The sequence below is a fragment of the Streptomyces sp. NPDC050546 genome, from assembly GCF_044457425.1.
Classification (GTDB): Bacteria; Actinomycetota; Actinomycetes; order Streptomycetales; family Streptomycetaceae; genus Streptomyces.
Map to the genome: position 1 here is coordinate 1 of NZ_JBITGX010000022.1, position 56,153 is coordinate 56,153.

Genomic DNA, 56,153 nt, shown 5'->3' on the forward strand with positions numbered 1-56,153 from the left:
GCCCGGGGGGGGGGGGGGGGCGCGGCCGGCGCCGCCCCCCCCCCCCGCGCCCCCCCCCCCCCCCCCCCCCCCCCCCCACGCCGGGAGCGTGACACGGGCTCAAGTGGTCACTCGTCGCGGCATGGCCGAGCACAGTCCCTGCACCGCACGCGGCGAGACCCCACTGCAGCGCGCGTGCAGGTCTCCTCGCGACTGGCCACGACCGGCCTGATCGTGCTGGTGTTCGCCTTCAGTGGTTCCGTGCTGCTGGTGGTGGACGTGACGACCAGCAGGGCCGGCGGGATCGCCGCGGGGGTGGCGACCTTCCTGGTCTGCGTCGGACTGTGGGGGGTGCTCCCCCGGCTGGTGCGGCGGGCGGGGCTGCGGGAGGAGCCGATCGGCGGCCGCGAGGAGCCGGAGCCCGCTGTCGGGGAGGCGGCGCCCCAGGGCACCGTCAGGACCCCCGCACCGCGGCGGGGAGGAGCGTCACGCCGGGAGGCGTCGCTGCGACGCCGGTGACAGGCTCTGCGGGGAGGGTGGCGCGGACGTCGGTCGCGCCGGTGGGAGTACGCGCGTTCAGGGCCGGCGCGCTGCGCCGAGGCTACGGTTCCTGCTGTCCCGCCGCCGTCATGGGCTGGGCCGGGACGCTCCACGGAAGTTCCACGGAGATGGTCTTGCCGCCCTCACGGGTGGGGCGGATCCTCAGCCTGCCGCCGCATTCGGCGGTCAGCCAGCGGATGATGACAAGCCCGCGGCCGTTGTCCTGCTGGACCGCGGCGGGGAGCCTTCTGGGGAGCCGTGGGTGGCTGTCCGTGACACCGATGCGCAGCCGTTCGTCGCGGTCGAGCACGACATCCACCGTGAACGTGGGCGACTGCCCGAAGGTGTGCTGGACGGCGTTGGTGGCGAGCTCGGAGATGATGAGCCGGATGGTGTCGGACACTTCCGTGCCCGCCGGCAGGCCCCACTCCGCCAGCGTGTCCACCACGTAGGCACGCGCTGCGGAGACCGAGGCGGGATCGCTCGGCAGAGTGACGGATGTTTCCAGATGGTCTGCCATGGCGACGTCGTCCCTTTCCCACGGGACCGCAGTCCGACACGGAGCGGATGGTTCGAGTACGGTCCCGGACTGGTGCTTCGCCGCCAGAGTGCCACCAGAACACCCGCGAAGGGCGGCGATCCACCAAGATATGCATATATCTGTCGCTCAAAGCGGTGAACTCTACGACGCGAGACCGTATGTGGGTGGCTCGGAAGGAGTAAGGAGAAGCGCATGCAGCACGGTCCCGCGGTGCGCCGCCGGAAACTGGGCGCCGAACTGCGCGCGCTGCGCACCTCGGCGGGCCTCACCAGCGGTGAGGCGGCCCGGCTCGTGGGCTGGCACCAGTCCAAGGTCAGCCGGATCGAGACGGGCACGAGCGGGGTGAAACCGGCCGATGTGCGGTTACTTCTCGACGCCTATGGTGTGACGGACTCCCAACTCCGCGAGTTACTCCTGGTGTTGGCGGGGTCCGACGACGGGGGCGGCAGACACCACTGGTGGCACGCCTACCGCGGGGTGCTGCCGCCGACCTACCGGGACTTCATCAGCCTGGAGTCCCAGGCCACCGTGATGCGCACGCTGGAGACGACCGTCGTCCCGGGCCTGCTCCAGACGCCCGAGTACGCGCGTGCGGTGACGAAGGCCGCGGTGGAGGGGCTGCCGGAGGACCGGCTGGACACACTGGTCGAGGTGCGGCTGGCCCGGCAGGACGTGCTGCGCGCGGATCCACCGCTGGAACTGAGCGCCGTCCTGGACGAGGCCGTGCTGCGGCGCGAGGTGGGCGGGCCCGGGGTCATGGAACGGCAGCTGGAACGGCTGGTCGAGGCGGCGCGCCTGCCCCAAGTGCGGCTCCAGGTACTGCCGTTCGCCGCCGGGGCGCATATCGGCGTCACCGGCCCTTTCGTTATCTTCTCATTTTCGAGCACTTCTGATCTGAACGTGGTTGTTCTCGACCACTTGACGAGTAGCCTCTACCTCGAACGGAAAGAAGACCTCCAGGCCTACACGGAGGCCTTCAACGCCCTTCAGATCCACGCCCTTTCGCCCGAGGACTCGTTGGATTTCATCGCCGGGACAGCCGCCGGCGCGTAAGGAGGCACCATGCGTGCACTGCCTCGTCATGTCCCCTCAAGCACCGACCTGCACGGTGTGCGGTGGTTGCGCAGCAGCTACAGCACCGGCGCGAACAACTGCGTCGAGACCGCGTGTCCGGACACCCCACCCTGGGCCGGACTGCTCGCCGTGCGCGACTCCAAGGACCCGGCCGGGCCCGCGCTGCTCTTCTCGCGGAGGAGCTGGGCCGAGTTCGCGGCCGGGGTCGACCGCATCTGACCGTTTCTGATCGGTCGACCACCGTTCAGTTCGTCACCGTTCAGTCCGTCATCGTGCGACGCCCGGCCGTGTCACGCCGACTCATGGCCGCGTCTCGCCGATCAGCCGTACAGCGCGTTCGATCTGTTCCCCGTTCAGGTCCGCGCGGGCGGTCAGCCTGAGTCGTGAGATGCCGTCGGGCACGGAAGGAGGACGGAAGCAGCCCACGGCCAGGCCCGCCGCGCGGCACTCGGCCGCCCAGCGCACGGCGTCCTCGGGGGAGGGCGCACGCACCGAGACCACCGCGGCGTCCGGACGTACCGCTTCCAGACCCGCGGCGGTCAGGCGTGCGTGCAGTTCGCCCGCCACCGCACGGGCCCGAGCCGCCCGTTCCGGTTCGCCGCGCAGCAGCCGCACTGCCGCCAGGGCCGCCCCCGCCGCCGCGGGAGCGAGTCCCGTGTCGAAGATGAACGTCCGTGCCGCGTTGACCAGGTGGTCGATCACCCGGGCGGGGCCGAGGACGGCTCCGCCCTGGCTGCCGAGCGACTTGGACAGCGTGACCGTGACGACGACATCGTCGGCGCCCGCGAGCCCCGCCGCGTGCGGGGCGCCGCGGCCGCCGTCGCCGAGGACGCCCAGGCCGTGGGCGTCGTCGACCACCAGGCCCGCGCCGTACTCCCGGCAGGCCGCGGCGAGGGCCGCGAGCGGGGCCGCGTCGCCGTCGACCGAGAAGACCGTGTCGGACACCGTGATCGCCGCGCCCTCGTGTGCCGCGAGCGCCTTGCGCACGGCGTCCGGTTCGGCGTGCGCCACCACCTGGGTCGTGCCGCGGGCCAGCCGGCAGCCGTCGATGAGCGAGGCGTGGTTGCCCGCGTCGGAGACGATCAGAGAGCCGTGCGGGGCCAGCGCGGTGACTGCCGCGAGGTTGGCCGCGTAACCGGAGGAGAAGACGAGGGCCGCCTCGGCACCGCAGAAATCGGCCAGTTCCCCTTCCAGTTCCGCGTGCAGTTCGGTGCTCCCGGTGACGAGCCGGGAGCCGGTCGAACCGCCGCCCCAGACCCGCGCGGCACGGGCCGCGCCCTCGGTGACCTCGGGGTGCCGGGCCAGTCCCAGGTAGTCGTTGCTCGCCAGATCGAGGAGCGGTGAGGCGGCCGGACGGGGGCGCAGAGTCCTTACGAGTCCGGCGCGGCGGCGCACTCGCGCCTGCTCGTCGATCCAGCCGAACGCCATGGGTGGTCCTCCGGGAATTTTGTAGGCAGTGCACAGACACTAGCGGGACCACCAGCAGGTCAGTATGTGGCAATACCCACACCTCGAAGCGACTCTGTTGTGCGAACTCTCCTTGGCCCGGAGCGGGTCCGTAGGACAGGATCGGCTCTCATGGACCTGCTGAACACGCTGGTGGACAAGGGGCTTCGGCGCGAGCTGCCGACCCGCGAAGAGGCACTCGCCGTCCTCGCGACGACCGACGACGACCTGCTCGATGTGGTGGCCGCGGCCGGGAAGGTGCGCCGGCACTGGTTCGGCCGACGGGTGAAACTCAACTACCTCGTCAACCTGAAGTCCGGCCTGTGCCCCGAGGACTGCTCCTACTGTTCGCAGCGGCTCGGCTCCCAGGCCGGGATCCTGAAGTACACCTGGCTCAAACCCGACCAGGCCTCCGACGCGGCGGCGGCCGGTGTGGCCGGGGGCGCCAAGCGCGTGTGCCTGGTGGCCAGCGGGCGCGGTCCGACCGACCGGGACGTGGACCGGGTCTCCGACACGATCAAGGCCATCAAGGAGGGCAACGAGGGCGTCGAGGTGTGTGCCTGCCTCGGACTGCTCTCCGACGGGCAGGCCGAGCGGCTGCGCGAGGCGGGTGCCGACGCCTACAACCACAACCTCAACACGTCCGAGGCGACATACGGGGAGATCACGACCACGCACACGTACGCCGACCGGGTCGACACGGTCGGCAAGGCGCACGCGGCGGGCCTGTCGGCCTGCTCCGGGCTGATCGCCGGCATGGGCGAGTCGGACGAGGACCTGGTGGACGTCGTCTACTCGCTCCGTGAGCTGGACCCGGACTCGGTTCCGGTCAACTTCCTGATCCCGGTCGAGGGCACCCCGCTGGCCAAGGAGTGGAACCTCACCCCGCAGCGCTGTCTCAGGATCCTGGCGATGGTGCGTTTCGTGTGCCCGGACGTCGAGGTGCGCATCGCGGGCGGCCGGGAGGTCCATCTGCGCTCGATGCAGCCGGTCGCCCTGCACCTGGCCAACTCGATCTTCCTCGGCGACTACCTGACCACCGAGGGCCAGGCCGGCAAGGCCGACCTGGAGATGATCGCGGACGCCGGGTTCGAGGTGGAGGGCACCGACCAGGTGACGCTGCCGGAGCACCGGTCCGGCGGCTGCCACGACGGCGGCGGGGTCTGCGGCTCCGAGGGTTCCGGAAGCTGCGGCTCCGGCGCCGCCTCGGAGGCCTCCGAGCCTCGTACGGCCGCCGATGCCCGGACCGACCTGGTCGCCGTCCGCCGCCGGGGCGCCGGAACGGACCTCGCGCCCAATGCCTGAGCGGACGCCCGAGCTGACGGTGCCCGAGCTGCTGGAGCTCGACCGGCGGCATGTGTGGCATCCGTACGGCCCGATGCCCGGACGGCAGGAACCGCTCGTCGTGGAGTCGGCGAGCGGGGTGCGGATGCGGCTCGCCGATGGCTCGGGAGAACTGGTCGACGGCATGTCGTCCTGGTGGTCGGCGATCCACGGCTACAACCACCCGGTGCTCAACGAGGCGGCACGAGGGCAACTGGAGCGGATGAGCCATGTGATGTTCGGCGGGCTCACACATGAGCCCGCCGTACGGCTGGCGAAACTCCTTGTCGACATGTCTCCCGAGGGTCTTGAGCACGTCTTCCTCGCCGACTCGGGGTCCGTGTCGGTCGAGGTCGCGGTCAAGATGTGCCTGCAGTACTGGCGTTCGCTGGGCCGTCCCGGCAAGCGGCGGCTGCTGACCTGGCGCGGCGGCTATCACGGGGACACCTGGCAGCCGATGTCGGTGTGCGATCCCGAGGGCGGGATGCACGAGCTGTGGACCGGGGTGCTCCAGCGTCAGGTGTTCGCGGACGCGCCGCCCGCCGAGTACGACGAGGCGTACGCCGAGCACCTGCGCGACATGGTCGCGCGGCACGCCGACGAGCTGGCGGCGGTGATCGTCGAACCGGTGGTGCAGGGCGCGGGCGGTATGCGGTTCCACTCCCCCGCGTATCTGCGGGTGCTGCGCGAGGCGTGCGACGCGCACGACGTGCTGCTGGTGTTCGACGAGATCGCGACCGGGTTCGGCCGTACGGGCGCGCTGTTCGCGGCGGAGCACGCGGCCGTGACGCCGGATGTGATGTGCGTGGGCAAGGCGCTGACCGGCGGCTATATGACGATGGCCGCCACGCTGTGCACCGCTCGCGTGGCCGACGGCATCTCCCGGGGCGAGGTGCCGGTGCTCGCGCACGGACCGACCTTCATGGGCAACCCGCTGGCTGCGGCCGTGGCCTGCGCCTCGATCGAGCTGCTGCTCGGCCAGGACTGGCTCACGGAGGTCAAGCGGATCGAGGCGGGGCTGCGGGACGGCCTCTCGGCGGCCTCGGAGCTGCCCGGTGTGACGGACGTGCGGGTCCTCGGCGCCATCGGGGTCGTGCAGCTGGATCACGCCGTGGACATGAAGGCGGCCACCGAGGCGGCCGTACGTGAGGGCGTGTGGCTGCGGCCGTTCCGCGATCTGATCTACACGATGCCGCCGTACGTCACGGGCGACGCGGATGTGGCGCGGATCGCGCGGGCGGTGTGCGCGGCGGCGCGGGAGGGATGACATGTCGGTACTGGTGATCACGGGCACGGGCACGGAGGTCGGCAAGACGGTGGTGACCGCCGCCGTCGCCGCGGCGGCGAGGGCGGCCGGCCGTTCGGTGGCCGTGCTGAAGGCCGCGCAGACGGGCGTACGGCCGGACGAGCCGGGGGACGCCGCCGAGGTCGCGCGGCTCGCGGGCGCGGTGACGACGGCCGAACTCGCCCGGTATCCCGAGCCGTTGGCGCCGGCCACGGCCGCCCGCCGGGCCGGTCGCACCCCCGTGCATCCGCAGGAGGTCGCGGAGGCCGCCGCCAAGCTGGCCACCGAGCACGACCTGGTGCTGGTCGAGGGGGCGGGCGGACTGCTCGTACGGTTCGACGCGGCCGGCGGCACCCTGGCGGACGCGGCCCGGCTGCTGTCGGCGCCGGTGCTGGTCGTGGCGCCGGCGGGCCTCGGCACCCTGAACACGACGGAACTGACAGCGCGTGAACTCCGCTTCCGCGGGCTCGACCTGGCCGGCGTCGTGATCGGGAGCTGGCCCGCGGCACCGGACCTCGCCGCCCGCTGCAATCTCGCCGACCTGCCGGAGGTGGCCGGAGCGCCGCTGCTGGGCTCCGTGCCCGCGGGGTCGGGGGGCCTCTCCCCCGCCGCCTTCCGCTCGGCCGCGCCGCAGTGGCTGGCGCCTCGTCTGGACGGTACGTGGGACGCGGAGGCGTTCCGGGTGCGGGAGGCTCCCCCGGTGTCCTGAGTCCCGGTGGGCGCGCGGTGAAACCGGCGCGGGCGTGATCGCGTGTTGAACTACGTAAGTGATCACCTCTGGAGGGAACGCCTTGCGCACAACACACTCACGCCCGTCCCGCCGCACGGCTCTCGCGGTGGGCGCCGCCGCCGCTCTCTCGCTGGGTGGCGGCACGGCCCACGCGTTACCCGGTACGGGCGGCGTCACCGCACGGCTGAGGGAGCTCGAGCGGGAGCACACCGCGCGGCTGGGCGTCTACGCCCGCAATCTGCGCACGGGCCGGACCGTGGCCTACCGGGCGGACGAACGTTTCCCGATGGCCTCGGTGTTCAAGACGCTGGCCGCCGCCGCCGTCCTGCGCGATCTCGACCGCGACGGCGAGTTCCTGGCCAAGCGCGTCCACTACACCCAGGAGTACGTCACGAAGTCGGGGTACTCCCCCATAACCAAGGAGAACGTCGCGACCGGCATGACCGTCGCCGAACTCTGCGACGCCACCATCCGCTTCAGCGACAACACCGCGGGCAATCTGCTGCTCGTGGAACTGGGCGGCCCGACCGCCGTCACGCGCTTCAGCCGCTCGATCGGTGACGGGGTCACCCGGCTCGACCGGTGGGAGCCCGAGCTCAACTCCGCGGAACCGTGGCGTGTGACCGACACGACCTCCCCGCGCGCCATCGGCCTGACCTACGCCCGTCTGGTGCTCGGCGACGCGCTGGAGCCGAGGGACCGCGCGCGGCTCACGGACTGGCTGCTCCGCAACACCACCAGCACCGAGAAGTTCCGCAAGGCGCTGCCCGCCGACTGGCTGGTCGCCGACAAGACCGGCGGAGGACGGTACGGCGGCAACAACGACGTGGGCATCACCTGGCCGCCGGACGGCCCGCCGATCGTGATGTCCGTCCTGACCACCCAGCCGGAGGAGGACGCGCCGGCCGACAACCCGCTGGTGGCCGGGGCCGCCGCGTTGCTGGCGTCGGAACTCGGCTAGGGGGCTTCTGATGGATCTCCGTGGAAGAAGGAGCGGCGTTCGGTGCGTGCTCTCGGCGTGCTGGGCGGAAGGCCTCCATGGGGGTCCCCCCGCTCGAGCGAAGCCGAGAGTGGGGGCGGAGCTACTAGGCCTTTTGTCCGGTGCGGCGAGAGTGCGTGCCGGGCGTCGCGACGCCGCGGAGATCCATCAGAAGCCCCCTAGGGAACGCGGGTGAGGGGTCTGCGGTCGTGGGACGCCTGGCTCGTCGCGGGCGCCGTCGGTGTCGCCGGCCTGCTGGCCCTGCACTCCGCCGTGCCCAACGGAGTAGGGCGGCTCGGAAGCCTCCTGGAGACGTTCCTGCCGTGGCTGGGTGTGGCCGTGCCGCTGCTCGGCTGCCTCGCCGCGCTCAGGCGGTCGAGGGCGGGGCTGCTCGCCTGTCTGGCGCCGGCGGCCGTCTGGTTGTGGATGTTCGGCGGGCTGTGGTTCTCCTCGCCCCCGGAGTCCTACGACCTGACGGTCGCCCAGCACAACGTGGCCGATGACAACACCGACCACTCCGGCACCGCACGGGCTCTGCGCGCCACGGGGGCGGAGCTGGTGGCCGTCGAGGAGCTGACGCCCGCCGCACGGCCCGCGTACCAGGACGTCCTGGGTGCCTCCCGGCCGTACCGGGCCGTCCACGGCACGGTGGGGCTGTGGTCGGCCTGGCCCCTGTCGGACGTACGGCCCGTGGACATCCGGCCGGAGGGTTTTCCGGAGAGCTGGCAGCGCGGTCTGCGGGTCACGGTGGCCGCGCCCGGTGGAGAGCTCGCGGTGTACGTGGTCCATCTGCCGTCCGTCCGGCTGGGCCCTACGGGTCTGGCGTCGGCGGCCCGTGACGAGAGCGCGGCACTGCTCGGGGCCCGGATCGCGGACGACCCGGCCCGTCGGCTCCTGGTGGTCGGCGACCTCAACGGCACGGTGCGGGACCGGGGACTGGGGCCGCTGACCTCTCAACTGGACTCCCCTGCCTCGGGGTTCGCGTTCAGTTGGCCGGCTTCCTTTCCGGTCGCGCGGATCGACCAGGTGCTGGGGAGAGGAGCCGAGGTGACGGAGGTGTCCGCCCTGGACGCGACCGGAAGTGACCACCTTCCGGTGCTGGGACGGGTCCGTCTGGGCTAGTCGAGTCGGCGGCGGCAGGGGTGCCGCGGGGCCCCGCGGGGGACAATCCCCGTAGGTCCGCCTAGCAGGGAGGTCTCCATGCCGCTCCGCTCCGGCAAGGTGCCGCGGGATGCCGTGCACCATCCGCTGTTCGCCCGCTACTACGCCCGGATCAGCGTCGCCGCCGAGACCCGGATGGGTATGGGCCGGGTGCGCGGGAGACTGCTCGACGGGCTGTCCGGGCGGGTGCTCGAGATCGGCGCGGGCAACGGGCTGAACTTCGCGCACTACCCGGGCACCGTCTCGGAGGTCGTGGCCATCGAGCCGGAGCGGCGGCTGCGGCAGCTGGCCGTGGAGGCCGCCCTGCGCGCCGAGGTGCCGGTGGACGTGGTGCCGGGTGCGGCCGAGGCGCTGCCGGTCAAGAGCGAGGGCTTCGACGCGGTGGTGGTGTCGCTGGTGCTGTGCAGTGTGCGGGACGTGCCCCGGGCGCTCGGGGAGCTCCGGCGGGTGCTGCGCCCGGGCGGTGAGGTGCGGTTCTTCGAGCACGGCCGGGGCGGTGGCCGGGTGATGACCTTCAGCCAGCGCGCGCTGGACCGGACGGTGTGGCCGGCGCTGAACGGGGGCTGCCATCTGTCGCGGGAGCCGGTGCGGGCGCTGCGCGACGCCGGTTTCGAACTCGGCCCCTACCGGCAGGTGCTGATGCCGGAGCAGGGACCGACCCTGCCCGCGTCGTACTGCGTGCTGGGCACGGCATGGCGCCCGGTCAGCTCCTAGTCACAGACTCCACTGGCGCAGCTCCCGCTCGATGTCCCGCACGGACGCCTCGCCGCTCTTCACCAGCTTGGCGAGGTCGCGGACCTGCTCGGGCGAGGTGACGACCTTGGCTCCGCTGGCGACGAGATAGGCGTAGGCGACGGCGGAGGCGAACAGGGCGTTGGAGCGCTCCAGCGCGGGGACGTGGATCAACAGCTGGAGCAGCGCCGCGGCGCGGGCGTGCGGGCTGTCGTAGACGGGGACGTCGAATATGGCGGCCTGGTGGCGTGCGACGGCGGCGACGAGGGCTCCCCAGTCGGTGACCTGGGGGTCTCCGGGGGTCTTGTGCTCGGCGAGCATCAGCAGCCAGGCGAGATCGATCTCGAGGTTGTTCAAGGGATCAGTGACGACCTTCGCGCGTGCCCTCCCGGTCCCCGCCGAACTCCTCGGCGAAGACGGACTCGTACTGCTTCATGAAGTCGGCGGCGGCCTCCACGAAGGTGTGGCCCACCTCGCCGGTGTCCTGTCTGACCAGCTCTTCGATGTAGCGGTTGACGCTCATACCGCGGGCCAGGGCGCGTTCGCGGGCGGCTCGGGCGGTGCCCTCGTCCACTCGCACGTTCAGCTGGGTCTTCGCCATACCTCGAAGCTAGCGCGCGAGTGCTAGCACCGGCAAGGCCGGGACTCCGACTCACGGAGGATACCGAGTGTGGGCCGCGTCACATTACGCTCGGGCAAGACGGCGAAGTCCGGACATCCACCCCGAGGAGGCGGCCTTGTCCACACCTGCTGCGGAGCACGCCCCCGGCCTCGCGTCGGCCGACGGGATCGCGGCCCGCGCCCGCGGTCTGACCAAGGCGTACGGCTCGGGCGAGACGGCCGTGCTCGCGCTGGACTCGGTGGACGTGGATGTCGCGCGGGGCCGGTTCACCGCGGTGATGGGGCCCTCGGGCTCCGGGAAGTCCACGCTGATGCACTGCCTCGCGGGGCTCGACACCGTCTCGGCCGGCCAGGTGTGGCTCGGCGACACGGAGATCACGGGGCTGAAGGAGCGCGAGCTGACGCGGCTGCGCCGGGACCGGATCGGGTTCATGTTCCAGTCGTTCAACCTCATCCCGACCCTGAACGCGCTGGAGAACATCACCCTGCCCATGGACATCGCGGGCAGGAAGCCCGACGAGAAGTGGCTGGACCAGGTCATCGACACCCTGGGCCTGCGGGACCGGCTCAGGCACCGGCCGTCGCAGCTCTCCGGGGGCCAGCAGCAGCGCGTGGCCTGTGCGCGGGCCCTGGCCTCGCGGCCCGAGCTGATCTTCGCGGACGAGCCGACCGGCAACCTCGACTCGCGCGCCGGTCTGGAGGTGCTCGGCTTTCTGCGCGAGGCGGTGGACCAGCTGGGCCAGACGGTCGTCATGGTCACCCATGACCCGGGAGCTGCCGCCCACTCGGACCTGGTGCTCTTCCTCGGGGACGGGCGGATCGTCGACGAGATGCGGCGGCCCACGGCGGAGGCCGTGCTGGAACGCATGAAGAGGTTCGACTCGATCCGCACCCGGTTCGAGGACGCCCCGCCCACCGCGGGGGGCGAGGGCTCCCCGTCCGCCGAGGAGAACTGAAACCGTGCTCAAGGCGACCCTGAGAAGCTTCCTGGCGCACAAGGGGCGGCTGCTGCTCTCCGCGCTCGCCGTCCTGCTGTCCGTCGCGTTCGTCGCGGGCAGCCTGATCTTCTCGGACACGGTCAGCCGTACGTTCGACCGGCTGTTCGCCTCCACCGCGGCCGATGTCACGGTCAGCCCGAAGGAGGACCTCGACGAGGCCGTGCCCTCCGGCCGGACGGCCACCCTGCCGGCCGCGCTCGCCGCACGCGTGCGGCAGGTCGACGGGGTCGCGGCGGCCCGGGCCGAGGTGGACGTGGACGGCCTCACGGTCGCCGACGAGAAGAACGAGCCGGTCGGCCCGACCACCGGGGCTCCCACGCTCGGCACCGCCTGGAACCCGACCGAGCGCAGCCCCGTGGAGCTGACCTCCGGTCACGCCCCGCGCGGACCGGCCCAGGCGCTGCTCGACTCGGAGACCGCCGGCCGCAAGGACGTGCACATCGGTGACACCCTCACCGTGATCGCGCCGCCCGGCTCGTTCGAGGTCAGGGTCGTCGGCATCGTCACGTTCACGACCACCAACCCCGGCGCCGCCCTGGTCTTCTTCGACACCCGGACGGCGCAGACGAAGCTGCTGGGCAGCCCGGTGGGCGCCACCAGCATCTCCGTCGACGCCGCCGAGGGGGTCGGCGACGCGCAGCTCAAGCAGCGCGTGGCCGCCGCGCTGGGCGCGCACAGCTACGACTTCAGGACGGCCGGCGAGCAGGCCGAGTCGGACGTCGAGCAGCTGGGCGGCTTCCTCGACGTCATCAAGTACGTGATGGTCGGGTTCGCCGGGATCGCCGTGCTGGTGGGGGTGTTCCTGATCGTCAACACCTTCTCCATGCTCATCGCCCAGCGCACCCGCGAGCTGGGGCTGCTGCGCGCGCTCGGCGCCGACCGGCGCCAGGTCCGCCGCTCGGTCCTCGTCGAGGCCCTGCTGCTCGGCCTGGTCGGCTCGACGCTGGGGCTCGCGGCGGGCATCGGGCTGGCGGCCGGGCTCATCGAGCTGATGGGCCTGCTCGGGATGAACATCGACGCCGGCGAGATGGTCATCGGCTGGGTGACGCCCGTGACGGCGTACGTCGTCGGGCTCGGGGTCACCTTCGTCGCGGCGTATCTTCCGGCGCGGCGGGCCGCGGGGGTCTCGCCGATGGCCGCGCTCTCGGACGCCGAGGTCGCCGGGGTGGGCCGGCCGCTGCGGGTGCGCGCGGTGGCGGGCGCGGTCGTCGGGGCGGCCGGGGCGGCGGCGCTCGCGGGGTGCGCGGCGTCCGAACAGACCTCGTCGGCGGCGTCGCTGCTGGGGCTGGGCGTCGTGCTGACCCTGATCGCCACCGTGATCGCGGGTCCGCTGCTGGTGCGCCCGGTGATCCGCGTGCTCGGCGCGGCCTTCCCCGCGCTGTTCGGGTCGATCGGCCGGATGAGCCAGCGCAACGCCCTGCGCAATCCCCGCCGTACGGGTGCGACCGCGGCGGCCCTGATGGTGGGGCTCGCCCTGGTGGGCGGGATGTCGGTGGCGAGCGCCTCGATGACCAGGTCGTTCGACCAGCAGATCGACAAGACGCTGGGCGCCGACTTCGTGATCCAGAACACCAACTTCCTGCCGTTCCCGAAGGAGGTCACCGACGAGGTGCGCGGCACCGACGGGGTGGGCCTGGTGGTGCGGGGGCGGTTCACGCCGGTCGCGGTGCGGCTGCCGGACGGCGACCGGGTGGAGACGACCGCCGCCGCCTACGATCCGCGGCTCGACGAGGTCGCCAACATCACGTACATCCAAGGGGACTCCGCGGCGGCGCTGGCGGCCGGGCGCCTGGCCATGGACCGGGACTTCGCACGCGACCACGGCGTACGCGTGGGCAGCACCGTCCCGGTGGAGTTCCAGGGCGGCCGCGGAGCCGAGCTCAAGGTCGGGGCCCTCACCGACCAGGACTCCGCCGAGGGGTTCGGCACGCAGGGCGGGCTCTACTTCGGGCTCGCCACCCTGGAGCGTTACGCACCGGGCGGGCAGGACTCCGCGCTGTACGTCAACGCCGCCCCCGGCACGAGCGACGACGGCCTGCGCGCGAACCTGGAGCGGACCCTGGATCCGTATCCGCAGGTGCAGGTGCGGGACCTGGCCGACTACAAGCAACTGGTGCACGACCAGATCGCCGTCCTGCTGTACCTCGTGTACGCGCTGCTGGGGCTGGCGATCATCATCGCGGTGCTCGGCGTGGTCAACACCCTCGCCCTGTCGGTCGTCGAACGGACCCGGGAGATCGGGCTGTTGCGGGCGATCGGGCTGGCCCGGCGTCAGCTGCGGCGGATGATCCGGCTGGAGTCGGTGGTGATCGCGGTGTTCGGCGCGGTCCTGGGGCTGGCTCTGGGGCTGGTGTGGGGGGTGTGCACGCAGCAGGTGCTGGCGCTCCAGGGCATGACGGCCCTCGCGATCCCGTGGGGCACGATCGTGGCGGTGGTGATCGGCTCGGCGGTGGTGGGCGTGGTGGCCGCGCTGCTGCCGGCGTTGCGTGCATCCCGCATGAACGTACTGGCGGCCATCGCGCACGAGTGATGGAATCACGGGAGTCGCTCAAGTCCCTTCTCAGTGAGGAGAGTTCATGCCGCGCCCGTTCCGTTTCGGAATCAACATGCTCACGGCCGCCCCCGGCGAGGAGTGGCGCGCCAAGTGCCGCCGGGCCGAGGAGCTCGGCTACGACGTGATCCTCGTCCCCGACCATCTGGGCATGCCCGCGCCCTTCCCCGCACTGGTGGCGGCGGCCGAGGCGACCGAGCGGCCGAGGCTCGGCACCTTCACGCTCAACGCCGGATTCTGGAACCCGGCGCTGCTGGCCCGTGAGGTGGCGACGACGGACGCGCTGACCGGCGGGCGTCTGGAGCTCGGGATCGGCACCGGCTACGCACGGGACGAGCACGAGTCGGCCGGGCTGCCGTTCGGCTCGCCGGGCGAGCGGGTGGACCATCTGCGGCGCACCGTGGAGGAGTTGGAGCGCCTGCTGGCCTCCGAGGAGCACCAGCCGCGGGCGACGCAGCGGCCACTGGTGCCGCTGCTGGTCGGCGGGAACGGCGACCGGATGCTGCGACTGGCCGCCGAGCACGCCGACATAGCGGCGTTCACCGGTGCGCGCACGGCACCCGGCAGCACGACGGGGCAGTTGACACCGATCAGCGCGGACGATCTCGAGGAGCGCGTGGCACGGTATCTGAAGTTCGCGGAGGGCCGCGCGGAGCCGGCCGAGCTGAATCTGCTCGTGCAGATGGTGATCGACGCCGAGGACCGCGAGGCCGCCATCCAGCCGTTGCTGGACCACCTACCGGGCCTGACGGCGAATGAGGTACTGGACCTTCCCGTCACCCTGGTCGGCACGCTGGACGAGATCACCGACCAGGTCCTGTCCCGGCGCGAGCGCTACGGCTTCACGTACCTGACCATCCTGGAGCCGTACATGGAGGCGTTCGCACCGGTCATCGAACGGTTGCGCGGGCGGGCCGGCTAGCGCGTCACGCGGTGGCGGAGGTAGACGACCCTCGAAGCGAAGGTGCGGGTCTCGACGAGTTCGAGATCCACCCGGCGCTCGTGCCGGGGGAAGTACGGGATGCCACCGCCGACCAGCACCGGGTAGACCATGGTCCGGTACTCGTCGATCAGGCCCGCCCCGGCCGCCTCGGCGGCGAGCGTCGCGCCGCCGATGGCGATCTCGCCCTCCCCCGGCTCGGCCCGCAACCGCTCGATCTCCTCCGCCACGCCGCCGGAGGCCAGGCGGGCGTGGCCCTGCACCGTCGACAGCGTGGTGGAGAAGACCACCTTGGGGAGCGGGTTCCAGAGCGCGGCCCATTCGTGCCCCGCGGCGTCGAGCGCGGGATCCTGGTCGGCGGTCTCCCAGTACAGCATCGTCTCGTAGAGCCGCCGTCCCATCAGATGGACGCCGACCCCTCGGATCTCGTCGATCCAGAAGCGAAAGACCTCCTCGGGCAACCCCCAGTCGAAGTCGCCGTCCGGCCCGACGATGTAGCCGTCGAGTGACACGCTCATCGAATAGGTCACGCTGCGCATCAGCAGTCCTCCTCGGTATCGGATTCGACAGGCGGTCGCCGATCGATGCATCCGCCCTCAAAGCTTGAACACAAATTGCACACACCCTCTCTCCATACTGGCCCCGATGGTCTAGATTGACCGTGCTTCAGCTGTTCGGGCACGAGGCGACCCTTAATGATCTATAGGTCCGCCGCTGCACAAAGCCGGTAGGACGGGCGATTCCGCTGCCGGCCGGGGTGGGCTGTTCAGGCAGCTCCGCAAGACCTGGCATGTCATGCGCACGACGAGGGGGGCGGGGGCCTCCCTCGGGGGACGAACAGCACGGGGGGCGGGGGCCTCCCGGACGGAGGAACAGTGCTAGGCGAACACGTCGAACCACTGGGGACCTGGGGGGTTCTGTGCGGCAGGGGGGATTAGCCAGCCCGTATCCGTCAGCGCGCGGGCGACTGGCGGACGGGGCGATCAGCCGGCCCGCGATCGATTGGGAACAGCGGTACCGCCGTACCGTGATCATCAGCGATACCGTGGCCACCGCCTTGGTGGTGGCGGCCATCGGCAACTTCTTCGGGGCGCGGGACGCGGCCAACTGGCACGAGAAGTGGGGAATCCTCGCCTTCGGCACCGAGCTGCTGGTGCTGGGGGCGCTCGCGGTGGGCAGGGCGTGGGCGCCGGCCGTACTGGGCCAGGGCGCTGAGGAATTCCGCCGGCTCGGACGCTCGCTGTTCGCGGCGACCGTGGTACTGGCACTCGGCGGCATCGCCCTCACCTCGCGCAACATCAAGCTCTGGATCTTCGTCGCGATCCCCGCGATCGCGCTCGTCACCATGACCGCGCGGTATCTGCTCCGCCTCGGGCTGCACAAACAGCGCAAGGAAGGCCGGTGCCTGAGACCGGTGCTCGCCGCCGGCAGTCCGGCCACCGTGCACGACCTGATCACCCGGACCCGCAAGTTCCCGCACCTCGGCTGGCGGGTGGACGCGGTCTGCACGACGGACGGCCTCGGGATCGACGGTGATCAACTGGACGGAGTACCGGTCGTCGGCCGGCTGGCGGACGTCGCGGGCCACGTCCGCCGCGACGGCTACCGGGTCGTCGCGGTCACACCGGACCCGCACTGGTCGCCGGACCGGCTGCAGCGGCTGGCCTGGAACCTCGAGGGCAGCGACGCCGAGATGGTCGTGGCCCCCGTGCTGATGGAGGTGGCCGGCCCGCGGCTGCACATCGACGCGGTGCTCGGGATCCCGCTGCTGCGGGTCAGCATGCCGGCCTTCACCGGAGGCCGCCGAGTGGTCAAGGGGGTCGTCGACCGGATAGGCGCAACGTTTCTGCTGGTGCTTTTCGCGCCGCTGATGGTGTGCGTCGGGCTGCTCGTGCTGATGGACAGCCGGGGCGGGGTGTTCTACCGCCAGCGCAGGGTGGGCAAGGACGGCCGCGAGTTCACCATTCTCAAGTTCCGCACCATGGTCGCCGGGGCTCACGGGGCACGTGCCGAGCTGGCCGACCTCAACGAGGGCGCCGGCCTGCTGTTCAAGGTCCGCCGGGATCCGCGGGTGACCCGGGTGGGAACGGTGCTGCGCCGGTACTCGCTCGACGAGCTCCCGCAGCTTTTCAACGTGCTCACCGGATCGATGTCGCTCGTCGGTCCACGGCCTCCGCTACCGGAGGAGTCCGCGGCGTACGGCCCGGACATCCGGCGGCGGCTGCTGGTCAAGCCCGGGCTCACCGGCCTGTGGCAGATCAGCGGGCGCAGCGACCTGTCGTGGGAGGAGGCGGTCCGGCTGGACCTGCGGTACGTGGAGGACTGGTCGCTGGCCCTGGACACAGTGATCTTGTGGAAGACGCTACGCGCGGTGCTCCACGGCCAGGGGGCCTACTGATGCGCGGGCGTCGTCGTGGGGCCGGCGCGCGGATCGCAGGCCGTCGGGGCCTGCCTGGGGGGAGGAACGAGTCATGAGAGTCAGCGTTTTCGGGCTCGGCTACGTGGGCTGTGTGTCGGCCGCGTGCCTGGCCAGCATGGGCCACGAGGTCATCGGGGTGGACGTCAACCAGGTGAAGGTCGACCTGGTCAACGACGGCAAGGCCCCGGTGGTCGAGGAACGGATCGGCGAGCTCATCGCCGAGGTCGTGCGGACCGGAGCGTTACGCGCCACCGGCGACGTCCGCGAGGCGATCATGGACAGCGAGGTGTCACTGGTCTGTGTGGGCACACCGTCGGAGCCCAACGGCAGCCTGTGCACCGCGTACTTGGAGCGGGTCACCGAGGAGATCGGCGCCGCGCTGGCCGAGAGGGCCGAGCAGGGGGGCCGGCACACCGTGGTGTTCCGCAGCACCATGCTCCCGGGCACCTGCCTGAACCTGCTGGTGCCGATCCTGGAGAAGAACGTCGGCGGCACGGCCGGGGTGGACGTCGGGGTCGCGGTCAACCCGGAGTTCCTGCGTGAGGGCACCAGCGTGCGGGACTTCTTCGACCCGCCCAAGACCGTCGTCGGCGAACTCGACCCGGCGAGCGGCGATGCCGTGATGGCCCTGTACGACGGCCTGCCCGGTGAGGTGTTCCGGGTGCCGGTCCCGACGGCCGAGGCGATCAAGTACGCGGACAACGCGTTCCACGGCCTCAAGATCGGCTTCGCGAACGAGCTGGGCGCGGTGTGCCAGGCGCTCGGGGTGGACTCGCACCAGGTGATGGACGTGTTCCTGGCCGACCGCAAGCTGAACATCAGCCCCGCCTACCTGCGGCCCGGCTTCGCCTTCGGCGGCTCCTGCCTGCCCAAGGACTTACGCAGCCTGGTCCACGCGGCGCGCCGCGCCGACGTCTCGGTGCCCATCCTCGCCCATGTGCTGCCCTCCAACTCCGACCATCTGCAGCGCGCTGTGGAGCTGGTCGAGCGCACCGGCAAGCGCCGGGTGGGCCTGTTCGGGCTGTCCTTCAAGCCCGGCACCGACGACCTCCGCGAGAGCCCGCTCGTCGAGCTGGCGGAGAGGCTCTTCGGCAAGGGGTACGACCTGAAGATCTACGACGCCAACGTGAGCCTGTCCCGGCTGATCGGCGCGAACCGCGAGTACATCGAGACCCGGCTGCCGCACCTGGCGCAGCTGCTCGCGGACTCGGTCGACGAGGTGCTGGAGCACGCCGAGGTGTGCCTCGTCGGGAGCAGCGATCCAGCCGTGATCTCGGCGCTGCCCCATGGTGACGGCCCGGTGATCGTCGACCTCATCCGCCTTCCCGACGCCGAGGCGCGCCGGACCGAACCGGGGTACGTGGGCCTTGCTTGGTGACAGATCGTTGAGTGACACGGCCGGCGGCGACGGAACGAACCGGCGCGCGCTGATCCTGGTGGAGAACCTGTCGGTGCCGTTCGACCGGCGGGTGTGGCAGGAGTGCACGACGCTGCGCGACGCGGGCTGGGAGGTGCACGTCATCTGCCCCCGGGGCAGCAAGCGGGACACGGAGCCGGAGACGGTGATCGACGGGGTGCGGATCCATCGCTACCCGTTGCGCGCGGCCACCGGAGGGCCGGCCGGCTATCTGCGGGAGTACGGAGCGGCCTTGTGGCACACGGTCCGGCTGGCCCGGAAGGTCGGCCCGGTCGACGTGGTCCACGCCTGCAACCCGCCCGATCTGCTGTTCCTGCCGGCACTGTGGATGAAGCGGCGCGGCGCGCGGTTCGTCTTCGACCAGCACGACCTGGTACCCGAGCTGTACCTCTCCCGGTTCGACCGCGGCGAGGATCTGCTCTACCGCGCCGTGTGCGCGCTGGAACGGCTGACCTACCGGGCCTCGGACATCGTGCTCGCGACGAACGAGAGCTACCGGGACGTCGCGGTGCGCCGTGGCGGCCGGCGGCCGGAGGACGTCTTCGTGGTGCGCAGCGCGCCCGCGACCGACCGTTTCCAACCGGTGCCGCCCGAGCCGGAGTTGAAGCGCGGCAAGCCTCATCTGCTCTGCTACCTCGGGGTCATGGGCCCTCAGGACGGCGTCGACTACGCCTTGCGGGCCCTGGCGAAACTGCGCGACGAGCTCGGGCGGACCGACTGGCACGCGGTGTTCGTCGGCGCCGGCGACGCCTTCGACGCGATGGTGGAACTGTCCCGGCGGCTCGGGCTCTCCGAGCAGGTGGAGTTCACCGGGCGCATTCCGGACGCCGACCTGGTGCGCCACCTGTCCACCGCGGACGTGTGCCTCTCCCCCGACCCGCGCAATCCGCTCAACGACGTGTCGACCATGAACAAGGTCCTGGAGTACATGGCGATGGGCCGGCCCATCGTCTCGTTCGACCTCCGGGAGGCGCGCGTCTCCGCCGGTGACGCCGCCGTCTACGCGCCCGCGAACGACGAGGCCGAGTTCGCCCGGCTCATCGCGCTGCTGCTCGACGACCCGGAGCAGCGGGCCCGGATGGGCAAGATCGGCCAGGAGCGGGTCAGCGGGCCGCTCTCCTGGCGGAACTCGCAGGCGTCGCTGCTCGCCGCCTACGCCGCTGCCTGCCGTGACCGCGCTCCGGTGTCGCGGGCGACCCATAACAGGCAGGGATGAGGCCGCACAGTTGAACGATGAAACGATACGCCTTGTCACGATCGGGCGGATTATCCGTCGGCGTGGGCGGCTTCTCCTCTTCCTCGCCGTCGTGGGTGCGCTCGTCGGCTACGGCGCCTCCCTGCTGTTTCCCCCGCGCTATACGACGTCGGCATCGGTACTGCTGCCGGGCGCGTGGGAGGAGCGCGAGCTGCTGACTCAGGCACAGATCGCGAGCAGTTCGGTCGTGGTCGACCGTGCGGCCGCCACGCTCGGCTGGACCGGAGTCGGTGGCGGGGAACTGCGGGACCGGGTGAGCGCCGGGGCCGCCGACGGGAACATCATCAAGATCTCGGGCACGGCCGACACCCCGGAGCGCGCCCAGCGGCTCTCCGACCAGGTGGCCCGGCAGTTCGTCGCCTTCGCCGCGCGGATCGGGGGCGACGACACCGACCCCGAAGCGGCGGAGCGGCCCGAGGCACTGCGGCAGCTGGTGGTGCGGACCAGTCGCCGCATCACCGAGCTGGCCGACGCGGCCGATCCGGGGCGGACCGTGGAGAGCGTGCAGACCCGCACCGAGCTGGCGAAGCTGCGCACCACGCTGCAGGAGGCCATGAAGAAGCTGGACGAGGCCGACCCGGCCGCCGGCAAGGCCGACATGGTCGTCATGGGTCCGGCGGCCCGGCCTGACGGCGAGGCACCGCCGACGAGGACGCAGCTCGTCGTCGGCGGGGCCCTGCTGTTCTTCCTGCTCGCGGTCATCGGCCATCTCACCGCCGCACGGATGAGCCGCCGGCCGCGCACGGAACCGGAGATCGCCGCGGCGCTGGGCTCGGCGCTGCTGGGCACCGTCGACGTACCCGGTGAACTGCCCGCGCACCGGACGGAGGACGGCGGCCGGCGGGCCCGGATCCGCCGGCTGCTGGGCGTCGACGTCCGGTGGGACACACCGAGTCCGCAGACGTCCGGCGACGAGGCCGGAAGGCGGATCCGCTACCGGCGGGTGTGCGCCCGCCTGCGGGACCGGCTGCCGGCCCCACGACGGCTGCTGGTCGTCGTCCCGGACGGCGACGAGATCGCCCACCGGGCCGCCGGGCAGCTCGTCACCGAGGCCGAGAACGATCCGCTGCTGCGGGTGGTCGGGGTTTCGGTGGACCGGCCGACGGTGCCGGACCGCGCCCACGAGTCCGGTGCCCTGGTCGTGCTCAGCGCCGGCCGCTGGACCACGGGGGAACTCACCGGCATCGCCGAGGCGTGTGCGGACGCCCGGCACGAGGTCGTCGGCATCGTCCTCGCCGGCGCGGTCCGGGCCCGTCCGACGCGGCCCGCCGGCCGTCCTCGGGATGCCGCCGCTCCGGCCCTCGCGGTCGGCGACCACACGGCGGGAGGTTCGCGGTGACGACGAGTACGACATCGGAGCCGTCGGCCGCCGCACCGCTGCTGGACCTTCAGGCACTGGTCGTGGCCGTGCGCAGGCGGCGGCGTCTGTGGTGCTCCATGGCGCTGCTGGGGCTGCTCGTGGGCGCGGCGGTGGCGATTCTGCTGCCGCCACCGCCGACCGCGGTGACCAAGGTGCTGGTCGCGCATCAGGAGGACCAGCCGAACGACCCCGGAACGCTGATCCGCACCGACGTCGAGCTGCTGCGGACCACGCGGATCGCCGGCCAGGCCCTGCGGTCCCTCGGGTCCCCGGAGAAACCGGAGGACTTCATGCGGGACTACGCGGGGACCGGCCTGACCAACAACCTGCTGCAGATCCAAGCGACAGGTGACAGCGACGCACAAGCGGTGGCCCGCGCCAAGGCGCTGGCCGAGGCGTTCGTCGCGGACCATGTGAAGCGGATACGGGAAGCCGCGGACGCCGAGGCCAAGACCCTGCTCGACCAGCGTGACCGCATGCGGGACGAACTCGCCCAGGTCAACAAGACGATCGGAGACGGGCCACCGGAGAGCGACCCGAAGGCGTCGGCGGACATGGAGTCGCTCTTCGCCCGCCGGGCCGAACTCACCTCGCGGATCACCGACTTCGGCCAGCGCGCCGCGGAGGCGCGCATCGGCACGCCCCAGCTCATCGCCGGCACCCAGATCGTGGACGCCCCGCACGCGGTCCGGCACTCCCTGCCCAGAGCCGCCGCCACCGACGCCGCGATCGGCCTCGTCCTCGGGCTCGTCCTCGGACTCGCGGTGGCCGCGGTCGGCACGGTGGTGGCGGACCGCCCCGTGCTGCGCCGGGACATCGCGGCGAACCTCGGCGCCTCGGTCATCGCGGAACTGCCCCGTACGGCGCGGGCCAGGATGTGGCAGCGCCGGCGGACCCGGGCGGCACGCGAGCGGCTCACCACGACCCTGGCCCGCACCGTACGCGGCTCCGCGGAACAGGTGTCACTGCTGGAACTGGGCTGTGCGCGCGGTACGAGCGCGATCGCGCTGGACCTCGCCGGGGCACTGGCGGCACAGGGACCGGTGGCCGTCGTCGACGGTCTGCCCGGCCGGCAGCTCGCGGGCCGACGCCCAAAGCCGGGAGAACCTGCCGTGGTCAGCGGCGAGGAGGCCGCGGCCGGGTCGCCTCAGGGACTCCGGCTCGGTGTCGGCTCGGTGGCGCCCGGGACGGCGTGGACCGACCTCCGGTATCTCGGCACCCGGACCGTGCTCGTCGTCCGTGCCGGGCACGGCAGCGTGGCATGGCTGCACACCGTGGCGCGGCAGCTCGCGGACCAGCGCATCCCGGTGCTCGGCGTGGTGCTGATCGACCCCGATCCACGTGACCGCACCGACGGCACCCTGTGGGACGGCCCGCACACGGCGCCGCGCGGCCACGACGCGAGGCCGGCCCGGCACAACGGTGGGGGTACCTCCCACGCCGTTCCGGCAGTCGGGGAGGCCCGGCGGCGGACGGAGCGGCTGCCGATGCGGGCGGCGGGCGTCCCGGACAGCGACCAGGAGGGACGGTAGGACATGTGTGGCATCGCAGGCGCGTACCGATGGCCGGACGGGAAGCTCGTGGCCGACCGGCTCACCGACACCCTCGCCCACCGCGGTCCGGACGGGGCGGGCCGGTACAGCCACGCCGCCGGTGACGGCGAAGTGCACCTCGGGCACCGCCGGCTGGCGATCATCGACCTGTCCGAGACCGGCGCCCAGCCCATGGTCTCGGGCGGCCTCGTCCTGACCTACAACGGCGAGCTGTACAACGCGCCCGAGCTGCGTGCCGAACTGGCGGCCACCGGTGTGCGCTTCCGCGGTACCTCCGACACCGAGGTGCTGCTGGAGGCCTGGCGGCGCTGGGGCACGGACTGCCTGCCCCGGCTGCGCGGCATGTTCGCGTTCGGGATCTTCGACGAGCGCACCGGTGAACTGGTCCTCGCCCGAGACCAGTTGGGCATCAAGCCGCTGTTCCTGCTCCGGCGCGGCGAGGGGCTGGTGTTCGCCTCCGAGCTCAAGGCGCTCGCCGCCGCCACCGGCGGGGCACTCGAGGTGGACCATGCGGCGCTGGTGGCCTCGCTCCTCTACTACTGGGTGCCGGACTCACGGTGCGCGTACCGCGAGGCGGAGAAACTGCCACCGGGGAGCTGGCTGCGGATCCGGCCCGACGGCCGGGTGGAGCGCGGCCGGTACTGGCACCTGAAGGACGTCGCCGCCGAGGGCCGGGAGCGGGCCCGCAGCGGCGAGCTGCCAAATCTGGCCGCCGTCGTCGAGGAGTCGACCCGGCGGCACCTGCTCTCCGACGTACCCGTGGCGACTTTCCTCTCCGGCGGGCTCGACTCCAGCTGGCTGACCGCCCTGGCGGCCCGCCACCAGCCCGGGATCTCCGCGTACACGATCGGATTCCGCGCCGAGGACGCCAAGTTCGAGGCGATGCCGGACGACCTGCGCTACGCCCGGAAGGTGGCCGAGCAGTTCGGTGTCGACCTGCGGGAGATCGAGATCGCCCCGGACGTGCTCGACCTGCTGCCGCGGATGACGTACCACCTGGACGAGCCGATCGGCGATCCCGCCGCGATCAACACGTTTCTGATCTGTTCGGCCGCCCGGGAGGCCGGGGTCAAGGTGATGCTCTCGGGGATGGGCGCCGACGAGCTGTTCGCCGGGTACCGCAAGCACCTGGCCAACCTGCTCGCGCTGCGCTATCAGCGGGTTCCGCGGCCGGTGCGGCGCGGGGTGCACGCGGCCGTGGACCGGCTGCCGGTCGCCACCAGCCGCAGGGGGCTGCGTTCCGTACGATTCGCGAAGCGGTTCCTGTCCTTCGCCGATCTGCCGGAGGAGACCGCGTTCCGGCGCAGCTACACCATGTACGACCAGGACGAGCTGCTCGGCCTGATCAACCCGGAGCTGGCCGGCACGGTCGACGACGTGCTCACCGAGCACCGGGACATCTACGAGGACAACCACCTCGACGACTTCGTGAACCGCATGTGCCTGGGCGATGCCCGGATGTTCCTGCCGGGCCTGAACCTCACCTACACCGACCGGTCGAGCATGGCCGCGTCGACCGAGGTGCGGGTGCCGTATGTGGACGTCGAGGTGGTGAAGGCCGCCTTCGCCTTTCCCGGCGATCGCAAGATCGTCGGCCGGCAGGGCAAGGCCGTGCTGAAGGAGGCGGCCACCTCGATCCTGCCCACGGAGATCGTCTACCGGCCCAAGGGCCTGTTCAGCGCCCCGCTGCGGGCCTGGATGAGCCGGGATCTCGCGCCGCTGGTGCGCGAGGTGATCAACGACGGCGAGCTCGTCCGCTCCGGGTTCCTGCGCCGGGACGCGCTGCGGCGGATGGTCGCCGAGGACACCGCCGGGCAGCAGGACTTCTCCAAGCATCTATGGCATGTGCTGACCCTCGAGTACTGGTACCGCGGCGCGACTTCTGGGGAGTTTGAGTGAAGCAGGTCGTACAGAACTACAAGAGCGGCGAGCTGGCGGTGCTCGACGTGCCGGTGCCGGGGTGCAAGCCGGGTGGTGTGCTGGTCCGCACCGTCTACTCGCTGATCTCCACCGGCACCGAGATGATGAAGGTGTCCGAGGCCGGCATGTCGATGGTCGGCAAGGCCCGCTCCCGCCCTGACCAGGTGGCCAAGGTCATGCAGAGCGTGGCCACCAACGGGGTGCCCGCCACCTACCGCAAGGTGATGGGCAAGCTGGACTCCTACACGCCGCTGGGCTACTCGCTGTGCGGTGTGGTCGAGCAGGTCGGCGCCGGCATCGACGATGTGAAGGCCGGCGACCTCGTGGCCTGCGCCGGCAACGAGCACGCGTTGCACGCCGAGCTGAACTGGGTGCCGAAGAACCTCTACGTCCCGGTGCCGGACGGCCTGGAACCGCGGCACGCGGCCTTCGGCACCGTCGGATCGATCGCGATGCAGGGCGTCCGCCAGGGCGAGCCGCAGCTGGGCGAGGTGGCCCTGGTCATCGGCCTCGGGCTGATCGGACAGCTGGTGGTGCAGCTGCTGGGCGCCTCGGGGGTGCGCGTCGTCGGCGTCGACCCCGACCCGGCGCGCTGCGAGCTCGCCGAGCGGCTGGGCGCCGCGGCCTGCGGTGACCCCGAGTCGGCGGCCGTGGAAGCCGCCGTCGCCGAACTCACCGACGGTCACGGCGTGGACCAGGTGTATCTGGCCGCCGGCGGCGGCAGCAACCAGCCCGTCGAGCTGGCCGCCCGGTTGTGCCGGGACCGCGGCCGGGTCGTCGACATCGGCAAGTGCCGTCTGGACCTGCCGTGGAACGCGTACTACGAGAAGGAGCTCGACGTCCGGTTCTCGCGGTCCTACGGCCCCGGGCGCTACGACCCGGAGTACGAGTTGGAGGGCCGGGACTACCCGATCGGCTATGTGCGCTGGACCGAGCGCCGCAACCTCGCGTGCTTCCTCGACCTCGTCGCTCGCGGCCGCGTCGACGTGGAGCCGCTGATCTCCCACATCGCCGACTTCGACGACGCCGTCGAGACGTACCAGCGCCTGAAGGACGGCGACTTGAAGGCCGTCGCCGTGCTGTTCCGGTACCCCGAGCAGGCGGTGGAGGCCGAGGCTCCGGCGGTGGCCGTTCCCTCGGTGAACGTGAAGCGGAATCCGGTCCGGGGGGCCGGGACGCCGGTGCGGCTGGCGTTCGTCGGCGCGGGGAACTACGCGACGTCGATGCTCCTGCCGCACCTGGCCGGGCGCGACGGCGTGGAGTTGTCCACGGTCGTCACCACGACGGCGCTGTCCGGGGCCAACGCGCAGCGGAAGTTCGGCTTCGCCGCGGCGACCACCGACCTGGACGCGGTGCTCGGCGACAAGTCCGTCGACGCGGTGTTCGTGGTCACCCGCCACAGCTCGCACGCCGAACTGACCCGCAAGGCGCTGCTGGCCGGCAAGGCGGTGTTCGTGGAGAAGCCGCTTGCGCTCACCGAGGACGAGCTGGCCGGCGTGCTCGCCGCGGTGGAGGAGTCCGGCAACGACCGGCTCCAGGTGGGCTTCAACCGCCGGTTCGCGCCGCTGCTGACCGAAGCCAAGAAGCGGTTCGGCGCCCGGACCGGTCCGGCGAGCCTGCGCTACCTGGTCAACGCGGGCCGGCTCCAGCAGGGCAGCTGGTACCTCCGGCAGGGCACCGAGGGCTCACGGTTCGCCGGCGAGGGCGGGCACTTCATCGACACGGCGAGCTGGCTGCTCGGGGCCGACCCGGTCTCGGTGTACGCGGTCGCCACGTCCGGCAACGAGGACCTCCAGGTCGTGCTGCGCTACCCGGACGGGTCCACGGCCACCATCAGCTACGTCACCAACGGCGCGCCCGGCTTCCCCAAGGAGACGCTGGACCTGGTCGCGGACGGCAAGGTGCTGCGGCTCGACGACTTCGTCCGTGTCTCGGTCCACGGCCGCAAGCGGTGGGTCAGTTCGCGGCTGCCCCAGGCCCGGGACAAGGGGCAGAACGCCGAGCTGGCCGCGTTCGTCAAGGCCGTGCGGACCGGCGGGCCGATGCCGGTGCCGCTGGAGTCGCTGGTCGCCACCACGTCGGCCACCCTCGCGGTGCGGGCCGGCCTGGCGGCCGGTGCCCCGGTGACGCTGGCGGCGTCGCGATGACCATGAGCGCTGGCTGGTACTTACGGCGACTGTCCCGGATGGGACCACGGGAGGTCGGCGGCCGGGTGGGCGACGCGGTGCGCAGACGGCGGTGGCGGTCGGCACCGCCGGACTGCCCGAGCGTCACCGGCGCCCGATTCACCGCGGTACTGCCCGCGGGGACGCTCGACGCGGTGCCGCCTGACGCCGCGAAACGTCTCGTCGCCGAGGCGGACCGGCTGATGGCCGGGCACGCCGAGTACTTCGGCGTGGTCCGCGACGACCTGGCCGACCCGGACTGGTGGTACGACCCGAAGACCGGGCGCCGGGCCCCGTCGGGCTACGCCTTCGACGTGCCGTACCGCAGCGAGGACGCGGTCGGGGACATCAAGCAGATCTGGGAGCCGTCCCGGCACCAGTACCTCACCGTGCTCGCCGCCGCCTACGCGGTCACCGGGGACGAGCGGTACGCCGAGCGAGTGGCCGCGCACCTGCGCTCTTGGTGGGCGGCCAACCCCCCGCTGCGCGGTGTGCACTGGATCAGCGGCATCGAGCTGGGCATCCGGCTGCTGTCCTGGGTGTGGGTCCGCCGCCTGCTCGACGGCTGGCCGGGCGCGGCCGGGCTGTTCGAGGGCAACCCGGTGGCACTGCACCAGATCTGGCACCACCAGCGCTGGCTGGCCGCCTTCCCCAGCCGGGGTTCGTCGGCGAACAACCACGTCATCGCCGAAGCCGCCGGGCAGTTCGCGGCGGCCTGCGCGTTCGGGTGGTTCCCCTCCTCGGCGCGTTGGCGATCCGACGCTCTGCGGTCGCTGGAGCGGCACCTGCGAAGCAACACCTTCCACTCCGGCCTCAATCGCGAGCTGGCCACCGAGTATCACGGACTGGTGCTGGAGCTCGGCCTGGCCGCGGTGGCCGAGGCGGACGCCGCGAACGTGCCGGTCCCCGCGGCGGTCCGGCTGGTGCTGCTGCGGATGACCGACGCGCTCGCGGCCGTCGTGGACAACCGGCTGCGGCCCCCGCGCCAGGGCGACTCGGACGACGGTCACGGCCTGGTCGTGGACGGCGCGGGCACCGACCGCTGGGCCTCGCTGCTGGCCACCGGGGACGCCGTGTTCGGCCGGCTCGCCTGGTGGCCCGCGGTGACCGGCACCGATGTGCGCACCCCGCTGCTCGCCGCGCTCGTCAAGCCCACTGAACCGGCCGTGTCCCGCCCGGTGAGCCGACCGGCCCACTTCGCGGATGCGGGCATGACCGTCCTGCGCGGCCCGGAGGGGATCTGGTGCCGCTGCGACGGTGGTCCGCACGGGTTCCTGTCCATCGCCGCGCACGCCCACGCGGACGCGCTGTCCGTGGAGGTCCGGCACGACGGGGTCGACGTGCTCGCCGACCCGGGGACGTACTGCTACCACGGGCAGCCCGAGTGGCGGCGGTACTTCCGGTCGACCCTCGGCCACAACACCCTGGAGCTGGACGGCGGTGACCAGTCCGTCTCCGGAGGCCCGTTCCTGTGGACCCGGCAGGCCCGCAGCCGTGTCCTGCTCGCGGACACCTCGGACGAGGATGTGGCGCGCTGGTGTGCCGAGCACGACGGCTACCAGGGCACCGTCCACCGCCGCCGGGTGGAGCTGACGGGCGCGAGCCGGGAGCTGCGGGTGGTCGACGAGGTCCGGGGCGATCGCCGGGCCGTGCGCCTCGCGTTCCATCTCGGCCCGGCGATCGCCGCGGACCTGGAGGGAAACCGGGCCGTGCTCACCTGGACCCGGGACGGCGAGGACCGCTCCGCCGTCCTCGACCTGCCCGGGCAGCTGACCTGGCGGGCGCATCGCGGCGAGACCGATCCGCCGCTCGGCTGGTACTCGGCCGGCTTCGGACGCAGGGAACCCGCCACCACGCTGGTCGGCACCGGCTTCGCCGACGGCGCGGAAGGGTTCACCACCGTACTCAAGTTCCGCGGCTAGGGGGGCTCGTGGAGATCAAGTGGCGGCTCCGGGCGTTACCGGCGGTCCCGCTGGTCCTGGCCCTGCTGGCGGCGACCGGCTGTGACAGCACGTCGGACGCCGGGGCGAAGCCGGCCGCCGCGCCGTCGTCCACGTCCGTGGCCCGGGTGTGCGCCGAGCCCGCGGCCGGGCCGGCCAAGGCGCCGGCGGGTGCGGTGACGGTCGACCCCGCGGTGGTCGGCGACCTGGCCGCGAAGACGAAGAGCAACCCCGAGAACACCACGTTCTGGCTCCGGCCGGGCAAGCACAGGCTCGAGCCGGACCGCTACGCCCAGGTCATCCCCAAGAAGGGGAACAGCTACCTCGGCGCACCGGGGGCGGTGCTCGACGGCCGGAAGACCAACCAGTACGCGTTCGGCGGCACCGCCCGCGACGTCACCGTCCGCCATCTGACCGTGCAGGGGTTCGTCGCGCCGCACAACGAGGGCGTGGTCAACCACGACTCGGCCGACGGGTGGGTGATCGAGCACGCGACGATCCAGCACAACTCCGGCGCCGGGCTGATGGCCGGTGCCCGCCAGCGAGTCCGCGCCAGCTGTCTGCGCGGCAACGGGCAGTACGGCATGAACGCCTACAAGGCCGGCGGTCGTATCAGCGGCCTGGTGGTCGAGGGCAACGAGATCGTGGGCAACAACACCGACGACTGGGAGCGTCGGCGGCAGGGCTGCGGCTGCACCGGGGGCGTCAAGTTCTGGGCCGTCGACGGCGCCGACGTGCGCGGCAACTGGGTGCACGACAACCGCGGAGCCGGGCTGTGGGCGGACACCAACAACAACGACTTCCGCATCGAGGACAATGTGCTCGAGGCCAACGACGGTGCCGCGCTGATCTACGAGACCAGCTACAACGCGGTCATCCGGGAGAACACGATCCGGCGGAACAACCGGGTCGAGGGCCGCAGATCGGCCGACCGCGGCGACAACTTCCCCTTCGCGACCGTCTATCTGTCCGAGTCCGGCGGCGAACCACGGATCCGGGCCCGCACGGACAAGATCGAGATCTACCGGAACGTGCTGGAGGACAACTGGTCCGGGATCACCCTGTGGGAGAACGCCGACCGGTTCTGCAACAGCCCGGCCAACACCTCCTCCGGTGACTGCACCCTGCTGGTGAAGGACACCGACCGCTGCGCGCGGCCGGCGATCGCCACCGCACCGCTCTACGCCGACTGCCGGTGGAAGACCCAGCGGGTGGACATCCACCACAACCGCTTCGTGCTGGACACCTCCGCCGTCGGGTGCACGGTGAAGTGCGACCGCATGGCGGTGCTGGCCAACTACGGCACCTATCCGGACTGGTCGCCCTACCAGGGCGAGCGGGTGGCGGAGGCGATCACTCGCGAGCAGCACAACCGCTGGCACGACAACGTCTACCTCGGGCCATGGAAGTTCGTGGCCCACGACCCGAGCCGGGTGCTCGACTTCGGGCAGTGGCAGGGCACGCCGTACCAGCAGGACGCGGGCAGTACCTTCCGCGCGCGGGACGGTGGTTGAGATGGCCACGTCCCATGTGCCGAAGCTCGTCGGTACGGCCTGGGGGCTGCTGATCCTCAACACGCTCGGCTCCGCCGGGGCGAAGACCATCGTCCCGCTGCCGCGTTCCCTCATCCAGATGGTCACCATGGGCGCGCTGGTCGCGGCGTTCACGCTGGCGCTCGCCGTCAATCTCCGGCTGCGTATCCGCGCCAGTGCCTTCGTGTTGCTGCTCACCCTGCTGCTGGTGCCGAGCGTGATCTCCAGCGCGAACCTGGAGTCCGGGTTCGGGGCGCTCTTCCGCTGCGCCCGGCTGGCCCTCTTCGTCGGCACACTGTGGCTGCTCAGCCGCTGGTGGGACGGCGGCTTCACGTTCGTAAGGCACCACATCCGGATGTACTTCGCGGTGCTCGGGTCGGTCGCCGCGGGCCTGGTCATCTCACCGGGCGCGGCCCTGCCCGAGCTCTACGGCGGGCGCCTGGTCGGCGCGTTGTGGCCGCTCACGCCGCCGCAGATCGGGCAGTACGCCGCGGTGATCACCGGGCTCGCCGTGCTGCTCCTGCTGGGTCGCCGGACCGACAGGGTCAGCGCGACGGTGGTCATCGTGCCGGCACTGGTCCTGCTCGCGCTGACCCATACCCGGACGGCGACCCTCGGTCTGTTCACCGGGCTGGCGCTGGCGATCGGCTCGCTCGTCCTGACCAGTGCCGCCGCCCGCCGTTTCTTCGCCTGGGCGGTGCTGTGCGGCGCCGTGGCCGCGGTGGGGTTCTCCTCCGCGCTGCAGGCGTGGTTCCTGCGGGGCCAGAGCCAGGAGAACTTCACCAGCCTCACCGGTCGGGCCAAGGTCTGGGACGCCCTCCTGGCGGCGCCCCGGTCGACCGCGGAGTTCCTGTTCGGCGCGGGCCTGGGCGACAAGTCGTTCGGCGGGCTGCCGATCGACAACAGCTGGCTGGCCGTCTACCACGAGCAGGGGATGACGGGCGTGGCCCTGGTGGCGGCGATCATCATCGTGCTGGGCGGGGTCGCGTTGCTGCGGCCGCCGTCGCTGCAGAGGGCCTGCGCGATCTTCCTGATCAGTTACTGCGCGATCGCGTCGTACACCGAGGCCGGGCTGGGCGACGCCTCGCCGTATCTGCTGCATCTGGCGGTGGCGGCCTCGCTGCTGGCGGCACCTGCCGAGGCTCCTCCCCGCTCGACGCCCGAAGTCCCCGTACGACGTGTCCCGCGCTGGGCCCGGACATCGGAGGTGACCTGACCATGCACGTCCTCGTGGTGCACAACCGCTACGCCTCGGCACAGCCGAGCGGGGAGAACAAGGTCGTCGACCAGGAGGTGGAGCTGCTGCGCGGGGCCGGGCATCGGGTCGAGGTGTTCGAGCGGCGCAGCGACACCATCGCCGACCGGTCCCTCCTGGCCAAGGCCGCTGTCCCCCTCCTCGTGCCGTGGAACCCGGCGGTGCGTACGGAGCTCGCCGCCAGGCTCCGCACCGAGCGGCCGGACGTGGTGCACGTCCACAACGTCTTCCCGCTCCTGTCGCCCGCGGTGCTGGCCGCCTGCGCCGACGCCGGTGTGCCCGCCGTCGCCACGCTGCACAACTACACCCAGATCTGCCCGCCCGGCACGCTGCAGCGGGACGGCCGGCCGTGCACCGAGTGCGTCGGGGCGACGCCGCTGCCCGCCGTCCGGCACGGCTGCTACCGCGGCTCCCGCCTTGCGACGGTGCCGCTCGCGGTCAGCCTGTCGGTCAACCGGCGGCGCTGGCGGTCGGGCGTGGAGCGGTTCTTCTGCATCTCCGCGGCACAGCGCGACGTCCTGGTGCGGGCCGGCATGCCGCCCGGGCGGCTGGCGGTGAAACACAACTTCGTGCCCGACCCCGGCACGTGCCGAGTGGGCGCGGGCGAGCATCTGCTCTATCTCGGCCGGCTCGCGGAGGCCAAGGGCGTGCGGCTGCTCATGGCCGCCTGGGACGAGGTCGCGGCGGGTGGCGGGGTGGGTGTGCCGCTCGTGATCGCCGGCGCGGGACCGCTGGAGCAGGAGGTGACCGCCTGGGCGGCGGGCCGGGACGACGTGCGGTACGCCGGCCTGTACGACACGGCGGAGTGCCGGAAGGCCGTCGCGCGTGCTGTCGCGGTGGTGGCTCCCTCGACATGGCTGGAGGCGTTCGGCCTGGTGGCCGTGGAGGCGATGGCGGCGGGGGTCCCGACCGTCGCCGCGGGTCACGGCGCCTTCGTCGAACTCGTCGAGGACGGGGTGACCGGGCTGCTGCACGAGCCGGGCGACGCCGTCTCGCTCGCGGATCGCCTGCGCCGAATCACGGCGGAGCGAGCCCGCAACCGGGAGATGGGCCAGGCGGCCCGGCGCCGTTACGAGCAGGGCTTCAGCCCGGCCGTCGGCCTGGAGCGCCTGGTGGAGGGGTACCGCTCCGCGATCGCGGGCGGACGGAATCAATCGGGGACCGAGTCAATCGGGGACCGAATCAATGGGGGCAGTAAATGACACGATGCCGACTCTGCGGTTCGGCGGCGCTGGCGAGCGTCGTCGATCTCGGGGCGACACCACCGTGCGAGAGCTTTCTCGCCGCGGACCGACTGGACCAGCCGGAGCCCGCGTACCCGCTGCACCTGCGGGTCTGCACCGACTGCTGGCTGGCGCAGATCCCGCCGCTGATCACGCCGGAGGAGACGTTCAAGGAGTACGCGTACTTCTCCTCGTTCTCGACCTCCTGGGTGGAGCACGCGCGCACCTTCGTCGCCGACGCCGTGCAGCGGGTGGGTCTCGGCACCGACGGCACCGACGGCTCCGAGCGCTCCGAGGCCTTCGTGGTCGAAGTCGCCAGCAACGACGGGTATTTGCTGAAGCACGTGGTGGACCGGGGGATCCGCTGCCTCGGCATCGAACCGTCGGTGAACGTCGGCGCCGCGGCGCGCGACGCGGGTGTGCCCACGCTCACGGAGTTCCTCAGCCCGGAGACCGGCTCGGCCGTCCGCGCCGAGCACGGCCCGGCGGACCTGGTCGTGGCCAACAACGTGTACGCGCACATCCCCGACGTGGTCGGGTTCACCCAGGGGCTGCGGGCCCTGGTCGCCGACGACGGCTGGGTCTCCGTCGAGGTGCAGCACCTGCTGACCCTGATCGAGGAGAACCAGTACGACACCATCTACCACGAGCACTTCCAGTACTACACGGTCGCGTCCGCGGCGCGGGCACTGGCGAGCGGCGGACTCACCCTCGTGGACGTCGAGTTGCTGCCCACCCACGGCGGCTCCATCCGGCTGTGGGCCCGGCCGGCCGAGGTGGCGGGCGAGCCGACGCAGCGGGTGGCCGACGTGCTGGCCCGGGAGAAGGCCGCCGGGCTGCAAGAGCTGTCCGGGTACACCGAGTTCTCCGCCCGGGTGGCCAAGGTACGCCGGGACCTCCTGAAGTTCCTCATCGAGGCGGCCGAGCGCGGTGAGACGGTCGTCGGCTACGGCGCCCCGGGCAAGGGCAACACCCTGCTCAACCACTGCGGCATCCGGCCCGACCTGCTCGCGTACACGGTCGACCGGAACCCGTACAAGCACGGCAGGTTCACACCCGGCACCCGCATCCCGATCCTGCCGCCCGAGCGGATAGCCGCCGACAAGCCGGACTACGTGCTCGTCCTCCCCTGGAACCTGCGGGACGAGCTGGTCGAGCAGCTGTCCTTCGTGCACGACTGGGGCGGCCGACTGGTCTTCCCCATCCCGGAACTGAGCATTGTCGAGGTCAAGGCATGAAGGTCGTTCTGTTCTGCGGCGGTTATGGGATGCGGATGCGGAGCGGCGCCGCGGACGACGTGCCCAAGCCGATGGCGATGGTCGGCCCGCGGCCGCTGATCTGGCACGTCATGCGCTACTACGCGCACTACGGGCACACGGAGTTCATCCTGTGCCTCGGGTACGGCGCCCACCACATCAAGGACTTCTTCCTCAACTACGAGGAGACGACGTCCAACGACTTCGTGCTGCGGGGCGGGCGGACCGAGCTGCTGTCCACCGACATCGCCGACTGGACGATCACGTTCGCGCAGACCGGCATCGAGTCGCCGATCGGGGAGCGGCTGCGCCGGGTGCGGCACCATCTGGACGGCGACGAGATGTTCCTCGCCAACTACGCCGACGTGCTCACCGACGCCCCGCTGCCGGAGATGATCGACCGGTTCGCCCGGCGCGACGCCGGTGCGTCGATGATGGTGGTGCCGCCGCAGTCCTCGTTCCACTGTGTGGACCTGGGCGAGGACGGCCTGGTCGGGGGCATCACCGCGGTGAGCGACATGCCGCTGTGGGAGAACGGCGGTTACTTCGTGCTCCGCCAGGAGGTCTTCGACCACATCCCGGAGAACGGGGACCTGGTAGCCGACGGATGCGCCCAACTGGCCAAGCGGGGGCGGCTGGTGGCGCACCAGCACCGCGGCTTCTGGAAGCCGACCGACACCGTGAAGGAACGGGCCGCGCTCGACGACGCCTACGCCCGGGGCGACCGCCCGTGGGCCGTGTGGGAACGAGACGGTGCCGGAGCGGGCGCCGGAGCGAGGGCGTGATCCGGCTCGGGGCCGGGCCCCTGGACCGGATCGTCGCGGTGGGCGCGCACTGCGACGACATCGCCATCGGCGCGGGCGGCACGCTGCTCGCGATGTGCCTCGCGCGGCCGGGCCTGCGCGTCGACGCGCTGGTGCTCTCCGGCGGTGGCACCGACCGGGAGCAGGAGGAGCGGGCCGCGCTCACCGCCTTCTGCCCCGGCGCCGATCTGCGGCTCACCGTGCACAAGCTGCCCGACGGCCGGCTGCCCGCGTACTGGGAGGAGGCCAAGGCCGCGGTCGAGGAACTGCGCGGACAGACCGAGCCGGATCTGGTCCTGGCCCCGCGCACCGAGGACGCGCACCAGGACCACCGCGGCCTGGCGCGGCTCATACCCACCGCGTTCCGCGATCACCTCGTGCTCGGCTACGAGATCGTCAAGTGGGACGGCGACCTCGGCCGTATGGCGGCCTACCAGCCGCTGTCGACGGAGATCGCCGAGGAGAAGGTGCGGCTGCTGCAGGAGCACTACCCCTCGCAGCGCCACCGCCCGTGGTACGACCGGGAGGCCTTCCTCGGCCTCGCGCGGATCCGCGGCATCGAATGCCACGAGCGATACGCCGAAGCGTTCGCCGTCACCAAACTCAAGCTCAACCTGGGGGGTTGAACCATGCGCGTACTGCTGACCGGTCACCAGGGATACCTGGGAACCGTCATGGCCCCGGTCCTCGCCGCCGCCGGACACGAGGTTGTCGGCCTCGACGCCGGCCTCTTCGCCGACTGCGTCCTCGGCGAGACCCCGGCGGACCCGCAGGGGCACAAGGTGGACCTGCGCGACGTCACGGCCGACCACGTGGCCGGCGTCGACGCCGTGATCCACCTGGCCGCGCTGTCCAACGACCCACTGGGATCGCTGGCGCCGGAGCTGACGTACGACATCAACCACCACGCGTCCGTACGGCTCGCCCGACTCGCCCGCGACGCCGGGGTGGGGCGTTTCCTGTACGCGTCCACCTGCTCGGTCTACGGCGCCGCCGGCGGCGGCGAGCTGGTGGGCGAGGACGCCCCGCTGCGCCCGGTGACGCCGTACGCGGAGTCCAAGGTGCGGGTGGAGGACGACCTGCACGCGCTGGCCGACGGCGACTTCAGCCCGGTGTACATGCGCAACGCCACCGCGTTCGGCTACTCCCCCAGGCTGCGCGCCGACATCGTGCTGAACAACCTGGTGGGCCACGCGCTGCTGTCCGGCGAGGTGCTGGTGCTCTCCGACGGCACCCCGTGGCGCCCGCTGGTGCACGCCGCCGACATCGCACGGGCCTTCACGGCCGCGCTGACCGCGCCTCAGGAAGCGGTGCACGACCGGGCGTTCAACATCGGCAGCGAGACCAACAACGTCACGGTCGCCGAGATCGCCGAACAGGTCGCCGAGGCGGTGTCCGGTTCGAAGGTGGTGATCACCGGGGAGACCGGTGCCGATCCGCGCTCGTACCGGGTGGACTTCTCCCGGTTCCGTGCGGCGATCCCCGGCTTCGACTGCGAGTGGACGGTGAAGCGGGGCGCGCTCGAACTCGCCGACGCCTACCGCGAGCACGGGCTGACCCAGGAGGACTTCGAGCGACGCTTCACCCGCCTCGCCGTGCTGCGCGCGGCGTCCGACGCCGGCACCGTCGACGGCACCCTGCGGTGGCGCCGATGACAGCGCTCGGCGAGGAGATGCACGCTCTGGTGGAGCGGCTGTACCCGCTCTGCCGGAGCATCACCGGCGACGGTGTGCGCTCCACCCTGGAGATCGTCGGCGAGTACGTCCCGCTCCAGGTGCACGAGGTGCCTACCGGGACGCAGGTGCTCGACTGGACGGTGCCGCAGGAGTGGAACATCCGCGACGCGTACATCGCCGACGCCGACGGCAACCGGGTCGTCGACTTCGCCGAGTCGAGCCTGCACGTGCTCGGCTACAGCGTGCCGGTGTCGAGGACCATGCCGCTCGCCGAGCTGCGCGAACACCTGCACACCCTGCCGGAACACCCGAGCTGGGTGCCGTACCGCACCAGCTACTACAAGCCGGAATGGGGCTTCTGCCTGGCCCAGGAGACCTTGGACGCGCTGCCGGACGGCGAGTACGAGGTGCGTATCGACTCCACCCTCGCCGACGGCCAACTCACCTACGCCGAGCACGTGGTCCCCGGGCAGGTCGCCGACGAGGTGATCGTCTCCTGCCATGTCTGCCACCCGTCGCTGGCCAACGACAACCTGGCCGGCATCGCGGTGGCGACGTTCCTGGCCCGGGCGCTGGCGGAGCAGAGGCCGTACTACACCTACCGGTTCATCTACGCGCCCGGCACCATCGGGGCGATCACCTGGCTGGCCCGCAACGCGGAGCGGATCGGGCGGGTCAAGCACGGCCTCGTGCTCGCCTGCGCGGGCGACTCGGGCCGGCTGACGTACAAGCAGAGCAGGCGCGGCGACGCGGAGATCGACCGGGTGATGCGGCATGTGCTGACCGCCTCCGAACGCCCGCACCGCGTCACCGAGTTCACTCCGTACGGCTATGACGAGCGGCAGTACTGCTCGCCCGGGTTCAACCTGGGCGTGGGCTCGCTCAGCCGAACCCCGTACGCCGGCTACCCCGAGTACCACACCTCGGCGGACAACCCGGACTTCGTCTCCCCCGAGGCGATGGCGGACACCCTTGCGGTCTGCCGCGAGGCGTTCGCCGTCCTCGACCGCAACCGGAGGTACCTCAACCTCAGTCCCCACGGCGAACCGCAGCTCGGCCGACGCGGGTTGTACGACGCGCTCGGCGGGCGCAGCGACACCAAGCAGGCCCAGATGGCCATGCTCTGGGTGCTCAGCCTCTCCGACGGGGAGCACAGCCTGCTGGACGTCACCGAGCGGTCCGGGCTGCCGTTCGACACCGTCGCCACCGCGGCCGGCGCCCTGCACGGCGCCGGGCTGATCAAGGCATGACGCGGATGACCACCGAGGAGGAGAAGGCGACGGCACCGGCGGGATCCACCCGGCGGGCCTTCGCCGGCCGGCTGTCCTGGGGGCTGGCCGACCAGGCAGCCTCCAGCATCAGCAACTTCGCGGTGGGGATCTGTGTGGCGCGCTCGCTGGGGGTGACCGCGTTCGGTGTGTTCAGCCTCGCCTGGGTGACGTACGGCGTGGTGCTCAACGTCTCCCGCGGTTTGGCCACCGATCCGCTCGTGGTGCGCTTCAGCGGCGTGTCCGACGCGTCCTGGCGGGGTGCGGTGGCCCGGTCGTCGGGTACCGCCCTCGGCGTCGGTGCCGCCATCGGCGCTGTCTGTCTGGTGGGCGGTCTCGCGCTCGGCGGGCGCGTGGGGCCCGCGTTCGCCTGCCTCGGCGTCATGCTGCCTGGGCTGCTGCTCCAGGATGCCTGGCGGTACGCGTTCTTCGCCGCCGGCACCGGGCGGAAGGCGTTCCTCAACGACGTCGTGTGGGGCGTCGCGCTCGTCCCGGCCATGGTGGTGGCGGCGGGCGTGGGCAGCGTGGCCGCCTTCGTGCTCGCCTGGGGCGCGTCCGCCACGGTGGCCGCGGGGTACGGCTACGTCCAGTCCGGCATCCTGCCCCGGACGGCCCGGGCACGCGCGTGGCTGCGCGAGCAACGCGACCTCGGGTACCGGTACCTGGTCGAGAACGTCAGCCTCAGCGGCGCGAGCCAGCTGCGGGCGTACGGGCTCGGCGCGATCGCCGGGGTGGGCGCGGTGGGCGCGGTCCGGGGCGCCGAGCTCCTGCTCGGACCGTTCCTCGCCGTGCTGATGGGGCTGTCGCTGGTCACCGTCGCGGAGGCGGCACGGGTCCTGCGGCGGGCCCCGCACCGCCTCGGCAGGTTCTGCCTCCTGCTGGGCGGCGGGCAGGCCGTCGCCGCGCTGCTGTGGGGCGGGGCGCTGCTGCTGATTCCGGACCGGCTCGGCGAGCTCGTGCTGGGCGGCGTCTGGCACTCCGCCGCCCAGCTCATCGTGCCGGTCACCCTCGGCGTCGCGGGCGCCGGCCTCGGCACCGGCGCCGCGGCCGGGTTGCGCGCGCTCGCCGCGGCCCGGCGCAGCCTGCGCTGCCAGCTGTTCGCCTCCGCCTGCTACGTCGCCGGCGGGCTCGGCGGCGCGGCCCTCGGCGGCACGGTCGGCTCGGCCTGGGGCGTCGCCGCCGCGACCCTCGCCGGCTCGGCCGGGTGGTGGCTCCAGCTGCGGTCGGCCCTGCGTGAGCGCCTCAACGAACCCATTCCTGAAGTGAGGACGTCATGACCGCCCATCCCCGGCTGAGCATCGGCCTGCCCGTGTACAACGGCGAGGAGTACTTGGCCGAGTCGCTCGACGCCCTGCTCGGCCAGACCTACGAGGACTTCGAGCTGGTCATCTCCGACAACGCCTCGACCGACGGCACCGAGGACATCTGCCGCAAGTACGCGGCGCAGGACTCACGCATCCGGTACATCCGGCTGCTTCGGAACATCGGCGCCGCGCCGAACCACAACTACGTGTTCACCGAGTGCCGCGGCGAACTCTTCAAGTGGGCCTCGCACGACGACCTCTACGCCCGGGACCTGCTGCGGCGCTGCGTTCAGGCGCTGGACGCCCGGCCGGACGTGGTCCTGGCGCACTCCGACCAGGCGGTCATCGACGGCGAAGGACAGGTGAAGGTCCCCTACGAGTACGGGCTGGCCACCGCCTCCCCGCACGCGCCGGAGCGCTTCCGCAGCTTCCTGTTCGAGCCCGGTGGCGACGACTTCTACGGGGTGATGCGCGCCGACATGCTGCGCCGGGTGAAGCCGCACGACAGCTATCACCACGCGGACCGGACGTTCGTCGCCGAGATCGTCCTGCACGGGCCCTTCCACCAGGTGCCGGAGCTCTTGTACTTCCGGCGCGACCACCCCACCCGCGCCGAGCGGGCGAACCCTTCCAAGCGCTCCCGGTGCGTCAACCTGGACCCGCGCCGGGCGGGCGCGCTGCACCCGACGCCCCGGCTGCTGGCCGAGTACGTCTGGGGCTTCGTCTCGGCGATCCAGCGGGCGCCGCTCTCCGCCGCCGACCGGCGCGCCTGCTACCGGCACCTGGCCGCGTGGATGACCAGCCGGGTCCGGCCGGGCGCCGGCGAGCGGGTCGAGGACCGCGCCCCGGTCGACCCGGCCAGGCTCACCGTCTCCGTCGACGACCTCGTCGCGGGCCGCGAGGGGCGGCGAACATGAGAACTCCCGTACGGGCAGGGGTGTTCGGTCTGCTCGGCTCGGGCAACCTCGGCAACGACGGCTCGCTCGAAGCCGTACTCGGGTACCTCCGCGCCGAGCACCCGGACACGGTCGTGGACGCGCTGTGCGGCGGGCCCGAGGTCGTCACGGCCCGGTACGGGATCCCCGCGACGCGGCTGCACTGGTACCGCGGGGAGTACCGGACCGCGTCCCGGGTGGGCTCGATCGTGGGGAAGGGTCTGGGCAAGCTCGTCGACGTGGTCCGCACCGCCGCCTGGGTGCGCCGGCACGACGTGGTGATCGTGCCGGGCATGGGCGTCCTGGAGGCCACGCTGCCGCTGCGGCCGTGGGGCTTCCCGTACTCCCTGTTCCTGCTCTGCGCGACCGGCCGGCTGTTCGGCACCAGGGTCGCGCTGGTCGGCGTCGGCGCCGCCCCGATCCGCGACCGGGCGACCCGTGCCCTGGTGCGCCGGTCGGCGCGGCTGGCCGCCTACCGGTCGTACCGCGACACCCTGTCCCGCGACGCGATGCGGGAGATGGGCGTGGACACCGCGCGCGACGAGGTCCACCCGGATCTCGCGTTCGCCCTGCCGGCGCCACCGGCGAGCGGCCCGTCGGGCCCGCCGGGCCTGGTCTGCGTAGGCGTCATGGCCTTCCACGGCGGCAACGACGACCGCGCCCGGGCCGAGGAGATCCACCGTCGCTACCTCGACGGGACAACCCGCTTCGTCCGCGCGCTGGTCGAGGAAGGCAGACCGGTCCGGCTGCTCACCGGCGACGCGTGCGATGCCCGCGTGGTCGCCTCGATCCTCGACGCGGTGGACTCAGCGCTGGTCACCGCCGCGGAGGCGGCATCACTGGCCGATCTGATGAAGGAGACGGCGGCAGCCGACACCGTGGTGGCGACCCGGTACCACAACCTGGTCTGCGCGCTGAAGACCGGAACACCGACCCTCGCCCTCACCTACGCGGCGAAGAGTGATGCCCTCATGGACCGGATGGGCCTCGCCGCGTACTGCCATCCGGCCCGCGAGGTCGACGCCGACCGGCTGCTGGAGCAGTTCCGTGCGCTGGAGAAGCGATCGGCGGAGTTGCGGCAGACCCTGGCGGAGCGGAACCAGGACGCCGCCCGGCAACTCGCAGTCCACTTCACCGCCTTGACGGCAGCCCTGTTCCCAGCGAAGGAGACTCCATGAAGGCGACCGAAGTCCCGGAGGTGGCGGGCGCGTTCCTCTTCGAGCCGACGCCGTACGCCGACGAACGCGGCTTCTTCTGCCGCACCTTCGACGCCGACGTGGTCCGCTCGGTGGGCCTCGATCCGGACGCCTTCCTCCAGGACAGCGTGTCCCGCTCGGTCCGGGGCGTGCTGCGCGGCCTGCATCTGCGCTCCGGCAAGGGCGAGGCCAAGCTGGTGCGCTGCTCGTACGGGAGGATCTTCGACGTCGTCGTGGACCTGCGGACGGACTCACCGACCTACCGCAACGTGGCCACCTTCGACCTGTCCGGCGAGACCCAGGTGACCCTGTACATCCCGGCGGGGTGCGCGCACGGCTTCCAGGCGCTGACCGAGACCGCCGACACCTCGTACCGGATCGACCGCCCGCACGATCCGGCCGAGGACGTGACGATCGCCTTCGACGACCCGGAACTCGCGATCCGCTGGCCGCTGCCTGCCACATCGATGTCCCAGCGGGACCGGGAGGCGCCGAGCCTCGCCGAGATCCTGAAGCAGAGAGAGAGCTGAAGTCAGCGTGGACACTGAGGAGTTCCGCCTGCCCCGGTCGCGGGCGGCGAACGAGCGGCTGCACGCCCTGGTCCCCGGGGGCGCGCACACCTACGCCAAGGGCGACGACCAGTACCCCGAGAACCTGGCCCCGGTCATCAGCCACGGCCGCGGTGCGCACGTGTGGGACATCGACGGCAACCGCTACATCGAGTACGGGTCAGGGTTGCGGTCGGTCAGCCTCGGCCACGCCCACCCACGCGTGACCGAGGCGGTGCGGCGCGAGATCGACCGCGGCAGCAACTTCGTCCGGCCGTCCGTCGTGGAGGTCGAGGCCGCGGAACGCTTCCTGGCCACGGTGCCGACCGCCGAGATGGTGAAGTTCGCGAAGAACGGCTCCGACGCCACCACCGCCGCGGTGCGCCTCGCCCGCGCCGCCACCGGGCGCCCCCGGGTGGCCGTCTGCGCCGACCATCCGTTCTTCTCCGTCGACGACTGGTTCATCGGCACCACGCCGATGTCCGCCGGCATCCCGACGGCCACCACCGACCTCACCGTGACGTTCCCCTACGGGGACCTGGCCGCCACCGAGGAGCTGCTCACCCGGTATCAGGGCGAGGTCGCCTGCCTGATCCTCGAACCCGCCACCCACAGCGAGCCGCCGCCCGGCTACCTCGCCGGCCTGCGCGCGCTGGCCGACCGGCACGGCTGCGTACTGGTCTTCGACGAGATGATCACCGGCCTCCGCTGGTCCGAGGCGGGCGCCCAGGGCCTGTACGGCGTCGTCCCGGACCTCTCCACGTTCGGCAAGGCGCTGGGCAACGGGTTCGCCGTCTCCGCGCTGGCCGGGCGCCGCGAGCTGATGGAGCGGGGCGGGCTGCGGCACTCCGGCGACCGGGTGTTCCTGCTGTCCACCACGCACGGCGCGGAGACGCACTCCCTGGCGGCCGCGATGGCCGTGCAGACCACGTACACCGAGGAGGGCGTCACCGCCCGGCTGCACGCCCTCGGCGAGCGGTTGGCCGCCGGTGTCCGCGACGCCGCGGCGAGCATGGGCGTCGGCGACCACGTCGTCGTGCGGGGCCGGGCCAGCAACCTGGTCTTCGCCACCCTCGACGAGAACCGGCAGCCGTCGCAGGAGTACCGCACCCTGTTCCTGCGCCGGCTCCTCGCGGGCGGGGTGCTGGCCCCATCGTTCGTGGTGAGCAGCGCACTCAGCGAGGCCGACATCGATCACACCGTCGACGTGGTGGCCGAGGCGTGTGCGGTGTACCGGAAGGCACTGGACGCCGCCGACCCCACCCCCTGGTTGGCCGGGCGGCCGGTGAAACCGGTGTTCCGTCGCCTGGCGTGACGTGACGTGACGTCAGCGGCGCTGCTGCCGGCGACCGGCGTCGGCCGTCCGGTCGACCAGCCACGCGGTCGCCGGTACCACCGCCAGCGCGGTGCACCAGCCGCCGAGGACGTCGGTCGGGTAGTGCGCGCCCAGGGCGACCTGCGCCCATCCCATGGCGGCGCCGGCGACGAGCGCCGCCGCGAGCACGAGCGCCGTGCCCGCCGTCCGGCCGAGGCCGAGCCGGCCGGTGGCGAGCAGCGCCACCACGAGGGCGAGCGCGGTGAGGAAGGCGGTGTGCCCGCTCGGGTAGGACAAGTTGTCGGCGCCGTGAATGGTACGTCCAACCAGGGGCTTGAGCAGCTTCGTCGTCCCCACGGTCAGACCGGTGCCGGCGACGACGAGCACCGCCGCGTGAGGACGCCGAAGCCGCAGGCAGCCCGTCACGGTGGCCACGACCAGCACCGCCGCTCCCAGGGGCTCTGCCAGGAAGTCCGTGGCCAGAGCGAGGTTTCGCCACGGCGGCCGCACAGCGTCCACGGACGGCTGGATCCACGCATCCACCGTGCCCGGCTCCCCGTGGCCGGCGTACAGGACCCCGAGCGCGACGACCACGAGCGCGGCGAGGGCCGCGATCAGCCCTAGCCAGACGCGCAGTGCCGGCGGCAGCAGCGCCGGCGCCGACCGGTGGGCAGCCATGACCGTTGGGCGCCAACTCCCCACGAACGAGCCCCCCGTCGTGTCCGACCCTGCCCGCGCGGGCGCCGTCGGTCTCCGGTGGCCACCCTAACCAACGGGCGGTGTCCGGGTACTGAAACCCGATCGCCGGACGGACGGGGGTTCTGCTTGGCTCGCCCCATGAGCGATCTTCACATCCGCTGCGCGGCCCTCTCGGACATCGACACCGTGCTGCGGTTCTGGCGCGAAGCCGCGGAAGGCACCAGCATCAGCGACGACCACGACGGAGTGGCCCGCCTCATCACACGCGACCCCGAGGCCCTGATCCTCGCCGAGCGCGACGGTCGCCTCACGGGCACCGTCATAGCGGGCTTCGACGGATGGCGCTGCTCCGCCTACCGGCTCGCCGTACACCCGGACCACCGCCGGCAAGGCATCGCCACCGCCCTCCTGGAAGCCGCCGAACAACGCTTCGCCGCCCTGGGCGGGCGACGCGTCGACGCCATGGTCCTGGAGACCAACGAACAGGCCCACCACACCTGGGCCGCGGCCGGCTACCGGCGCGAGGACCACTGGCGGCGCTGGGTCAAGCCCCTCATCGGCTAGGGCAGGCCCCTCTTCGGCTGGCGTGTGTCTCCGGCCGGGGCGAGGACCCCGGCCACGAGCCGCTGGGCGTGGGCGGCGTCGAGGCCGTCCGGGCGGAAGAGGATGCGGTACATGATGGGCGCGACGACCTGGTCGATCACCGATTCGACGTCGGGTGTCCGCTCCCCGCGTCCGGCCGCGCGGGCGAGGACGAGGCCGATCTGCTCGGCGGCGTAGGCCGAGCACCGGCCGGCGTTGCCGCCGGCGGGGTCGCCCAGCAGGGCGTCGCGGATGTAGGCGCGGCCGGCGGGCGAGGCCATCTCGTCGAGGAACTGCTCGGCCCAGGCCGTGAGGTCGGCCGGCAGGGTGCCGTGGTCGCCGGGCGTGGTGTCGGGCCGCAGTCGCTCGACCGCCACGTCCGACAGCAGTTCCTGGAGGTCGCCCCAGCGGCGATAGATCGTCGACGGTGTCACACCCGCGCGCTGGGCGACCAGCGGCACCGTCAGGGCCTCCCGGCCCAGCTCCGAGGCGAGTTCGCGGACGGCGGCGTGCACCGACGCCTGGACCCGGGCGCTGCGGCCGCCGGGGCGCACCATCTGTCTGCTCACGGCACCACCTTAAAGCGAACCGTTTGCGACTGGGGCGGTTCCCGGTTCAGGCCGCGGGCGCGAGCCGGCGGGCGGGCCGGGTCTGCTCGTAGGCGTGCCCGACCCGCAGGAGCAGCCGCTCCCCGAGCGGCCGGCCGAGGAGCTGCATGCCGATCGGCAGACCCTGGGTGTCGTGACCGACCGGTAGGGACAGGGACGGCACCCCGGTGATGTTGGCGGGTGCGGAGAGCCGCACATAGGCGTCCGAGACGCCCTCGACGGTCCCGTCGGACCAGGTGATCGTCTCCTGGCCGGCCGGGACCGCGGTCGTGGGGAGGGTGGGGGCGGCGATCAGGTCGACCTCGCGCAGCATGTCCGCCCACTCCTGCCGCATGAGGGTGCGGGAGCGCTGGGCCCGCAAGTAGTCGCCGGCGGGCATCAGTTCGCCGGCCTCCAGGAGGATGCGGACGTCGGCCTGGTAGAGCTCGGGGACCGTGCGCAGGGTGCTCTCGTGGTAGGCGGTGGCCTCGGGCACCATCAGGCCCCACTGGGTGGCCTGGATGTAGCGGGTCATGGGGATCTCGACGTCGACGAGCAGGGCACCGAGATCCCGGAGCCGGTCGATCGCGTTCCGGACGGCGGTTTCCACCTCGGCGTCGACGTGGTCGAAGTACCAGGTGCGCGGCACGCCGATGCGCAGTCCGGTCAGGTCGGTGCCCTCGGCCGGCCGGTGGTCCGCCGGGGGTGTGGCCAGGGAGGCGGGGTCGCGGGGGTCGTGGCCGGCCAGGGCGTCGAGGACCAGGCCCGCGTCCTCGACGGTGCGGGTGATCGGGCCGACGTGGTCCAGGGACCAGGACAGCGAGGTGACGCCGTGGCGCGGGACGAGGCCGTAGGTCGGCTTGAGGCCGACGACGCCGTTGAGCGCGGCGGGGACCCGGATGGATCCGCCGGTGTCGGTGCCCAGGGCGAAGGTGGCGGTGCCCGCGGCGACGGCGACCGCCGATCCGCCGCTGGAGCCGCCGGCGACCCGGTCGCGGTCCCAGGCGTTGCCGGTCTGCGGGGTGGTCAGCCCGTAGGCGAACTCGTGGGTGTGGGTCTTGCCGACCAGGACGGCTCCGGCCGCCCGCAGACGGGCGGCGACGGTGCTGTCGGTGTGGGCGCGGTGGCCGGCCCTGACCCGGGAACTGGCCGACGTCGCCAGTCCGGCGGTGTCGATCAGGTCCTTCAGCCCCATCGGGATGCCGTGCAGCGGCCCGCGGTGCCGGCCGGCCGCGATGTCCCGCTCGGCTTCGCGGGCGGCCCGGCGGGTGTGCTGGGCGGTGACGGTGACATAGGCCCCGAGCCGCGGCTCCACCCGTTCGACGCGCTCCAGCACGGATTCCGCCAGCTCGACGGGGGACAGCCGCCGCGCCCGGATCAGCTCGGCGGCGGCGCCGAGGGTCAGTTCATACGGCTGCATCGTGGGCCTCCTGTGCCGCGCGATAGGCGGAGGCGGGCGGGGTGTCGCCGAAGTCGAGCTCGCGCAGGACGGCGACCACGGAGTGGATGTGGTCGGCGGTGGCCGCGACCGCGGCGTGGCGGTCGGCCGGCAGGACGAGCCCGGCGCGGTGGGCCCAGCGGGCCGCTTCCGGGGGTGTGAGTTCGGTACGGGACATCGACTCCCCTGTGCCATAAAAGCTAACTGTTTGCATTAGTGGAGTGTAGGACCTACGGTCGACTTAACGCAAACAGATTGCTTTAACCGATTCCTCTCAGCGCTCGAGGAGAGACCGATGACCACATGGACCGTGGGCGACCTCACCGTCCACCGCGTCGACGAGGTTGCGTTGCCGCCGGCGACCGGACCGTGGCTGCTGCCCGACGCCACACCGGACGTCGTGGCGGGACAGGACTGGTTGCGCCCCCACTTCGCGGACGGCGACGGCGTCCCGCACCTGGACAGTCACAGCTTCGCGTTCACCGCCGGCGGGCTTCGCGTGCTGGTGGACACGGGCATCGGCAACGGCAAGCAGCGGGCCAATCCCGCCTGGCACGACCTCGACACCGACTACCTGCGGCGCCTCACCGCCGCCGGATTCCCCCCGGACTCGGTGGACTTGGTGATCCTCACCCATCTGCACGCCGACCACGTCGGCTGGAACACCCGGGAGGTGAACGGCGCGTGGGTGCCCACGTTCCCGCACGCCCGCTACCTGACCTCCCGCGCCGAGCGGGAGTTCTGGGCCGGGTACGCCATGGACGAGGCACGCGCGCAGATGTTCCGCGACTCCGTGATCCCGGTGGAGGAGGCCGGGCGGCTCGACCTCGTCGACGTCCCCGCCGAGGGTGCCGAAGTCGCCCCGGGCCTGCGTCTGATCCCGACCCCGGGGCACACCCCCGGCCACCTCGCCGTAGAACTGACCAGTCGCGGACGGACGGCACTGATCACCGGCGACTGCGTCCACCACCCCGTCCAGCTCGCCCACCCCGGCATCGGCGCGTGCGTCGACATCGATCCCGTACAGTCCGAGGCCTCGCGCCGGAGGCTGCTCGACTCCCTGGCAGGTACGGACACCCTCCTGCTGGGCACCCACTTCGCGCCGCCCACCGCGGGTCGGGTCGTCGCCCACGAGGGCGCCTACCGGCTCGCACCAGCCCCCGCCGACTCGCCCTGAGCACCCCCTCGGAAGGACTTTGCCCATCCTTTAACCTTGGATGGCCACTCGGTTCTGCATGAAAGGTTGTGAGCGTCCGCCCATGGGCGTGCCTCCCCGTGCGCGACACCGCGCGTTCCGCCCCGTCCTGGAGAACCATGGAACGGGGGTGAACCGATGACCGAAGTGCTGCTCCTTCTGGCGGCGATCCTGCTCTCGCTCGCCTGCGGCGCCTTCGTGGCGGCCGAATTCTCCCTCACCACGGTCGAGCGCGCCGAGCTGGAGCGGGCGGTGGAGCGCGGCGAGCGGGGCGCGCAGGGCGCGCTGAAGGCCGTACGGAGCCTGACGTTCCAGCTGTCCGGGGCGCAGCTCGGCATCACCGTCACGAACCTGGTCGTCGGCATGCTCGCCGAGCCGTCGATCGCGGCGCTGATCGCCGGGCCGCTGGAGGACGCCGGTGTCTCGCGGTCGGCGTCGCACAGCCTCGCGCTGGTGCTCGGCACGGCCGCCTCGACGGTGTTCCTGATGGTGGTCGGCGAGCTGGTTCCGAAGAACTGGGCGATCTCCTCCCCGCTGACCGTCGCCAAGACCGTGGGCAACGCCCAGCGCTGGTTCAGCGCCGCGTTCCGGCCCTTCATCACCCACCTCAACAACACGGCGAACCGGGTGGTGCGCCGGATCGGCGTGGAGCCCGCCGAGGAACTGGCCTCGGCGCGCGGGCCGCAGGAGCTGGCGGCACTGGCCCGCCACTCGGCCAAGGAAGGCGCCCTGGAGGCCGACACCGCCGAGTTGTTCGTGCGGACGCTGAACCTCGCCGACCTGACCGCGGAGAACGTGATGACGCCCCGGGTGCAGGTCGTCGCCCTGGAGGTGCAGGCGACCCTGGAGGACGTGGCGAACGCGACCCGGGCGACCGGGCTGTCACGGTTCCCCGTCTACCGCGGCACCCTCGACTCGGTCGTCGGGACGGCGCATGTCAAGGACGTGCTGACGGTACCCGCCGAGCGCCGGACGCGGATCTTCGTCTCCGAGCTGATGCGCGAACCGCTGCTCGTCCCGGAGACACTCACCGTCGACCGGCTCCTGGACCGGCTCTCCGGCAAACGCACCATGGCCGTCGTCATCGACGAGTACGGCGGTACGGCGGGCGTGGCCACCCTGGAGGACATCGTCGAGGAGGTCGTCGGCGAGGTCCGCGACGAGCACGACCCGCACGAGCTGCCCGATCTCGCCCCGGCCGGCACGGACGAGGCCGGCCACGCCCTGTACTCGGCCGACGGCTCCGCGCGCGTGGACCATCTGGAGCGGGTCGGGCTGCGCGCGCCGGAGGGGCCGTACGAGACGCTCGCCGGTCTTGTGGCGACGGTGCTGGGCCGGATACCGGCAGCCGGTGACACCCTCGAGGTCGCCGGCTGGCGGATGGAGGTCCTGGACGCGGCGGGCCGCCGGGCGGCGCGCGTCCGGCTGCGGGCGCCGCTCGACGACGAGAAGCCCGACGAGAAGGGAGCGGAGCTGTGACCGCGGTACAGCTGCTGATCGGTCTGGCGACGCTCGTCGTCAACGCCTTCTTCGTCGGCGCCGAGTTCGCGCTGATCTCGGTGCGCCGCAGCCAGATCGAGCCCCACGCCGACCGGGGCGACCGGCGCGCCAAGAGCGTGCTGTGGGGCCTGGAGCACGTGTCGGCGCTGATGGCGGCCGCGCAGCTCGGCATCACGCTGTGCACGCTGGTGCTCGGTGTGGTGGCCGAGCCGGCGATCGCGCATCTGCTGGAGCCGGTGTTCCACGCGGTGGGCCTGCCCGAGGGCGCGGGGCACGCGGTGTCCTTCGTGATCGCGCTGTCCCTGGCCACGTATCTGCACATGCTGCTCGGCGAGATGGTGCCCAAGAACATCGCGCTCGCCGAGCCGGTGCGCAGCGCGCTGGCGCTCGGACCGCCCCTGGTGGCGCTGTCCCGGGCGCTGCGCCCGGTGATCTTCACCGTCAACGCCTTCGCCAACACACTGCTGAAGCTGCTGCGCGTGGAGGCGCGGGAGGAGGTCGCCGCCTCCTACTCGGACGCGCAGATAGCGCAGATCGTGAAGGACTCCAGCGAGGCCGGCCTGATCGACGACCGCGCCCAGGAGCGGCTGCACGACGCGCTGGAGCTGGGCCGCCGCCCGGTGCGCGACGTGGTGCTGCCGCTGGAGAGGGTGGTGTACGCGAGCGTGGGCGTCACTCCGGACGAGCTGGAGCAGCTCACGGCGGAGTCCGGGTTCTCCCGGTTCCCGGTGGTGGACGAGGGGCGGCGGATCGTCGGCTATCTGCATGTGAAGGACGCCCTGGACGCCCTCGGGCGCGAGGTGCCGTTCCGGCTGCGGGACATGCGGCCCATCGCGCGCGTGCGGGAGCACACCCCCCTGGACGACGTCCTCACCGCGATGCGCGGCAGCCGGACGCATCTCGCGGCGGTCCTCGGGGAGGACGGGCGGCTGGCCGGGCTCGTGACCATGGAGGACGTACTGCGGGAGCTGTTCGGCCAGCGGACCTGAGCAGGACTCCCAGCGGCCGGGCAGTACTCCTGGAGCCTGAGCAGGACTCCCGGCGGCCAGGCGTACTCCCGTCGCCTGAGCAGGACTCCCGGCGGCCGGGCGGGGGCTCCCGGCAGCCGACCGACTGCTGGGTATGTGCACGGGATATCATTTCCGTCGCCATGCACACGAACCCCACCCACAGCAGCCTCGTCGCCGTCGGCGACTCCTTCACCGAGGGCATGTCGGACCTGCTGCCCGACGGCACCTACCGCGGCTGGGCCGACCTGCTCGCCGCGCGGATGGCGGCCGGCGCACCCGGCTTCCGCTACGCCAACCTCGCGGTACGCGGCAAGCTGATCCAGCAGATCGTCGACGAGCAGGTGGCCGTGGCGGCGGCCATGGAGCCCGATGTGATCACCCTGGTCGGCGGGCTCAACGACACGCTGCGGCCCAAGTGCGACATGGGCCGGGTGCGCGCCCTCCTGGAGGAGGCCGTGGAGCGGCTGGCCCCGTCGTGCAAGCAGCTCGTGCTGATGCGCAGCCCGGGCCGGCGGGGCCCTGTCCTGGAGCGGTTCCGGCCGCGCATGGAGGAGCTGTTCGCCTGCGTCGACGAGCTCGCCGACCGGCACGGCGCGCTCGTCGTCGACCTCTACGGCGCCCCTTCGCTCGGCGACCCCCGGCTGTGGGACGTGGACCGGCTGCATCTGACGGCCGAGGGCCACCGCCGGGTCGCCGAGGCCGTGTGGCAGACGCTCGGCTACGAGCCCGAGGACACCGAGTGGCGCTCGCCGATGCCGACGACGCTGCCGCCGGGCTGGGTCATGCGCCGCGCGGCGGACGTGCGGTTCGCCCGGCAGTACCTGCTGCCCTGGATAGGCCGCCGTCTGACGGGCCGCTCCTCGGGCGACGGGCTGCCGCCGAAGCGCCCCGAACTGCTGCCGTACGAGCTGTAGGTCCGCATGGGCACGCGTGTGATCAACGTCAGGGGCCGGCTGCACGACTTCGGTCCCCGGCTGGAGCACGCGCCCGCGGACGTGGTCTACGTCGGCCGCCGCTGGACCCTCGGAGGCTGGGACCTGCCCCGGCACCCGTTGTACAACCCCTTCGCCTACGACACACCGGCGAAGAAGCGGGACGGCACACGGGCCGAGGTCATGGCGAAATACCGGGCGTATCTGCTGGAACGGCCGGATCTGCTCGCACTGGTGCCCGAGCTGCGCGGCAGGACGCTGGCCTGCTGGTGTGCACCGGAGCGGTGCCACGCGGAGGTGCTGGCCGAGCTCGCCGAGCACCTCTCGTAGGCGCTCGCAGTGCTCGCAGGTCCTCGCTGCTTCTCGTAGGTTCCGACGAAAAGGCCGGTGCGCCGGCCTGCACGAATCGCCAGTAGAATCCGTCCACGTGACTTCCGCTCCCGCCAAGCCCCGCATCCCGAACGTCCTCGCCGGACGGTACGCCTCCGCCGAGCTCGCCACGCTCTGGTCCCCCGAGCAGAAGGTGAAGCTGGAGCGGCAGCTCTGGCTCGCCGTGCTGCGCGCCCAGAAGGACCTAGGGATCGAGGTGCCGGACGCGGCGCTCGCCGACTACGAGCGTGTTCTCGACACGGTCGACCTGGCCTCCATCGCCGAGCGCGAGAAGGTCACACGGCACGACGTGAAGGCGCGGATCGAGGAGTTCAACGACCTCGCCGGGCACGAGCACGTGCACAAGGGCATGACCTCCCGCGACCTCACCGAGAACGTCGAGCAGCTGCAGGTCCGGCTCTCGCTGGAGCTGATGCGCGACCGCACGGTCGCCGTCCTGGCGCGGCTGGGCAAGCTGGCCGGTGAGTACGGCGAGCTGGTCATGGCCGGCCGCTCGCACAACGTCGCCGCGCAGGCCACCACCCTCGGCAAGCGCTTCGCGACCGCCACCGACGAGCTGCTGGTGGCCTACGGCCGTGTCGAGGAGCTGCTGGGCCGCTACCCGCTGCGCGGCATCAAGGGTCCGGTCGGCACAGCGCAGGACATGCTGGACCTGCTGGGCGGGGACGCCGCGAAGCTCGCGGAGCTGGAGCAGCGGATCGCCACGCACCTGGGCTTCTCGCAGGCGTTCACGTCGGTCGGCCAGGTCTACCCGCGCTCCCTGGACTACGAGGTCGTGACGACGCTGGTGCAGCTGGCGGCGGCCCCGTCGTCGCTGGCGAAGACCGTCCGGCTGATGGCCGGGCACGAGCTGGTCACCGAGGGCTTCAAGCCGGGCCAGGTCGGCTCCTCGGCGATGCCGCACAAGATGAACACCCGCTCCTGCGAGCGCGTCAACGGCCTGATGGTGATCCTGCGCGGCTACGCCTCGATGACGGGCGAGCTGGCGGGCGACCAGTGGAACGAGGGCGACGTGTCCTGCTCGGTGGTGCGCCGGGTCGCGCTGCCGGACGCGTTCTTCGCGCTGGACGGTCTGCTGGAGACGTTCCTGACGGTGCTCGACGAGTTCGGCGCGTTCCCGGCGGTCGTGGCCCGGGAGCTGGACCGGTATCTGCCGTTCCTCGCCACCACCAAGGTGCTGATGGGTGCCGTGCGTGCGGGCGTGGGCCGGGAGCTCGCGCACGAGGCGATCAAGGAGAACGCCGTCGCCTCCGCGCTGGCGATGCGCGAGCAGGGCGCCGAGCGCAACGAGCTGCTCGACAAGCTGGCCGCCGACGCGCGCGTTCCGCTCGACCGCGCCCAGCTGGACGCGCTGATGGCCGACAAGCTGTCCTTCACGGGTGCCGCGGGCGACCAGGTCGCCACCGTGGTCGCCCGGGTCGAGGAGATCGTGAAGCAGCACCCCCAGGCCGCGGGCTACACGCCCGGCGCGATTCTCTGACGCGCCGCATGGCGCGCTTCACGCCCGAGGAACTGGAGGCCGCCCGCGACCGTGTCGTGCCCGATGTGGTCGCGGACGGTCTGCGGGTGCTGTTCTGCGGGATCAACCCCGGGCTGATGACGGCCGCGACGGGCCATCACTTCGCCCGCCCCGGCAACCGCTTCTGGCCGGTACTGCACCGGTCCGGTTTCACGCCCCGGCTGCTGAAGCCGTCCGAGCAGCGGGAGTTGCTCTCGTACGGGCTCGGCATCACCAACGTCGTGGAGCGGCCGACCGCCCGGGCCGACGAGCTGAGCGCCGAGGAGTACCGGGAGGGCGGGCGGCTGCTCGCGCTGAAGGCGGAGCGGCTGCGCCCGGGCTGGCTGGCGGTGGTGGGCGTGACGGCGTACCGCGCCGCGTTCGACGACCGGAAGGCTCAGGTCGGTCCGCAGTCGCGGACGTTCGGGGACACGCGCGTATGGGTGCTGCCCAACCCGAGCGGGCTGAACGCGCACTGGACGGCCGAGACCATGGCGGAGGAGTTCGGACGGCTGCGGGAAGCCGCCGGGAGCTGATCCCTCACGGCGGGTCCGCCTCCGTGACCAGGGCCAGCAGGTGAACCGCGTCCGCCTCGTCCCGGTCCGCGACGGCCACGGCGACCCAGCGGCCGGAGCCCTCCACCTCCCAGAGGTAGGCCACACCGGCGCGGGCGCCGAGGTCGGCCCACGGCCGGGGTATCTCCTCGTGCTCGGTGCGCAGCAGGACCGTCTCCAGGTTGAAGGGGTCGGTGTCGCCCCAGCGCGAGGCGAGAAGCTCGCAGACGGCGTCCCGGTCCTTCTCGAACTGGTCGATCGTCACCGCCCGGGTCGCGGGGTCGCCGCAGAGCCCGCTCTCTAACACCGCTACGTGGTAGCCGGGTCCTGACGTGCCGACGTCCGACGGACCGTGCTCCGCCGGAAAGGGGCGGTAGCACAGCTCGTCGACGAGGGCGATGTGCTGTGCGATGCTCATGGGTCAAGTAAACCCGCCCGCACTGACACTTGGCGGGCGCACCTGGCGGGGCAGCGACGCCGTTGCGGTCAGGCGTCCCGGCGGCGCACGCTCCACGCTCCCGCCAGCAGCGCGGCGGCCGTCCAGAGCGCGGTCACCGCGAGCCCCGGCCACGGCCCGAGGGAAGACCCCTCGTGCGTCCCCCGAAGGACCAACTGTCCCGCCTTGTCGGGCAGGAAGTCGGCGACCGTGCCCGTCGCGTCGCCGATCACGAACGACACGATCAGGATGAACGGGATCAGCAGAGACAGAGTGGCGGTGCCGCTGCGCAGCAGGGCGGCCAGCCCGGCGGCGAACAAGGCCATCAGCATCAGGTAGACGCCGCAGCCCACGACGCCCCGCACCTGCTCGCCGGCGCCGAGACCGTCGGCTGCCGGTCCGAGCGCCGCCCGCGCCACGAGGAGGGCGGCGAGCGCCGTCACCAGCCCCACCAGGAGGGCCGGTACGGCGATGACTACCGCCTTGGCCGCGAACCACCGGCCGCGCTGCGGAACCGCGGCCAGCGAGAGCCGGAGCGCCCCCGGGTGGAACTCCGACGAGACGGCCATGGCCCCGAAGGCGATGGCCGCGATCTGGCCGGGCAGGACCCCGGACAGGGCCGTGAACAGCGGGTCGAACCCCGGCTCCGACGTGTCGGAGACACCGGCGATCGCGGAGAACGCCGTGGTCGCGGCGAACAGGGCCAGCAGGGCTCCCGGGAGCGAGCGGAGCGTACGGATCTTCAGCCACTCGGAGCGGAGTACGGGGGTGAGTTCCATGGTTCAGGCCTCCTGGGGCTGTGCGGTGAACTCGGTCTCGGCGGAGGTGAGGTCGAAGTAGGCCTGCTCCAAGGTGCCCTCCTCGGCCGCGAGTTCCAGGACCGGTACACCCGCGGCCGAGGTGATGCGGCCGATGTCGTCCACGCGTGCGTGGTGCACGGTCCAGTGGCCGTCCACGTGCTCCTCGGCATCGTGGCCGTGCCGGGCGAGGGCGCTCTTGAGGCCGGTGGGATCGCTCGTGCGGATGCGCACGCGCGGCCGCACGCGTGCGTGGATGAAGTCCCGCATCGGGGTGTCGGCCAGCAGCCGTCCCCGGCCGAGGACGACGAGGTGGTCCGCGAAGGACGCGGTCTCGTTCATCAGATGGCTGGAGACCAGGACCGTCCGCCCCTCCCCCGCGAGCCGTCGCAGCAACTGCCGTATCCACACGATGCCTTCGGGATCGAGGCCGTTGGACGGCTCGTCCAGCATGACCACCTCGGGGTCGCCCAGCAGGGCGGCGGCGATGCCGAGTCGCTGGCGCATGCCCAGGGAGTACGTCCGCACCCGGCGCCGTGCCACCGAGGCCAGGCCCGTCTCCTCCAGTACCTCGTCGACGCGGCGGTCCGGGACGCGATTGCTCACGGCCAGGACACGGAGGTGGTCGCGGGCCGAACGGGAGCCGTGGGCGGCCTGCGCGTCGAGCAGGGCGCCGACGTGGCGCAGGGGTTCGCGCAGCGCCGGGTAGGCACGGCCGCCGATGGTGGCGGCTCCGGCGGTCGGACGGTCGAGGCCGAGCACCAGCCGCATGGTGGTGGACTTCCCGGCGCCGTTGGGGCCGAGGAAGCCGGTGACGCGGCCGGGCAGCACGCGGAACGTGAGGTCGTCGACGGCGCGCTTGGTGCCGAACTCCTTGGTGAGGGACTGGACGTCGATGCTGGTCATGGCAGCAGCCTGGCCGGTCGTGCGGGGTGCGGGCCTCCCCCGGCCGTGGAGATCACCTCCCCCGTGCGGGGGAGGTCCGTTGTCAGTGGCGGCTGGCACGATGACGCCATGGTCCGCATGCTGCGCCCGTTCACGCGGGCGGTGACGTACAAGCGGTGGCTGCACATCGTGGTGGCCATCGTGTGGCCGTCGTTGTGGCTGTTCGTCGAGGAGGCATGGTGGACGCAGGTCACGGCCGCCGTGCTGCTCGGACTCGCGGGCCTGGTGCCCGTCACGCGGGTCGTGGAGGGATTCCAGGCCAGGCTGCTGCTGATCGGCCATCGGCGAGACGGTGAGAGCCCGGAGATCGTGACCACGCCGTCGGCCACGTGGGCCGATCGCGGGCGGAC

Annotated in this window: 54 protein-coding genes (1 of these 54 running past the window's edge); 42 read left to right on the forward strand and 12 right to left on the reverse strand. The window is 72.2% G+C overall.

The features are described 5' to 3' along the window. Nucleotides 1-174 precede the first annotated feature (174 nt). Nucleotides 175-498, forward strand: coding sequence for a DUF6328 family protein (locus ACIBK5_RS37910; RefSeq protein WP_399027075.1), 324 nt, complete (start codon nt 175-177; stop codon nt 496-498). A gap of 82 nt (nt 499-580) precedes the next feature. On the opposite strand, the gene ACIBK5_RS37915 is transcribed toward ACIBK5_RS37910, so the two are convergent. After that, complete coding sequence (locus ACIBK5_RS37915; RefSeq protein WP_399027077.1) at nt 581-1,039, reverse strand: ATP-binding protein; 459 nt, start codon at nt 1,037-1,039, stop codon at nt 581-583. 213 nt (nt 1,040-1,252) lie between these two features. On the opposite strand from ACIBK5_RS37915, the gene ACIBK5_RS37920 reads away from it, so the two are divergent. Together ACIBK5_RS37920 and ACIBK5_RS37925 are read left to right on the forward strand one after the other, a co-directional pair. Continuing rightward, complete coding sequence (locus ACIBK5_RS37920; RefSeq protein WP_399027079.1) at nt 1,253-2,113, forward strand: helix-turn-helix domain-containing protein; 861 nt, start codon at nt 1,253-1,255, stop codon at nt 2,111-2,113. A 9-nt stretch (nt 2,114-2,122) separates the two neighbouring features. Next, nucleotides 2,123-2,353 (forward strand): DUF397 domain-containing protein, encoded by a 231-nt coding sequence (locus ACIBK5_RS37925; protein ID WP_399027081.1) that lies wholly within the window; start codon nt 2,123-2,125, stop codon nt 2,351-2,353. Between the two features lie 81 nt (nt 2,354-2,434). Here the strand turns inward: ACIBK5_RS37925 and ACIBK5_RS37930 are convergent, their stop codons facing one another. Beyond that, nucleotides 2,435-3,562, reverse strand: coding sequence for an 8-amino-7-oxononanoate synthase (locus ACIBK5_RS37930; protein ID WP_399027083.1), 1,128 nt, complete (start codon nt 3,560-3,562; stop codon nt 2,435-2,437). 150 nt (nt 3,563-3,712) lie between these two features. Between ACIBK5_RS37930 and bioB the strand changes: the two genes are divergently transcribed. From bioB to ACIBK5_RS37960, 6 genes are all read left to right on the forward strand, one after another. Then, on the forward strand, nt 3,713-4,885 hold the full coding sequence (gene bioB / locus ACIBK5_RS37935) for a biotin synthase BioB (RefSeq protein WP_399027085.1): 1,173 nt from the start codon (nt 3,713-3,715) through the stop codon (nt 4,883-4,885). After that, nucleotides 4,878-6,170: an adenosylmethionine--8-amino-7-oxononanoate transaminase gene (locus tag ACIBK5_RS37940; protein WP_399027087.1), complete on the forward strand. Its 1,293-nt coding sequence runs from the start codon at nt 4,878-4,880 to the stop codon at nt 6,168-6,170. Before bioB ends, ACIBK5_RS37940 begins: the two co-directional genes overlap by 8 nt. Before the next feature lies 1 nt (nt 6,171). Continuing rightward, complete coding sequence (gene bioD / locus ACIBK5_RS37945) at nt 6,172-6,897, forward strand: dethiobiotin synthase (RefSeq protein ID WP_399027089.1); 726 nt, start codon at nt 6,172-6,174, stop codon at nt 6,895-6,897. Nucleotides 6,898-6,979: 82 nt separating this feature from the next. Continuing rightward, complete coding sequence (gene bla, locus ACIBK5_RS37950; RefSeq protein ID WP_399027091.1) at nt 6,980-7,879, forward strand: class A beta-lactamase; 900 nt, start codon at nt 6,980-6,982, stop codon at nt 7,877-7,879. Nucleotides 7,880-8,089: 210 nt separating this feature from the next. Beyond that, nucleotides 8,090-9,019: an endonuclease/exonuclease/phosphatase family protein gene (locus ACIBK5_RS37955; RefSeq protein ID WP_399027093.1), complete on the forward strand. Its 930-nt coding sequence runs from the start codon at nt 8,090-8,092 to the stop codon at nt 9,017-9,019. A gap of 78 nt (nt 9,020-9,097) precedes the next feature. Then, nucleotides 9,098-9,772, forward strand: a complete 675-nt coding sequence (locus tag ACIBK5_RS37960) for a class I SAM-dependent methyltransferase (RefSeq protein ID WP_399027095.1) — start codon at nt 9,098-9,100, stop codon at nt 9,770-9,772. Here ACIBK5_RS37960 and ACIBK5_RS37965 read toward each other — a convergent pair whose 3' ends face one another. Both ACIBK5_RS37965 and ACIBK5_RS37970 read right to left on the reverse strand, forming a co-directional pair. Beyond that, nucleotides 9,773-10,147 carry a fic family toxin-antitoxin system, toxin component gene (locus ACIBK5_RS37965; RefSeq protein WP_399027097.1) on the reverse strand — a complete coding sequence of 125 codons (375 nt, stop codon included), beginning with the start codon at nt 10,145-10,147 and terminating at the stop codon, nt 9,773-9,775. It abuts the gene before it with no gap. A 4-nt stretch (nt 10,148-10,151) separates the two neighbouring features. Further along, a complete protein-coding gene (locus tag ACIBK5_RS37970) occupies nt 10,152-10,391 on the reverse strand; it encodes a toxin-antitoxin system HicB family antitoxin (RefSeq protein ID WP_086560028.1) in 240 nt (79 codons plus the stop codon). A gap of 136 nt (nt 10,392-10,527) precedes the next feature. Here ACIBK5_RS37970 and ACIBK5_RS37975 point away from each other — a divergent pair, with 136 nt between their 5' ends. The 3 genes from ACIBK5_RS37975 to ACIBK5_RS37985 are packed head-to-tail and all read left to right on the forward strand — an operon-like array spanning nt 10,528 to nt 14,882. Continuing rightward, on the forward strand, nt 10,528-11,367 hold the full coding sequence (locus ACIBK5_RS37975) for an ABC transporter ATP-binding protein (RefSeq protein WP_399027100.1): 840 nt from the start codon (nt 10,528-10,530) through the stop codon (nt 11,365-11,367). 4 nt (nt 11,368-11,371) lie between these two features. Next, a complete protein-coding gene (locus ACIBK5_RS37980; RefSeq protein WP_399027102.1) occupies nt 11,372-13,939 on the forward strand; it encodes an ABC transporter permease in 2,568 nt (855 codons plus the stop codon). Nucleotides 13,940-13,985: 46 nt separating this feature from the next. Further along, the gene (locus tag ACIBK5_RS37985; protein ID WP_399027104.1) at nt 13,986-14,882 is read left to right on the forward strand and encodes an LLM class F420-dependent oxidoreductase; all 897 of its coding nucleotides are present in this window, start codon (nt 13,986-13,988) and stop codon (nt 14,880-14,882) included. Here the strand turns inward: ACIBK5_RS37985 and ACIBK5_RS37990 are convergent. Beyond that, nucleotides 14,879-15,439: a dihydrofolate reductase family protein gene (locus tag ACIBK5_RS37990; RefSeq protein WP_399027106.1), complete on the reverse strand. Its 561-nt coding sequence runs from the start codon at nt 15,437-15,439 to the stop codon at nt 14,879-14,881. The genes ACIBK5_RS37985 and ACIBK5_RS37990 overlap by 4 nt on opposite strands. 380 nt (nt 15,440-15,819) lie before the next feature. On the opposite strand from ACIBK5_RS37990, the gene ACIBK5_RS37995 reads away from it, so the two are divergent. From ACIBK5_RS37995 to ACIBK5_RS38095, 21 genes are all read left to right on the forward strand, one after another. Beyond that, a complete protein-coding gene (locus tag ACIBK5_RS37995; RefSeq protein ID WP_399027107.1) occupies nt 15,820-17,298 on the forward strand; it encodes a sugar transferase in 1,479 nt (492 codons plus the stop codon). A gap of 73 nt (nt 17,299-17,371) precedes the next feature. After that, nucleotides 17,372-18,697 (forward strand): nucleotide sugar dehydrogenase, encoded by a 1,326-nt coding sequence (locus tag ACIBK5_RS38000; RefSeq protein ID WP_399027109.1) that lies wholly within the window; start codon nt 17,372-17,374, stop codon nt 18,695-18,697. Next, nucleotides 18,687-19,952, forward strand: coding sequence for a glycosyltransferase family 4 protein (locus tag ACIBK5_RS38005; RefSeq protein ID WP_399027111.1), 1,266 nt, complete (start codon nt 18,687-18,689; stop codon nt 19,950-19,952). The genes ACIBK5_RS38000 and ACIBK5_RS38005 overlap by 11 nt, the downstream gene beginning before the upstream one ends. 10 nt (nt 19,953-19,962) lie before the next feature. Next, the gene (locus tag ACIBK5_RS38010) at nt 19,963-21,330 is read left to right on the forward strand and encodes a polysaccharide biosynthesis protein (protein ID WP_399027113.1); all 1,368 of its coding nucleotides are present in this window, start codon (nt 19,963-19,965) and stop codon (nt 21,328-21,330) included. Next, nucleotides 21,327-22,883, forward strand: coding sequence for a Wzz/FepE/Etk N-terminal domain-containing protein (locus tag ACIBK5_RS38015; protein ID WP_399027115.1), 1,557 nt, complete (start codon nt 21,327-21,329; stop codon nt 22,881-22,883). The genes ACIBK5_RS38010 and ACIBK5_RS38015 overlap by 4 nt, the downstream gene beginning before the upstream one ends. A 3-nt stretch (nt 22,884-22,886) precedes the next feature. Next, nucleotides 22,887-24,803, forward strand: a complete 1,917-nt coding sequence (gene asnB, locus ACIBK5_RS38020; protein ID WP_399027117.1) for an asparagine synthase (glutamine-hydrolyzing) — start codon at nt 22,887-22,889, stop codon at nt 24,801-24,803. Next, entirely contained in the window at nt 24,800-26,971 is a 2,172-nt protein-coding gene (locus ACIBK5_RS38025) for a bi-domain-containing oxidoreductase (RefSeq protein WP_399027119.1), read from the forward strand. Before asnB ends, ACIBK5_RS38025 begins: the two co-directional genes overlap by 4 nt. Beyond that, the gene (locus ACIBK5_RS38030; protein WP_399027120.1) at nt 26,968-28,911 is read left to right on the forward strand and encodes an alginate lyase family protein; all 1,944 of its coding nucleotides are present in this window, start codon (nt 26,968-26,970) and stop codon (nt 28,909-28,911) included. Before ACIBK5_RS38025 ends, ACIBK5_RS38030 begins: the two co-directional genes overlap by 4 nt. An 8-nt stretch (nt 28,912-28,919) precedes the next feature. Continuing rightward, nucleotides 28,920-30,443 carry a right-handed parallel beta-helix repeat-containing protein gene (locus ACIBK5_RS38035; protein ID WP_399027122.1) on the forward strand — a complete coding sequence of 508 codons (1,524 nt, stop codon included), beginning with the start codon at nt 28,920-28,922 and terminating at the stop codon, nt 30,441-30,443. Between the two features lies 1 nt (nt 30,444). Continuing rightward, nucleotides 30,445-31,677, forward strand: a complete 1,233-nt coding sequence (locus ACIBK5_RS38040; protein WP_399027124.1) for an O-antigen ligase domain-containing protein — start codon at nt 30,445-30,447, stop codon at nt 31,675-31,677. 2 nt (nt 31,678-31,679) lie between these two features. Further along, nucleotides 31,680-32,918 carry a glycosyltransferase gene (locus ACIBK5_RS38045; protein WP_399027126.1) on the forward strand — a complete coding sequence of 413 codons (1,239 nt, stop codon included), beginning with the start codon at nt 31,680-31,682 and terminating at the stop codon, nt 32,916-32,918. Beyond that, the gene (locus ACIBK5_RS38050) at nt 32,915-34,177 is read left to right on the forward strand and encodes a class I SAM-dependent methyltransferase (RefSeq protein WP_399027128.1); all 1,263 of its coding nucleotides are present in this window, start codon (nt 32,915-32,917) and stop codon (nt 34,175-34,177) included. The genes ACIBK5_RS38045 and ACIBK5_RS38050 overlap by 4 nt, the downstream gene beginning before the upstream one ends. Beyond that, entirely contained in the window at nt 34,174-34,980 is an 807-nt protein-coding gene (locus tag ACIBK5_RS38055) for a glucose-1-phosphate cytidylyltransferase (protein ID WP_399027130.1), read from the forward strand. The genes ACIBK5_RS38050 and ACIBK5_RS38055 overlap by 4 nt, the downstream gene beginning before the upstream one ends. After that, a complete protein-coding gene (locus ACIBK5_RS38060) occupies nt 34,977-35,624 on the forward strand; it encodes a PIG-L deacetylase family protein (RefSeq protein ID WP_399027131.1) in 648 nt (215 codons plus the stop codon). Before ACIBK5_RS38055 ends, ACIBK5_RS38060 begins: the two co-directional genes overlap by 4 nt. Nucleotides 35,625-35,627: 3 nt before the next feature. Next, nucleotides 35,628-36,653 carry an NAD-dependent epimerase/dehydratase family protein gene (locus tag ACIBK5_RS38065; RefSeq protein WP_399027133.1) on the forward strand — a complete coding sequence of 342 codons (1,026 nt, stop codon included), beginning with the start codon at nt 35,628-35,630 and terminating at the stop codon, nt 36,651-36,653. Then, the gene (locus ACIBK5_RS38070) at nt 36,641-37,924 is read left to right on the forward strand and encodes a DUF4910 domain-containing protein (protein WP_399027135.1); all 1,284 of its coding nucleotides are present in this window, start codon (nt 36,641-36,643) and stop codon (nt 37,922-37,924) included. The genes ACIBK5_RS38065 and ACIBK5_RS38070 overlap by 13 nt, the downstream gene beginning before the upstream one ends. Nucleotides 37,925-37,929: 5 nt before the next feature. Beyond that, nucleotides 37,930-39,219, forward strand: coding sequence for a hypothetical protein (locus tag ACIBK5_RS38075; protein WP_399027331.1), 1,290 nt, complete (start codon nt 37,930-37,932; stop codon nt 39,217-39,219). Further along, the gene (locus ACIBK5_RS38080) at nt 39,216-40,163 is read left to right on the forward strand and encodes a glycosyltransferase family 2 protein (RefSeq protein WP_399027137.1); all 948 of its coding nucleotides are present in this window, start codon (nt 39,216-39,218) and stop codon (nt 40,161-40,163) included. The genes ACIBK5_RS38075 and ACIBK5_RS38080 overlap by 4 nt, the downstream gene beginning before the upstream one ends. Then, entirely contained in the window at nt 40,160-41,359 is a 1,200-nt protein-coding gene (locus tag ACIBK5_RS38085) for a polysaccharide pyruvyl transferase family protein (protein ID WP_399027139.1), read from the forward strand. The genes ACIBK5_RS38080 and ACIBK5_RS38085 overlap by 4 nt, the downstream gene beginning before the upstream one ends. Beyond that, nucleotides 41,356-41,907: a dTDP-4-dehydrorhamnose 3,5-epimerase gene (gene rfbC / locus ACIBK5_RS38090; RefSeq protein WP_399027141.1), complete on the forward strand. Its 552-nt coding sequence runs from the start codon at nt 41,356-41,358 to the stop codon at nt 41,905-41,907. The genes ACIBK5_RS38085 and rfbC overlap by 4 nt, the downstream gene beginning before the upstream one ends. Before the next feature lie 7 nt (nt 41,908-41,914). Continuing rightward, on the forward strand, nt 41,915-43,240 hold the full coding sequence (locus ACIBK5_RS38095) for a glutamate-1-semialdehyde 2,1-aminomutase (RefSeq protein WP_399027143.1): 1,326 nt from the start codon (nt 41,915-41,917) through the stop codon (nt 43,238-43,240). Between the two features lie 12 nt (nt 43,241-43,252). On the opposite strand, the gene ACIBK5_RS38100 is transcribed toward ACIBK5_RS38095, so the two are convergent. After that, complete coding sequence (locus tag ACIBK5_RS38100; RefSeq protein ID WP_399027145.1) at nt 43,253-43,918, reverse strand: phosphatase PAP2 family protein; 666 nt, start codon at nt 43,916-43,918, stop codon at nt 43,253-43,255. Between the two features lie 159 nt (nt 43,919-44,077). On the opposite strand from ACIBK5_RS38100, the gene ACIBK5_RS38105 reads away from it, so the two are divergent. After that, the gene (locus ACIBK5_RS38105) at nt 44,078-44,503 is read left to right on the forward strand and encodes a GNAT family N-acetyltransferase (protein WP_399027147.1); all 426 of its coding nucleotides are present in this window, start codon (nt 44,078-44,080) and stop codon (nt 44,501-44,503) included. Here the strand turns inward: ACIBK5_RS38105 and ACIBK5_RS38110 are convergent. Genes ACIBK5_RS38110 through ACIBK5_RS38120 form a run of 3 tightly spaced genes read right to left on the reverse strand, consistent with a single transcriptional unit; the run spans nt 44,500 to nt 46,724 of the window. Continuing rightward, nucleotides 44,500-45,078, reverse strand: coding sequence for a TetR/AcrR family transcriptional regulator (locus ACIBK5_RS38110; RefSeq protein ID WP_399027333.1), 579 nt, complete (start codon nt 45,076-45,078; stop codon nt 44,500-44,502). The genes ACIBK5_RS38105 and ACIBK5_RS38110 overlap by 4 nt on opposite strands. Nucleotides 45,079-45,136: 58 nt before the next feature. Then, nucleotides 45,137-46,528 carry an amidase gene (locus ACIBK5_RS38115; protein WP_399027149.1) on the reverse strand — a complete coding sequence of 464 codons (1,392 nt, stop codon included), beginning with the start codon at nt 46,526-46,528 and terminating at the stop codon, nt 45,137-45,139. Continuing rightward, nucleotides 46,515-46,724: a hypothetical protein gene (locus tag ACIBK5_RS38120; RefSeq protein WP_399027151.1), complete on the reverse strand. Its 210-nt coding sequence runs from the start codon at nt 46,722-46,724 to the stop codon at nt 46,515-46,517. Before ACIBK5_RS38120 ends, ACIBK5_RS38115 begins: the two co-directional genes overlap by 14 nt. A 117-nt stretch (nt 46,725-46,841) precedes the next feature. Between ACIBK5_RS38120 and ACIBK5_RS38125 the strand changes: the two genes are divergently transcribed. From ACIBK5_RS38125 to mug, 7 genes are all read left to right on the forward strand, one after another. Beyond that, entirely contained in the window at nt 46,842-47,723 is an 882-nt protein-coding gene (locus tag ACIBK5_RS38125) for an MBL fold metallo-hydrolase (protein WP_399027153.1), read from the forward strand. A gap of 156 nt (nt 47,724-47,879) precedes the next feature. Beyond that, a complete protein-coding gene (locus tag ACIBK5_RS38130; RefSeq protein ID WP_399027155.1) occupies nt 47,880-49,220 on the forward strand; it encodes a hemolysin family protein in 1,341 nt (446 codons plus the stop codon). Beyond that, nucleotides 49,217-50,230, forward strand: a complete 1,014-nt coding sequence (locus ACIBK5_RS38135) for a hemolysin family protein (RefSeq protein WP_399027157.1) — start codon at nt 49,217-49,219, stop codon at nt 50,228-50,230. Before ACIBK5_RS38130 ends, ACIBK5_RS38135 begins: the two co-directional genes overlap by 4 nt. A gap of 161 nt (nt 50,231-50,391) precedes the next feature. Continuing rightward, nucleotides 50,392-51,165, forward strand: a complete 774-nt coding sequence (locus ACIBK5_RS38140) for an SGNH/GDSL hydrolase family protein (RefSeq protein ID WP_399027159.1) — start codon at nt 50,392-50,394, stop codon at nt 51,163-51,165. A gap of 6 nt (nt 51,166-51,171) precedes the next feature. Then, a complete protein-coding gene (locus ACIBK5_RS38145; protein ID WP_399027160.1) occupies nt 51,172-51,513 on the forward strand; it encodes a DUF4326 domain-containing protein in 342 nt (113 codons plus the stop codon). Nucleotides 51,514-51,610: 97 nt separating this feature from the next. Next, nucleotides 51,611-53,053 (forward strand): adenylosuccinate lyase, encoded by a 1,443-nt coding sequence (purB, locus tag ACIBK5_RS38150; RefSeq protein WP_399027162.1) that lies wholly within the window; start codon nt 51,611-51,613, stop codon nt 53,051-53,053. An 8-nt stretch (nt 53,054-53,061) separates the two neighbouring features. Next, entirely contained in the window at nt 53,062-53,607 is a 546-nt protein-coding gene (mug, locus tag ACIBK5_RS38155) for a G/U mismatch-specific DNA glycosylase (protein ID WP_399027164.1), read from the forward strand. 4 nt (nt 53,608-53,611) lie between these two features. Here the strand turns inward: mug and ACIBK5_RS38160 are convergent, their stop codons facing one another. The 3 genes from ACIBK5_RS38160 to ACIBK5_RS38170 form a co-directional block, all read right to left on the reverse strand. Then, entirely contained in the window at nt 53,612-54,043 is a 432-nt protein-coding gene (locus ACIBK5_RS38160) for a hypothetical protein (protein WP_399027166.1), read from the reverse strand. 68 nt (nt 54,044-54,111) lie between these two features. Further along, on the reverse strand, nt 54,112-54,840 hold the full coding sequence (locus tag ACIBK5_RS38165) for an ABC transporter permease (RefSeq protein WP_399027168.1): 729 nt from the start codon (nt 54,838-54,840) through the stop codon (nt 54,112-54,114). Nucleotides 54,841-54,843: 3 nt separating this feature from the next. After that, nucleotides 54,844-55,764, reverse strand: a complete 921-nt coding sequence (locus ACIBK5_RS38170) for an ABC transporter ATP-binding protein (RefSeq protein WP_399027170.1) — start codon at nt 55,762-55,764, stop codon at nt 54,844-54,846. A 108-nt stretch (nt 55,765-55,872) separates the two neighbouring features. On the opposite strand from ACIBK5_RS38170, the gene ACIBK5_RS38175 reads away from it, so the two are divergent. Then, nucleotides 55,873-56,153, forward strand: the start of a protein-coding gene (locus ACIBK5_RS38175; protein WP_399027172.1) for a sensor histidine kinase. The gene runs 901 nt beyond the window's last position; the window shows 281 of its 1,182 coding nt (coding positions 1-281); its start codon is at nt 55,873-55,875; the stop codon falls past the right edge of the window.

Excerpts from the sequence above, each read along its gene's own strand:
- ACIBK5_RS37915 (WP_399027077.1), bottom strand. The coding sequence starts at position 1,039 with ATGGCAGACCATCTGGAAACATCCGTCACTCTGCCGAGCGATCCCGCC.
- ACIBK5_RS37920 (WP_399027079.1), top strand. The coding sequence starts at position 1,253 with ATGCAGCACGGTCCCGCGGTGCGCCGCCGGAAACTGGGCGCCGAACTG.
- ACIBK5_RS37925 (WP_399027081.1), top strand. The coding sequence starts at position 2,123 with ATGCGTGCACTGCCTCGTCATGTCCCCTCAAGCACCGACCTGCACGGT.
- ACIBK5_RS37930 (WP_399027083.1), bottom strand. The coding sequence starts at position 3,562 with ATGGCGTTCGGCTGGATCGACGAGCAGGCGCGAGTGCGCCGCCGCGCC.
- bioB (WP_399027085.1), top strand. The coding sequence starts at position 3,713 with ATGGACCTGCTGAACACGCTGGTGGACAAGGGGCTTCGGCGCGAGCTG.
- ACIBK5_RS37940 (WP_399027087.1), top strand. The coding sequence starts at position 4,878 with ATGCCTGAGCGGACGCCCGAGCTGACGGTGCCCGAGCTGCTGGAGCTC.
- bioD (WP_399027089.1), top strand. The coding sequence starts at position 6,172 with ATGTCGGTACTGGTGATCACGGGCACGGGCACGGAGGTCGGCAAGACG.
- ACIBK5_RS37960 (WP_399027095.1), top strand. The coding sequence starts at position 9,098 with ATGCCGCTCCGCTCCGGCAAGGTGCCGCGGGATGCCGTGCACCATCCG.
- ACIBK5_RS37970 (WP_086560028.1), bottom strand. The coding sequence starts at position 10,391 with ATGGCGAAGACCCAGCTGAACGTGCGAGTGGACGAGGGCACCGCCCGA.
- ACIBK5_RS37985 (WP_399027104.1), top strand. The coding sequence starts at position 13,986 with ATGCCGCGCCCGTTCCGTTTCGGAATCAACATGCTCACGGCCGCCCCC.
- ACIBK5_RS37990 (WP_399027106.1), bottom strand. The coding sequence starts at position 15,439 with ATGCGCAGCGTGACCTATTCGATGAGCGTGTCACTCGACGGCTACATC.
- ACIBK5_RS38000 (WP_399027109.1), top strand. The coding sequence starts at position 17,372 with ATGAGAGTCAGCGTTTTCGGGCTCGGCTACGTGGGCTGTGTGTCGGCC.
- asnB (WP_399027117.1), top strand. The coding sequence starts at position 22,887 with ATGTGTGGCATCGCAGGCGCGTACCGATGGCCGGACGGGAAGCTCGTG.
- ACIBK5_RS38030 (WP_399027120.1), top strand. The coding sequence starts at position 26,968 with ATGACCATGAGCGCTGGCTGGTACTTACGGCGACTGTCCCGGATGGGA.
- ACIBK5_RS38040 (WP_399027124.1), top strand. The coding sequence starts at position 30,445 with ATGGCCACGTCCCATGTGCCGAAGCTCGTCGGTACGGCCTGGGGGCTG.
- ACIBK5_RS38045 (WP_399027126.1), top strand. The coding sequence starts at position 31,680 with ATGCACGTCCTCGTGGTGCACAACCGCTACGCCTCGGCACAGCCGAGC.
- ACIBK5_RS38050 (WP_399027128.1), top strand. The coding sequence starts at position 32,915 with ATGACACGATGCCGACTCTGCGGTTCGGCGGCGCTGGCGAGCGTCGTC.
- ACIBK5_RS38055 (WP_399027130.1), top strand. The coding sequence starts at position 34,174 with ATGAAGGTCGTTCTGTTCTGCGGCGGTTATGGGATGCGGATGCGGAGC.
- ACIBK5_RS38065 (WP_399027133.1), top strand. The coding sequence starts at position 35,628 with ATGCGCGTACTGCTGACCGGTCACCAGGGATACCTGGGAACCGTCATG.
- ACIBK5_RS38075 (WP_399027331.1), top strand. The coding sequence starts at position 37,930 with ATGACCACCGAGGAGGAGAAGGCGACGGCACCGGCGGGATCCACCCGG.
- ACIBK5_RS38080 (WP_399027137.1), top strand. The coding sequence starts at position 39,216 with ATGACCGCCCATCCCCGGCTGAGCATCGGCCTGCCCGTGTACAACGGC.
- ACIBK5_RS38085 (WP_399027139.1), top strand. The coding sequence starts at position 40,160 with ATGAGAACTCCCGTACGGGCAGGGGTGTTCGGTCTGCTCGGCTCGGGC.
- rfbC (WP_399027141.1), top strand. The coding sequence starts at position 41,356 with ATGAAGGCGACCGAAGTCCCGGAGGTGGCGGGCGCGTTCCTCTTCGAG.
- ACIBK5_RS38100 (WP_399027145.1), bottom strand. The coding sequence starts at position 43,918 with ATGGCTGCCCACCGGTCGGCGCCGGCGCTGCTGCCGCCGGCACTGCGC.
- ACIBK5_RS38105 (WP_399027147.1), top strand. The coding sequence starts at position 44,078 with ATGAGCGATCTTCACATCCGCTGCGCGGCCCTCTCGGACATCGACACC.
- ACIBK5_RS38110 (WP_399027333.1), bottom strand. The coding sequence starts at position 45,078 with ATGGTGCGCCCCGGCGGCCGCAGCGCCCGGGTCCAGGCGTCGGTGCAC.
- ACIBK5_RS38115 (WP_399027149.1), bottom strand. The coding sequence starts at position 46,528 with ATGCAGCCGTATGAACTGACCCTCGGCGCCGCCGCCGAGCTGATCCGG.
- ACIBK5_RS38120 (WP_399027151.1), bottom strand. The coding sequence starts at position 46,724 with ATGTCCCGTACCGAACTCACACCCCCGGAAGCGGCCCGCTGGGCCCAC.
- ACIBK5_RS38125 (WP_399027153.1), top strand. The coding sequence starts at position 46,842 with ATGACCACATGGACCGTGGGCGACCTCACCGTCCACCGCGTCGACGAG.
- ACIBK5_RS38130 (WP_399027155.1), top strand. The coding sequence starts at position 47,880 with ATGACCGAAGTGCTGCTCCTTCTGGCGGCGATCCTGCTCTCGCTCGCC.
- ACIBK5_RS38140 (WP_399027159.1), top strand. The coding sequence starts at position 50,392 with ATGCACACGAACCCCACCCACAGCAGCCTCGTCGCCGTCGGCGACTCC.
- ACIBK5_RS38145 (WP_399027160.1), top strand. The coding sequence starts at position 51,172 with ATGGGCACGCGTGTGATCAACGTCAGGGGCCGGCTGCACGACTTCGGT.
- mug (WP_399027164.1), top strand. The coding sequence starts at position 53,062 with ATGGCGCGCTTCACGCCCGAGGAACTGGAGGCCGCCCGCGACCGTGTC.
- ACIBK5_RS38160 (WP_399027166.1), bottom strand. The coding sequence starts at position 54,043 with ATGAGCATCGCACAGCACATCGCCCTCGTCGACGAGCTGTGCTACCGC.
- ACIBK5_RS38165 (WP_399027168.1), bottom strand. The coding sequence starts at position 54,840 with ATGGAACTCACCCCCGTACTCCGCTCCGAGTGGCTGAAGATCCGTACG.
- ACIBK5_RS38170 (WP_399027170.1), bottom strand. The coding sequence starts at position 55,764 with ATGACCAGCATCGACGTCCAGTCCCTCACCAAGGAGTTCGGCACCAAG.